Annotated in this window: 54 protein-coding genes, 1 tRNA gene and 1 pseudogene; 11 read left to right on the top strand and 45 right to left on the bottom strand. The window is 69.3% G+C overall.

The genetic code is table 11. The annotated features are described in order from the left end of the window. Positions 1-85: 85 nt before the first annotated feature. The 3 genes from phnC to phnE all read left to right on the top strand — a co-directional run bounded on the left by phnC (position 86) and on the right by phnE (position 2,867). A complete protein-coding gene (gene phnC / locus E6O51_RS16130) occupies positions 86-952 on the top strand; it encodes a phosphonate ABC transporter ATP-binding protein (RefSeq protein WP_136386036.1) in 867 nt (288 codons plus the stop codon). A gap of 48 nt (positions 953-1,000) precedes the next feature. Further along, positions 1,001-1,999, top strand: coding sequence for a phosphonate ABC transporter substrate-binding protein (gene phnD / locus E6O51_RS16125; RefSeq protein ID WP_211091437.1), 999 nt, complete (start codon positions 1,001-1,003; stop codon positions 1,997-1,999). A gap of 67 nt (positions 2,000-2,066) precedes the next feature. After that, positions 2,067-2,867 carry a phosphonate ABC transporter, permease protein PhnE gene (gene phnE / locus E6O51_RS16120; protein ID WP_136386035.1) on the top strand — a complete coding sequence of 267 codons (801 nt, stop codon included), beginning with the start codon at positions 2,067-2,069 and terminating at the stop codon, positions 2,865-2,867. 31 nt (positions 2,868-2,898) lie between these two features. Here the strand turns inward: phnE and E6O51_RS16115 are convergent, their stop codons facing one another. Genes E6O51_RS16115 through phnG form a run of 8 tightly spaced genes read right to left on the bottom strand, consistent with a single transcriptional unit; the run spans position 2,899 to position 9,075 of the window. Next, entirely contained in the window at positions 2,899-4,044 is a 1,146-nt protein-coding gene (locus E6O51_RS16115) for an alpha-D-ribose 1-methylphosphonate 5-triphosphate diphosphatase (protein ID WP_136386034.1), read from the bottom strand. Further along, the gene (gene phnL, locus E6O51_RS16110; RefSeq protein ID WP_136386033.1) at positions 4,041-4,775 is read right to left on the bottom strand and encodes a phosphonate C-P lyase system protein PhnL; all 735 of its coding nucleotides are present in this window, start codon (positions 4,773-4,775) and stop codon (positions 4,041-4,043) included. The genes E6O51_RS16115 and phnL overlap by 4 nt, the downstream gene beginning before the upstream one ends. 11 nt (positions 4,776-4,786) lie before the next feature. Continuing rightward, positions 4,787-5,596, bottom strand: coding sequence for a phosphonate C-P lyase system protein PhnK (gene phnK / locus E6O51_RS16105; protein ID WP_136386032.1), 810 nt, complete (start codon positions 5,594-5,596; stop codon positions 4,787-4,789). Next, entirely contained in the window at positions 5,593-6,057 is a 465-nt protein-coding gene (locus tag E6O51_RS16100) for a GNAT family N-acetyltransferase (RefSeq protein ID WP_136386031.1), read from the bottom strand. Before E6O51_RS16100 ends, phnK begins: the two co-directional genes overlap by 4 nt. Continuing rightward, entirely contained in the window at positions 6,054-6,899 is an 846-nt protein-coding gene (locus tag E6O51_RS16095; protein ID WP_136386030.1) for an alpha-D-ribose 1-methylphosphonate 5-phosphate C-P-lyase PhnJ, read from the bottom strand. Before E6O51_RS16095 ends, E6O51_RS16100 begins: the two co-directional genes overlap by 4 nt. Next, positions 6,896-7,987 carry a carbon-phosphorus lyase complex subunit PhnI gene (locus E6O51_RS16090; RefSeq protein ID WP_136386029.1) on the bottom strand — a complete coding sequence of 364 codons (1,092 nt, stop codon included), beginning with the start codon at positions 7,985-7,987 and terminating at the stop codon, positions 6,896-6,898. The genes E6O51_RS16095 and E6O51_RS16090 overlap by 4 nt, the downstream gene beginning before the upstream one ends. A 3-nt stretch (positions 7,988-7,990) precedes the next feature. After that, a complete protein-coding gene (phnH, locus tag E6O51_RS16085) occupies positions 7,991-8,617 on the bottom strand; it encodes a phosphonate C-P lyase system protein PhnH (RefSeq protein ID WP_136386028.1) in 627 nt (208 codons plus the stop codon). Further along, entirely contained in the window at positions 8,614-9,075 is a 462-nt protein-coding gene (gene phnG, locus E6O51_RS16080; protein WP_136386027.1) for a phosphonate C-P lyase system protein PhnG, read from the bottom strand. The genes phnH and phnG overlap by 4 nt, the downstream gene beginning before the upstream one ends. 81 nt (positions 9,076-9,156) lie before the next feature. Between phnG and phnF the strand changes: the two genes are divergently transcribed. From phnF to phnN, 3 genes are read left to right on the top strand one after another with little or no spacing between them, the layout of a single operon-like run. Continuing rightward, positions 9,157-9,915, top strand: a complete 759-nt coding sequence (phnF, locus tag E6O51_RS16075; RefSeq protein ID WP_168735301.1) for a phosphonate metabolism transcriptional regulator PhnF — start codon at positions 9,157-9,159, stop codon at positions 9,913-9,915. Further along, positions 9,912-10,586: a DUF1045 domain-containing protein gene (locus E6O51_RS16070; protein WP_136386025.1), complete on the top strand. Its 675-nt coding sequence runs from the start codon at positions 9,912-9,914 to the stop codon at positions 10,584-10,586. Before phnF ends, E6O51_RS16070 begins: the two co-directional genes overlap by 4 nt. Continuing rightward, on the top strand, positions 10,583-11,176 hold the full coding sequence (gene phnN / locus E6O51_RS16065) for a phosphonate metabolism protein/1,5-bisphosphokinase (PRPP-forming) PhnN (protein WP_136386024.1): 594 nt from the start codon (positions 10,583-10,585) through the stop codon (positions 11,174-11,176). Before E6O51_RS16070 ends, phnN begins: the two co-directional genes overlap by 4 nt. Positions 11,177-11,212: 36 nt before the next feature. Here phnN and E6O51_RS16060 read toward each other — a convergent pair whose 3' ends face one another. The 27 genes from E6O51_RS16060 to E6O51_RS15930 all read right to left on the bottom strand — a co-directional run bounded on the left by E6O51_RS16060 (position 11,213) and on the right by E6O51_RS15930 (position 36,750). Then, a complete protein-coding gene (locus tag E6O51_RS16060; RefSeq protein WP_136386023.1) occupies positions 11,213-12,523 on the bottom strand; it encodes an adenylosuccinate synthase in 1,311 nt (436 codons plus the stop codon). 6 nt (positions 12,524-12,529) lie between these two features. Next, positions 12,530-13,693 carry an ATP phosphoribosyltransferase regulatory subunit gene (locus E6O51_RS16055; protein WP_136386022.1) on the bottom strand — a complete coding sequence of 388 codons (1,164 nt, stop codon included), beginning with the start codon at positions 13,691-13,693 and terminating at the stop codon, positions 12,530-12,532. A gap of 8 nt (positions 13,694-13,701) precedes the next feature. Beyond that, complete coding sequence (locus tag E6O51_RS16050; protein WP_136386021.1) at positions 13,702-13,887, bottom strand: DUF2065 domain-containing protein; 186 nt, start codon at positions 13,885-13,887, stop codon at positions 13,702-13,704. A gap of 4 nt (positions 13,888-13,891) precedes the next feature. Beyond that, positions 13,892-14,773 carry a protease modulator HflC gene (gene hflC / locus E6O51_RS16045; protein WP_136386020.1) on the bottom strand — a complete coding sequence of 294 codons (882 nt, stop codon included), beginning with the start codon at positions 14,771-14,773 and terminating at the stop codon, positions 13,892-13,894. After that, the gene (gene hflK / locus E6O51_RS16040; RefSeq protein ID WP_136386019.1) at positions 14,773-16,053 is read right to left on the bottom strand and encodes an FtsH protease activity modulator HflK; all 1,281 of its coding nucleotides are present in this window, start codon (positions 16,051-16,053) and stop codon (positions 14,773-14,775) included. Before hflK ends, hflC begins: the two co-directional genes overlap by 1 nt. A gap of 14 nt (positions 16,054-16,067) precedes the next feature. After that, positions 16,068-17,267, bottom strand: coding sequence for a ribosome rescue GTPase HflX (hflX, locus tag E6O51_RS16035; RefSeq protein WP_136386018.1), 1,200 nt, complete (start codon positions 17,265-17,267; stop codon positions 16,068-16,070). Between the two features lie 50 nt (positions 17,268-17,317). Then, complete coding sequence (gene hfq, locus E6O51_RS16030) at positions 17,318-17,563, bottom strand: RNA chaperone Hfq (protein ID WP_136386017.1); 246 nt, start codon at positions 17,561-17,563, stop codon at positions 17,318-17,320. 92 nt (positions 17,564-17,655) lie between these two features. After that, positions 17,656-18,984: a ribosome biogenesis GTPase Der gene (der, locus tag E6O51_RS16025; protein ID WP_136386016.1), complete on the bottom strand. Its 1,329-nt coding sequence runs from the start codon at positions 18,982-18,984 to the stop codon at positions 17,656-17,658. 15 nt (positions 18,985-18,999) lie between these two features. Next, the gene (bamB, locus tag E6O51_RS16020; RefSeq protein ID WP_136386015.1) at positions 19,000-20,142 is read right to left on the bottom strand and encodes an outer membrane protein assembly factor BamB; all 1,143 of its coding nucleotides are present in this window, start codon (positions 20,140-20,142) and stop codon (positions 19,000-19,002) included. Positions 20,143-20,145: 3 nt separating this feature from the next. Beyond that, positions 20,146-20,790, bottom strand: coding sequence for a YfgM family protein (locus tag E6O51_RS16015; protein ID WP_136386014.1), 645 nt, complete (start codon positions 20,788-20,790; stop codon positions 20,146-20,148). Further along, the gene (gene hisS, locus E6O51_RS16010) at positions 20,777-22,087 is read right to left on the bottom strand and encodes a histidine--tRNA ligase (RefSeq protein ID WP_136386013.1); all 1,311 of its coding nucleotides are present in this window, start codon (positions 22,085-22,087) and stop codon (positions 20,777-20,779) included. Before hisS ends, E6O51_RS16015 begins: the two co-directional genes overlap by 14 nt. A gap of 19 nt (positions 22,088-22,106) precedes the next feature. Beyond that, positions 22,107-23,357: a flavodoxin-dependent (E)-4-hydroxy-3-methylbut-2-enyl-diphosphate synthase gene (gene ispG / locus E6O51_RS16005; protein ID WP_136386012.1), complete on the bottom strand. Its 1,251-nt coding sequence runs from the start codon at positions 23,355-23,357 to the stop codon at positions 22,107-22,109. Positions 23,358-23,365: 8 nt separating this feature from the next. Continuing rightward, positions 23,366-24,277, bottom strand: a complete 912-nt coding sequence (locus E6O51_RS16000; RefSeq protein WP_230976815.1) for a RodZ domain-containing protein — start codon at positions 24,275-24,277, stop codon at positions 23,366-23,368. Next, positions 24,274-25,080, bottom strand: a complete 807-nt coding sequence (pilW, locus tag E6O51_RS15995) for a type IV pilus biogenesis/stability protein PilW (RefSeq protein WP_136386011.1) — start codon at positions 25,078-25,080, stop codon at positions 24,274-24,276. Before pilW ends, E6O51_RS16000 begins: the two co-directional genes overlap by 4 nt. Continuing rightward, the gene (rlmN, locus tag E6O51_RS15990) at positions 25,077-26,198 is read right to left on the bottom strand and encodes a 23S rRNA (adenine(2503)-C(2))-methyltransferase RlmN (protein ID WP_136386010.1); all 1,122 of its coding nucleotides are present in this window, start codon (positions 26,196-26,198) and stop codon (positions 25,077-25,079) included. Before rlmN ends, pilW begins: the two co-directional genes overlap by 4 nt. A gap of 69 nt (positions 26,199-26,267) precedes the next feature. Beyond that, positions 26,268-26,693, bottom strand: a complete 426-nt coding sequence (gene ndk, locus E6O51_RS15985) for a nucleoside-diphosphate kinase (protein ID WP_136386009.1) — start codon at positions 26,691-26,693, stop codon at positions 26,268-26,270. 150 nt (positions 26,694-26,843) lie between these two features. Further along, complete coding sequence (locus E6O51_RS15980) at positions 26,844-27,128, bottom strand: ferredoxin family protein (RefSeq protein ID WP_211091436.1); 285 nt, start codon at positions 27,126-27,128, stop codon at positions 26,844-26,846. Continuing rightward, on the bottom strand, positions 27,125-28,435 hold the full coding sequence (locus E6O51_RS15975) for an FAD-dependent oxidoreductase (RefSeq protein WP_136386007.1): 1,311 nt from the start codon (positions 28,433-28,435) through the stop codon (positions 27,125-27,127). Before E6O51_RS15975 ends, E6O51_RS15980 begins: the two co-directional genes overlap by 4 nt. Before the next feature lie 12 nt (positions 28,436-28,447). Further along, positions 28,448-29,527 (bottom strand): electron transfer flavoprotein subunit alpha/FixB family protein, encoded by a 1,080-nt coding sequence (locus E6O51_RS15970; RefSeq protein WP_136386006.1) that lies wholly within the window; start codon positions 29,525-29,527, stop codon positions 28,448-28,450. Positions 29,528-29,537: 10 nt separating this feature from the next. Further along, positions 29,538-30,383, bottom strand: coding sequence for an electron transfer flavoprotein subunit beta/FixA family protein (locus E6O51_RS15965; RefSeq protein WP_136386005.1), 846 nt, complete (start codon positions 30,381-30,383; stop codon positions 29,538-29,540). A gap of 10 nt (positions 30,384-30,393) precedes the next feature. After that, positions 30,394-30,582, bottom strand: coding sequence for a 4Fe-4S binding protein (locus tag E6O51_RS15960; protein ID WP_136386004.1), 189 nt, complete (start codon positions 30,580-30,582; stop codon positions 30,394-30,396). 128 nt (positions 30,583-30,710) lie between these two features. After that, a complete protein-coding gene (locus tag E6O51_RS15955; RefSeq protein ID WP_136386003.1) occupies positions 30,711-31,391 on the bottom strand; it encodes a response regulator in 681 nt (226 codons plus the stop codon). 31 nt (positions 31,392-31,422) lie between these two features. Beyond that, positions 31,423-32,850 carry a DUF4118 domain-containing protein gene (locus E6O51_RS15950; protein ID WP_168735300.1) on the bottom strand — a complete coding sequence of 476 codons (1,428 nt, stop codon included), beginning with the start codon at positions 32,848-32,850 and terminating at the stop codon, positions 31,423-31,425. A 46-nt stretch (positions 32,851-32,896) separates the two neighbouring features. Continuing rightward, positions 32,897-33,571 carry a DedA family protein gene (locus tag E6O51_RS15945; protein WP_136386001.1) on the bottom strand — a complete coding sequence of 225 codons (675 nt, stop codon included), beginning with the start codon at positions 33,569-33,571 and terminating at the stop codon, positions 32,897-32,899. A gap of 105 nt (positions 33,572-33,676) precedes the next feature. Further along, positions 33,677-34,960, bottom strand: a complete 1,284-nt coding sequence (locus E6O51_RS15940; protein WP_136386000.1) for a TRAP transporter large permease — start codon at positions 34,958-34,960, stop codon at positions 33,677-33,679. Continuing rightward, positions 34,957-35,670: a TRAP transporter small permease gene (locus E6O51_RS15935; RefSeq protein ID WP_136385999.1), complete on the bottom strand. Its 714-nt coding sequence runs from the start codon at positions 35,668-35,670 to the stop codon at positions 34,957-34,959. Before E6O51_RS15935 ends, E6O51_RS15940 begins: the two co-directional genes overlap by 4 nt. Before the next feature lie 75 nt (positions 35,671-35,745). Then, positions 35,746-36,750 (bottom strand): TRAP transporter substrate-binding protein, encoded by a 1,005-nt coding sequence (locus E6O51_RS15930; protein ID WP_136385998.1) that lies wholly within the window; start codon positions 36,748-36,750, stop codon positions 35,746-35,748. A 195-nt stretch (positions 36,751-36,945) separates the two neighbouring features. On the opposite strand from E6O51_RS15930, the gene E6O51_RS15925 reads away from it, so the two are divergent. Then, positions 36,946-38,961 (top strand): sensor histidine kinase, encoded by a 2,016-nt coding sequence (locus E6O51_RS15925; RefSeq protein WP_136385997.1) that lies wholly within the window; start codon positions 36,946-36,948, stop codon positions 38,959-38,961. Further along, the gene (locus tag E6O51_RS15920; protein ID WP_136385996.1) at positions 38,958-39,563 is read left to right on the top strand and encodes a response regulator transcription factor; all 606 of its coding nucleotides are present in this window, start codon (positions 38,958-38,960) and stop codon (positions 39,561-39,563) included. Before E6O51_RS15925 ends, E6O51_RS15920 begins: the two co-directional genes overlap by 4 nt. An 81-nt stretch (positions 39,564-39,644) precedes the next feature. Here E6O51_RS15920 and tilS read toward each other — a convergent pair whose 3' ends face one another. From tilS to E6O51_RS15900, 4 genes are all read right to left on the bottom strand, one after another. Further along, a complete protein-coding gene (tilS, locus tag E6O51_RS15915; RefSeq protein ID WP_230976814.1) occupies positions 39,645-40,967 on the bottom strand; it encodes a tRNA lysidine(34) synthetase TilS in 1,323 nt (440 codons plus the stop codon). Positions 40,968-40,980: 13 nt separating this feature from the next. Further along, a complete protein-coding gene (locus E6O51_RS15910) occupies positions 40,981-41,949 on the bottom strand; it encodes an acetyl-CoA carboxylase carboxyltransferase subunit alpha (protein ID WP_136385995.1) in 969 nt (322 codons plus the stop codon). Between the two features lie 133 nt (positions 41,950-42,082). Then, positions 42,083-42,748 carry a Bax inhibitor-1/YccA family protein gene (locus tag E6O51_RS15905; protein ID WP_136385994.1) on the bottom strand — a complete coding sequence of 222 codons (666 nt, stop codon included), beginning with the start codon at positions 42,746-42,748 and terminating at the stop codon, positions 42,083-42,085. Between the two features lie 46 nt (positions 42,749-42,794). Further along, the gene (locus E6O51_RS15900; protein WP_136385993.1) at positions 42,795-43,136 is read right to left on the bottom strand and encodes an HPF/RaiA family ribosome-associated protein; all 342 of its coding nucleotides are present in this window, start codon (positions 43,134-43,136) and stop codon (positions 42,795-42,797) included. Between the two features lie 159 nt (positions 43,137-43,295). On the opposite strand from E6O51_RS15900, the gene nhaR reads away from it, so the two are divergent. Beyond that, positions 43,296-44,318: a transcriptional activator NhaR gene (gene nhaR / locus E6O51_RS22280; protein ID WP_136385992.1), complete on the top strand. Its 1,023-nt coding sequence runs from the start codon at positions 43,296-43,298 to the stop codon at positions 44,316-44,318. 49 nt (positions 44,319-44,367) lie between these two features. Here the strand turns inward: nhaR and E6O51_RS15890 are convergent. From E6O51_RS15890 to E6O51_RS15870, 5 genes and pseudogenes are all read right to left on the bottom strand, one after another. Then, positions 44,368-45,537: pseudogene (locus E6O51_RS15890) on the bottom strand (putative bifunctional diguanylate cyclase/phosphodiesterase); the annotation flags it as partial. Positions 45,538-45,645: 108 nt separating this feature from the next. After that, positions 45,646-46,029, bottom strand: coding sequence for a response regulator (locus E6O51_RS15885; RefSeq protein ID WP_211091435.1), 384 nt, complete (start codon positions 46,027-46,029; stop codon positions 45,646-45,648). A 135-nt stretch (positions 46,030-46,164) separates the two neighbouring features. Continuing rightward, positions 46,165-46,797: a response regulator gene (locus tag E6O51_RS15880; RefSeq protein WP_136385989.1), complete on the bottom strand. Its 633-nt coding sequence runs from the start codon at positions 46,795-46,797 to the stop codon at positions 46,165-46,167. Next, complete coding sequence (locus E6O51_RS15875; RefSeq protein ID WP_136385988.1) at positions 46,794-49,343, bottom strand: sensor histidine kinase; 2,550 nt, start codon at positions 49,341-49,343, stop codon at positions 46,794-46,796. The genes E6O51_RS15880 and E6O51_RS15875 overlap by 4 nt, the downstream gene beginning before the upstream one ends. A 263-nt stretch (positions 49,344-49,606) precedes the next feature. Beyond that, a tRNA-Leu gene (locus tag E6O51_RS15870) sits at positions 49,607-49,691 on the bottom strand. A gap of 66 nt (positions 49,692-49,757) precedes the next feature. Here E6O51_RS15870 and queA point away from each other — a divergent pair. Both queA and tgt read left to right on the top strand, forming a co-directional pair. After that, a complete protein-coding gene (queA, locus tag E6O51_RS15865) occupies positions 49,758-50,822 on the top strand; it encodes a tRNA preQ1(34) S-adenosylmethionine ribosyltransferase-isomerase QueA (protein WP_136385987.1) in 1,065 nt (354 codons plus the stop codon). Continuing rightward, entirely contained in the window at positions 50,812-51,924 is a 1,113-nt protein-coding gene (gene tgt, locus E6O51_RS15860) for a tRNA guanosine(34) transglycosylase Tgt (protein ID WP_136385986.1), read from the top strand. Before queA ends, tgt begins: the two co-directional genes overlap by 11 nt. Before the next feature lie 305 nt (positions 51,925-52,229). On the opposite strand, the gene E6O51_RS15855 is transcribed toward tgt, so the two are convergent. Further along, entirely contained in the window at positions 52,230-55,493 is a 3,264-nt protein-coding gene (locus tag E6O51_RS15855; protein ID WP_211091434.1) for a calcium-binding protein, read from the bottom strand. Positions 55,494-55,523 lie beyond the last annotated feature (30 nt).

Here is a 55,523-nt window from a genome sequence, read left to right as displayed (position 1 = left end):
CGGTTCCGTCACAAACGCTTCATGGCCTCGTCACCTCTTCCCCGGATGATTCCGTCGATCTGTTGCCGGCCAAGGATCGACGACCATGCCCGAGACCCCCACCGTCATTGAAGTGCGCGCGCTGCACAAGCATTTCGGCGCGCAGGCTGCGTTGCGCGACGTGTCGCTCACGGTACGCCAGGGCGAGATGGTGGCGCTGCTGGGCGCCTCGGGCTCGGGCAAATCCACGCTGCTGCGGCACCTGAGCGGGCTGCACCATGCCGACGCGGGCAGCCCTTCCCGCGTGGACGTGCTGGGGCGCAACGTGCAGGCGGGCGGGCGGCTGTCGCCGCGGGTCCGGGCGCTGCGCGCCGAGGTGGCGACCATCTTCCAGCAGTTCAACCTGGTGGACCGGCTGCCGGTGATGACCAACGTGCTGGCCGGCGCGCTGCCGCGCCAGCCCCTGTGGCGCACGCTGTTCAAGCGCTTTCCGTGCTGCGAGGTGCAGCGCGCCTACGAGGCGCTCAGCCGCGTGGGCATCGAGTGCTGCGCCTGGCAGCGCGCCTCCACGCTCTCGGGTGGCCAGCAGCAGCGGGCGGCGATCTCCCGCGCGCTGGTGCAGGGCGCCAAGGTGATCCTGGCCGACGAGCCCATCGCCTCCCTGGACCCGGAATCCAGCCGCCGCGTGATGTCCCTGCTGGCCGACGTGAACCGCGAGCTGGGCGTGACGGTGCTGGTATCGCTGCACCAGGTGGACTACGCCTTCGCCTTCTGTCCGCGCACCGTGGCGCTGCGGGCCGGCGAGATCGTCTACGACGGCCCCACGCGGGAACTCGACGCCGAGCGCCTGCGCACGCTGTACGGCTCCCAGACCGACGAGCTGTTCGCCCCCGGCGGCCAGCCGGCCGACGACGGCCGCGCCGGCGCCACGCTGCGCGCCCTGTCCCCCCTTGCCGTGGGACAGGCGGCCTGAGCCGCCACGCCCGCCGTTTCCCCGCTCTCAACCAAAGGAGCTTCACCCATGAAGATCGACTTGCCCCGCCGCAACGCCATCGCGCGCATGCTCGCGGTCACCGCCGCTGCCTTCTCCATCGCCCTGCCCGCCCAGGCCCAGCAGGCCGGCGAGATCAACTTCGGGATCATCTCCACCGAATCGTCCAACAACCTCAAGACCGCCTGGCAGCCGCTGCTCGACGACATGCAGAAGGCCATCGGCCTGAAGGTCAACGCCTTCTTCGCCCCCGACTACGCGGGCGTGATCGAGGCCATGCGCTTCAACAAGGTGCAGATCGCCTGGTACGGCAACAAGTCGGCGATGGAAGCGGTGGATCGCGCCCAGGGCGAGGTGTTCGCCAAGGTGGTGAACAAGGACGGCTCGCAGGGCTACTGGAGCCTGATGCTGGTGCACAAGGACAGCCCGCTGAAGTCGCTGGACGACGTGCTGGCCAAGCGCAAGGAGCTGACCCTCTCCATGGGCGACCCCAACTCCACCAGCGGCACGCTGGTGCCCTGCTTCTACGCCTTCGCCGCCAACAAGGTGGACCCCACGCGCGAGTTCAAGCGCATGGCGCGCTCCAACCACGAGAGCAACATCATGGCGGTGGCCAACCGCCAGGTGGACGCCGCCACGGTGGCCAGCGACGTGGTCGACCGCATGAAGGTCAAGGTCCCCGAGAAGGCCGCCGAACTGCGCGAGGTGTGGCGCTCGCCGCTGATCGCCAGCGATCCGCTGGTGTGGCGCCAGGATCTCGACGCCGGCATCAAGCGCAAGGTGCGCGACTTCCTGCTCGGCTACGGCAAGGACGAGCGTGAAAAAGGTGTGCTGAACGCGCTCACCTGGTCGGCCTTCGTGGCGTCGGACAACTCCCAGCTCGTGCCCATCCGCCAGCTCGAACTGGCCAAGGACCGCGCCAAGGTGGAGGCGGACACTGCCCTGTCGGCGGACGAGAAGGCGAAGAAGCTCGCCGACATCGACCAGCGCCTGGCCGCCCTGGGCAAGCAGATCGCGAAGGCCGACTGAGCCGGCAAGCCGTCATTCCCGCACACGCGGGAATGGCGGCCAACAGTGGCCCATGCCCCGAACGACGATGACCGTACAGACCTTGACCACCGCCGGCCTCCCGCCGGCCCCGCGGCGCACGCCGCTGTCCACGCTGGCGATCTGGGGCGTGCTGCTGGCCCTGCTGGCGGGAAGCTGGACGGGTGCCGACATGCGCCCCCTCGACCTGCTGCGCGACGCCGGCAACATGGCCGCCTACGCCAACGGCTTCTTCCCGCCCGACTTCCACGACTGGCGCTACTACCTGGCCGAGATGGTCGTGACGCTGCAGATCGCCCTGTGGGGCACGGCGCTGGCCGTGGTGTGCTCGGTGCCGCTGGCGCTGCTGGCGGCGGGCAACATCACGCCCTGGTGGGTGCACCAGCCGGTGCGCCGCGTGCTCGACGCCTGCCGCTCCATCAACGAGATGGTGTTCGCGCTGCTCTTCGTCGTGGCCGTGGGCCTGGGGCCGTTCGCCGGCGTGCTGGCGCTGTGGGTGCACACCACCGGCGTGCTCGCCAAGCTGTTCAGCGAGGCGGTGGAGACCATAGACCCCCAGCCCGTCGAAGGCATACGCGCCACCGGCGCCCACCCGCTGGAAGAGATCGTCTACGGCGTGATCCCGCAAGTCACGCCGCTGTGGATTTCCTACGCCCTGTACCGCTTCGAGTCCAACGTGCGCTCGGCCTCGGTGGTGGGCATGGTGGGTGCGGGCGGCATCGGCATGGTGCTGTGGGACGTGATCCGCTCCTTCGAATACTCCCAGACCGCCGCCGTGCTGCTGATGCTGGTGGTCAGCGTATCCTGCATCGACCTGTGCTCGGCCTGGCTGCGCAAGCGGCTGGTGTGAGCCGGCACTTTCTTCAGCGGGGCGTGCCCCCTCACACCACGCGCCGCGCCGCCCTGTAGACCTCGCGCACCACCGGCAGCCCGCCGACCTCATGCACGCGCACGAGATCGGCGCGCAGGCCGACGGCGATCTGGCCGCGGTCCGCGAGGGCGGCGGCCTGCGCGGGGGCGAGGCTGACCACCTTCAGCGCAGCGGGCAGCGTGAAACCGGCTTCCCGCTGCAGCTTCCACGCCGCCTGCAGCAGGCTCACCGGCACGTAGTCGGACGACAGGGCGTCCAGCACGCCTTCCCGCGCCAGGTCCATGGCCGAGACGTTGCCCGAGTGCGAGCCACCGCGGATCACGTTGGGCGCGCCCGCCACCGTGGACAGGCCGTGGGCGTGGGCGTGGCGCGCCGCCGCCAGCGTGGTGGGGAACTCGCTCATGCCGACGCCCAGTTCGCGGGCCTCGTCCACGTGCTCCACGGTGGTGTCGTCGTGGGTGGCCAGGGCCACGCCGTGCTCGTGGGCGTAGGCGGTGAACCACTGGCGGTTGGGCTGGGCGTAGGCGCGCTGGCGCTCGGGGGCACGGAGCACCTCCTCGTCGAACCGGGCGTCGCTCCAGCCCTTCTTGCCGGTGTAGTAGATGCGCGCGTGCTCGATGTCGGTCCATTGGCGCTGGCCGGGGGTGTGGTCCATCAGCGAGATGAGCTTGAGGCGCCGGTGGCGGGCGAAGGGCTCGAACAGCTCGCGGGCGTTGGGCGCGGGCAGTTCGCAGCGCACATGGATGAAGTGGTCGCTGCGCAGGGCGCCGACGGCTTCCAGGCGGTCGAGCACTTCCAGCAGCGCGCTCTGGTCGCGGGAGCGGAAACCGTCGCCGTAGGGGTCGCCCACGCCGATGGAGTCGAACACCGTGGTGATGCCGGCGGCGGCGACCTCGGCGTCGTGGGCCTGCATGGCGCCCTGCATGGGAAAGAACACCTTGGGGCGCGGCATCACGTGTCGCTCCAGGTTGTCGGTGTGCACTTCCACCAGGCCGGGCAGCAGCAGGTCGCCGTCCAGGTCGTGGGCGCCGGGCACGGCGGTGGCGCCCTGGCCGATCTCGGCGATGCGGCCGTCGCGCAGCACCAGGTGGCCCGCTATCACCTCGTCGGCGAGCACCAGGCGCGCGTTGGCGAGGATGGTTTCCTTCTTGCTCATTGCAGTCCTTCCTTCGCGGTGCCGCCCACCATGCTCACGCAGCGGGTGGCGACCGCATCCCGTACTTCCTCGTCGTGGAAAATGCCGACCACCGCGGCGCCGCGCGCCTTGGCCTCGGCGATCAGTTCGATGACCACGCGGCGGTTGGCCGCGTCCAGCGAAGCGGTCGGCTCGTCCAGCAGCAGCAGCGTGGCCGGCTGGACGAAGCCGCGGGCGATGTTGACCCGCTGCTGCTCGCCGCCGGAAAACGTGGCGGGAGGCAGTTGCCACAGGCCGCCGGGCAGGTTGAGGCGGCTCAACAGGGCGCGGGCGCGGTCCCGCGCGGCCTCCCGGGCTTCGCCCTCCCCATCGGCCCCGCTCGCGTCGAGCACGCGCTCGGCCACCACGTCCAGCGCCGGCACGCGCGGCACCACGCGCAGGAACTGGCTCACGTAGGCCATTTCCCGGCGGCGCAACTGCAGCACCTGCTGGGGCGCGGCGGCGGCCAGGTCGATCTCGCTGCCGTCGGCACGGCGCAGTACGATCTCGCCGCTGTCGGCGCCGTAGCTGCCGTGCAGGCATTTCATCAGCGTGGACTTGCCCTGCCCCGAGGGGCCGACCAGGGCGACGCATTCGCCCGCATGCACGTCCAGGGAAACGTCGCGCAGCACGGGCAGCTGCAGGCCGCCGCGCAAGTGCAGGGTGAAGGTCTTGCTCAGGCGGCGCACGCGGAGCACGGGCCGGCGCGTCATGTCGTCGCTCCTCATGGCGCCACCACCGAGGACACCAGCAACTGCGTATAGGGATGCTGGGGGTCTTCCAGCACGCGGTCGGTGAGCCCCTGCTCCACGATGCGGCCCTGGCGCATCACCAGGGTGCGGTGGGCCAGCAGGCGCGCCACGCCCAGGTCGTGGGTGACCACCAGCGCCGACAGGTGCAGGCGCGCCACCAGCAGGCGGATGAGGTCCAGCAGCTTCGCCTGCACGGACACGTCCAGCCCCGTGGTGGGCTCGTCCATCAGCACCAGGCGCGGCCGCGTGACCAGGTTGCGGGCGATCTGCAGGCGCTGGCGCATGCCGCCGGAGAAGGCGCGCGGGCTGTCGTCCACGCGCATCGGGTCCAGCTCCACGCGCTCCATCCATTCGCAGGCCGTGGCGCGCAGCTCGCCGTAGTGGCGCCGGCCCAGGGCCATCAGCCGCTCGCCCACGTTGGCGCCCGCGCTCACGTTCATGCGCAGGCCTTCGGCGGCATGCTGCTCGACGAAGCCCCATTCGGTGCGGGAAAGTTCGCGCCGCTCCCGCTCCGGCAGGGCGTGCACGTCCACCCAGCGCCCGTCCGCGCGGCGATATTGCACCTGCCCCGCGGACGGCGCGATGCGCCCGGCGACGCAGTTGAGCAGCGTGCTCTTGCCCGAACCGGATTCGCCGACGATGGCGACCACCTCGCCGGGGTGCAGCACCAGACTCGCGCCGCGCACCGCCCAGTGCTCCTCGGCCGCGGACGGGAAGCGGTGGCTCAGGTCGTGGACGCGCAGCAGCGGCTCGGCTTCATCGGCTTCGAGAGGGGCGGTCATGGCCGGGCCTCCTGGCGATCGTCGAGGGGCACCACGAAGCTGATGCCGTGGCGGGTGAAGCCCAGGCTGTCGTAGAAGCCGTGGGCGCGTTCGCGCTTCACGTTGGAGGTGAGGGCGAGCTTGTAGCAGCCGCGCCCGCGGGCGACGCCCATGGCGTGGTTCATCAGCGCGCGGCCCACGCCCTGCCCCTGCGCGGCGGGATCGACGGCCACGTCCTCCACCAGCGCCTGGGGCGCGAGGGCGTGCCCCAGCAGGGGCAGGATGAAGAGCGTGAGCGTGCCCACGGCGCGGCCTTCGTGCTCGGCCAGCAGCACCTGGGCGCCGGCGCGCTGCATCTGGGCCCAGTGGCCGCGGGCGGCGGCCAGGTCGTTGGCGCCGGGGGCGTCGATGCCCGAGCTTTCGTAGAGGGCGATCACCGCGGCGAGGTCGTCCCGCGTGGCGGGGCGAATGGTGAGGGTCATGGCTGTTTCTCCTCGCGCCGCTCGCGGCAGAAGTCCGTGTCCGAGCAGGTCCACATGCGTGCGCCGCCGTCCTGCAGCACCTCGTCCAGCCAGGTGTCCGTGCTGCCGCACAGGGCGCAGGCGTGGCCCTGGGGCTCGACCTTGAAGGGATGGTCCTCGAAGTCCAGGCTCTTCACGTCGGTGTAGGGCGGCACGGCGTAGAGGCGCTTCTCGCGCCCGGCGCCGAAGAGCTGCAGCGCCGGCATGCGGTGCATCTTCGGGTTGTCGAAGCTGGGGATGGGCGACGGCGCCATCACGTAGCGGCCGTTCACCAGCACCGGGTGGTCGTAGGCGCTGTCGATGCGGCCCCAGCGCGCGATGTCCTCGTAGAGCTTCACGTTCATCACGCCGTATTCGCGCCAGGCGTGCAGCCGCGTGGCGGCGCTGCGGCGCGGTTCCAGCTTGTAAAGGGGCTCGGGCTGCGGCACCTGGTAGACGATGACCTGCTGCTCCGTGAGCGGCACCTCGGGAATGCGGTGGCGGGTCTGGATCAGCGTGGCCTCGCGGGTGCGCTCGGTGGTCCGCACGCCCGTGACGCGGGCGAAGAAGCGGCGGATGTTGACGGCGTTGGTCGTGTCGTCGCTGCCCTGGTCGATGACCTTGAGCACGTCGCCGGCACCGATGACGGCGGCCGTCACCTGGATGCCGCCCGTGCCCCAGCCGTAGGCCAAGGGCATCTCCCGCGAACCGAAGGGCACCTGGCAGCCGGGCACGGCCACGGCCTTGAGCAGGGCGCGGCGGATCATGCGCTTGGTGCGCTCGTCCAGATAGGCGAAGTTGTAGCCGGCGGTCGCGGCGTTCATTCCTCAGCCTCCCGATGGCGCTGGCGCAGCGCGCGCACCGTCTGCATCTCCGCCTCGAAGTCCACGTAGTGGGGCAGCTTCAGGTGCTGCACGAAGCCCGAGGCCTCCACGTTGTCGCCGTGGGACAGGGCGAACTCCTGCAACTGGGCGGGACTGGTGACCTCCTCGCCGAACTCGTCGGCCCGCAGTACCCGGTCGGCCAGGGACATGGCCATGGCCTTGCGCTCGCCTTCGCCGAAGACGAGGCCGTAGCCGCGGGTGAACTGGGGCGGCGCCACCGCGCTGCCGACGAACTGGTTGACCATCTGGCATTCGGTCAGCTCGATCTCGCCGATCTCCACGGCAAAACCCAGTTCGTCGGGCACGAGTTCCAGGGGCACCCTGCCGGCGCGGATCTCCCCCGCGAAGGGGTGGGTGTTGGCGTAGCCGCGCTGGGTGGAATAGGCCAGGCCCAGCACCCAGCCCTCGTCGGCGCGGGCGAGCATCTGCAGGCGCGTGGCGCGGTTCATGGGATAGGCCGGCGGCGTGCGGGTGATGTCCTCCGGCTCCGGGTCGCCCGCGCTGGGTACGGCCGGCTCCACCAGGCCTTCGGCGACCAGTTGCTGCAGCGCGGGTGCGACGCCGGTTTCGGCCTTCTCGCCGGCGACAGCGGCAACGGGTTGCGGCGCGGGCTCGCGCTCATCGGCCAGCAGGCCGAAATCCAGCAGCCGCTGGGTGTAGTCGAAGGTCGCCCCCAGCACCTGCCCGCCGGGCAGGTCCTTGAAGATGGCCGAGATGCGGCGGCCCACCTGCATGCGCTCCGTATCCACCGGCTCGCTGTAGCCGAAGCGCGGCAGCGTGGTGCGGTAGGCGCGCAGCAGGAAGGTGGCTTCGATGGCGTCGCCCCGCGCCTGCTTGAGGGCGAGGGCGGCGAGTTCGGGGTCGTAGAGCGAGCCTTCGGCCATGACGCGATCGACGGCCAGGGCCAGTTGTTCGCGGATCTGCGCCACGGCCAGCTCGCGCACGGCCGGGTCGCCGCGGCGGACCTCGTCCAGCAGGTGCAGCGAGGCGGCGATGGCGGCTTCACCGCCCTTGACGGCCACGTACATGGGTCAGCCCTCCGTCACGCGCGTGGAGCGCGGCAGGCCGGCCACGCGGTCGTCGCAGCACAGCAGCAGGTCCACGCCGCAGGGAAAGTCCGCCTGCTGCGCGATGCGGGCCTGCCAGAACGCGGAATCCAGACCGGCGGCGTCCAGCCGGTGTTCGTGCTCGATGCCGGGGCCCTGCAGGCGCAGGCCGGCGGCGTCGGACAGGCAATCCACCTGCAGCAGCAGCGTCGCGCCGGTGTGGGGTGCCTCGTCGCTGCCGGGCTTGAGCACGGTCCAGATGGAGGCATCGACCTCATCGGCGCGCGCCGCGGCGAAGTCCGCCGCGCCCGGTGCATCCACGATGCGCGTGCCGGTATGGAAGCGCAGCCATGCGGGCGCCACGCCGTCGCGCAGCGCGGGGCTCAGCCACAGGGCCGTCTCCGCGTCCAGCAGCGTGAGCAGCGTCGCGGCGAGGGCGGGCGACCAGCCCGGCGGATGGCCGAGCGCCCCGGCCACGTCCGCCGGCAGCCGCTGCAGCCGTCCAGGCCGGGCCATGGCCTCCAGCACGCAGCGGAACACGGCCTGTCCGTGATGCACCGCGTCGCCCAGACCAGCCGGGATGCGCGCGATGTCGGTGGCGACGGCGCTCATTGGGCATCCCCCCTTTGCAGCGTGTAGAAATGCACCCGGCTGCGCGCCGCACGCTCGTGCCGCTCCTTCGCCCGCGCCTCGCCGGCTTGGGCCAGGGGCGCGATCACCGCGGCCATCAGCGGCGCATGCAACGCCGGCTGCTGCAGCAGCGCATCGAGCCCGGCGACCCATTCGGCGCGCTCGGCGTCGCGCCCCAGCACGTAGCCGACGCCCACCGTCGCCCCGCCGGCCCCCGCGTGCCGCAGCGCGCAGCGCGTGACCGTGGCCTCGCCGAGATTGAAGCGGTCGCCGCCGTTGGCGATGCGGGCGCGCACCATCGTGAGGCCGGTCTCGGGCCGGCGCAGCCATTCGAAGGCGTAGTCGGCCAGCACCGGCCCGGCCACGCGCGCCAGCGCCTCCCGCGGCGCCCGCGCCAGCACCGCGAGCCAGCCGCGCCGTTGTTCCTGGGTGATTTCCATGAAAGAGGTCACACGAATGTTATCTAGATGACTCATACTGCCGCAGTCTGCTCTCTCCATGTGACGATTTGTCGACTCACCATGAATTTCACCCCGGATCACGACCTCGCCCCCCCCACCGAACGCCTCACCCCGCGCCGCTGGGAAGCCATCGCCGCCGCCCTGCGCGAGGACATCACCGCCGGCCGCTTCGCCCCCGGCGAGAAGCTGCCCAACGAGGCGCGGCTCGCCGAGCGCTTCGCGGTCAACCGCCACACGCTGCGCCAGGCCGTGCAGGCGCTGGCGCGCGAGGGCTATGTGAAGGTGGTACACGGCAGCGGCACCTATGTGCGCGAACTGGTGCTCGACTACGCGCTGCAGCGCCGCACCCGCCTGTCCGAGAACCTGGCGGAAGCCGGCGAACGGGCGCAGCGGGAGCTGCTGCGCGTGGAGCGCGCCGAAGCCGGCGAATGGGCGCGGGCGCTGAAGGTGGGGGCGAAGAGTCCGGTCGTGGTGATCCGGACCCGCGCCTCGGTGCGCGGGCGGCCGATAGGCATCAGCACCGCGGCCTACCCCTGCCCGCGGCTCGAAGGCATCGCTCAGGCCTTCGAGGCGGAGGGCTCCATCACCGCGGCGCTGAAGCGCCTGGGGGTGGAAGATTACTCCCGCGTGCGCAGCACCATCTCCGCACGCCTGCCCACGCCCGCGGAGGCCGACGCGCTGGCGCGGCCGGCGACCCAGCCGGTGCTGGTGGTGAGCTACACGAATGCGGACCCGGACGGCGTGCCGGTGGAAGCCGGCGTCACCCTGTTCGCGGCCGACGCGGTGCAGCTCACGGTGGAGCCGGAGGCCCTGTCGTGAGCACCCGCTACGCCGTCTATTTCGCGCCCGGCGACGACCATCCCCTGTGGCGGGCCGGCTGTGCATGGCTGGGCCGCGACCCCCGTGCCGGCCAGCCCGCGGGCGCCGCGCCCGCCTTCGCACGCGACCCGTGGCGCTACGGCTTCCACGCCACGCTGAAGGCGCCCATCCGCCTCGCGCCGCCCCACGGCGAGGCGGCCTTCCTGGACGCGGTGCGGGCGCTGGCGCGGGAACACCGCCGCTTCGGGATGCCGCCGCTGCAGGTGGCCGAGCTGTCCGGTTTCGTCGCCCTGCTTCCCGCCCGGCTGCTGGCTGCCGACCATCCGCTGTGGGCGCTGGCCAACGCCTGTGTACAGCAACTGGACGCCTTCCGCGCGCCGCCCACCGAGGCCGAACTCGCCAGGCGCCGCAGCCAACCGCTGGACGCCGCCCAGCGCGATCTGCTGGCGCGCTGGGGCTATGCCCACGTCCTCACGCAGTGGCGTTTCCACATGACGCTTTCCGACACGCTGGCGCAGGATTCTCAGCGCGAGGCCGTCGTCGCGCAGGCGCGCTCCCACTTCGCCGCCGCGCTGGATCGGGCGCTGCCCTGCGACGCCCTCTGCGTGTTCACCGAGCCCGCCCCCGGCGAACCCTTCGTGCTGGCCCACCGCTTCGAGCTGCAGGCATGACGACGACACCGCCACCCATCGCCCACAGCGAGCGTCTCATCGCCGTGGTCGGCCCGTCCGGTGCCGGCAAGGACAGCGTGCTCGAAGCCTGGCGCACGCTGATCGCCCGCGAACGGTCACAGGCCATGCCCCACTATGCGAAGCGCGTCATCACCCGCGCGGCCGATGCCGGCGGCGAGGCGCACGAGGCCGTGGACCCCGCCACCTTCCACCGCCTGCGGGAAGTCGGCAGCTTCGCGATCCACTGGCAGGCCCACGGGCTGCACTACGGCGTGCGCAGCGAATCGATCGCAGCCTTGCAGGAAGGCCGCTGGGTCGTCGTCAACACGTCGCGCGCCCACCTGCCGGTGCTGCGGGAAGCCGCGCCGGGCGTGCGCGTGGTGGAGATCACGGCGCCCTGCGAGGTGCTGGCGCGGCGGCTGGCGGAGCGGGCGCGGGAAGATGTCGTCGCCATGCAGCAGCGGCTGCAGCGCGCAGGGATCGGCGTGCAGGCCGATCTGGTGGTGCACAACGTGGGCGACGTGGGTGACGCGGCGCGGCAACTGCACGAATGGTGGCTGACGCTGCCGCCGCAAGGCGGCGGGCGATAGGCGCCGCCCGTTCACAGGGCGGCGCGGATCACGCCATCAGGCGCCGAAGGGATGGCGGCGCAGGATGGTTTCGTCCCGCTCGGGGCCGGTGGAGATCACGTCGATGGGAATCTCGCAGATTTCCTCGATGCGGTGCAGGTAGGTGCGCGCCTCCTGGGGCAGCGCATCCCAGCTCTGGGCCCCGAAGGTGGAGCCGCTCCAGCCCGGCAGGGTCTCGTAGATGGGCTCGCAGCGCTCGACTTCTTCCGCGCCCATGGGCAGCAGGTCGATGCGCTGGCCATCCAGTATGTAGCCCGTACACAGCTTCAGTTCGGCCAGGCCGTCGAGCACGTCCAGCTTGGTGATGCACAGGCCGGTGACGCCGTTGATGATGATGGAGCGCTTCAGCGCGGCTAGGTCCAGCCAGCCGCAGCGGCGCTTGCGCCCGGTGACGGTGCCGAATTCGCGTCCCTTGGTGGACATCTGCTCGCCCGGCACGCCCTGGGTCTCGATGTCCAGTTCGGTCGGGAAGGGGCCGCCGCCCACGCGGGTGCAGTAGGCCTTGGTGATGCCCAGCACGTAGTGCAGGCGCCCGGGGCCGACGCCCGAGCCCGCCGCGGCCTGCCCGGCCACGCAGTTGCTGGAGGTGACGAAGGGATAGGTGCCGTGGTCGATGTCCAGCAGCGTGCCCTGGGCGCCCTCGAACAGCAGGGAGCCACCGGCCTTGTTGATGGCGTACAGTTCCGCGGAGACGTCGGCCACCATGGGGCGCAGTTCGTCGGCGTCGGCCATGGCCTGGGCGAAGACCTTGTCGAAGTCCACGGGCTGGGCACCCAGGTGTTGGGTGAGCACGAAGTTGTGGTATTCCAGGTTGGCCTTGAGCTTCTCCGCGAAGCGCTCCCGGTCGAACAGGTCGTACACCCGCAGCGCGCGGCGCGCCACCTTGTCCTCGTAGGTGGGGCCGATGCCCTTGCCGGTGGTGCCGATCTTGTCGCAGACGGCGCGGGCGGCTTCCCGCGCCAGGTCCAGCGCCACGTGGTAGCCCAGGATCAGCGGACACCCCGGGCTGATGCGCAGGCGGTTGCGCACCTGGATGCCGCCGGCTTCCAGCTTGCGGATTTCCTCCAGCAGATGCTGGGCGTCCAGGACCACGCCGTTGCCGATGTAGCAGGCCACGCCTTCGCGCACGATACCCGAGGGCACCAGGTTGAGCTTGTATTCGGTCTGGCCGATCACCAGCGTGTGGCCGGCGTTGTGGCCACCCTGGAAGCGCACCACGCCTTTGGCATGATCGGTGAGCCAGTCGACGATCTTGCCCTTGCCCTCGTCACCCCACTGGGTGCCCACGACCACTACGTTCTTAGCCATCTTTCCTCAATCTCCGAGTAGCGCCTCGACCGCCCAGCGGCCGTCGCGCCTGACCAGCCGCCGGTCGCAGCCGGCCTCTTTCCATGTTCCTTCATGTCCCGGCAGCGCGGTCATGACGATTTCGCCGCGGGCACGCAGGGCGGCCACTTCGGCGGCGAGCGCCCCATCGTTCCCCTCGTCCGCGGCCGGCGCCAGGATCGCCCCGGCCCGCGGCTCGTCCGGCAGGCGCAGCGCCAGTTCGCGCAGGTCCAGGCTGAAGCCGGTGGCCGGACGGCCGCGGCCGAAGGCCTGGCCGACGCGGTCGTAGCGCCCGCCCAACGCCAGTGCGCCCGGCGAACCATTGCCGTAGGCGGCGAACACCACGCCGCTGTGATAGTGGTAGCCGCGCAGGTCGCCCAGGTCGAAGCTGAGCGGCAGGTCGGCGAGCGCGGCGGCGAGCCGGCGCAGGTCGTCCAGCGCAGCGCGGATGTCCGGTTCGTCCGGCAGGCGGCGGGCGGCCTCGTCCAGCACCGTGGCGTCACCGTAGAGTTCGGTCAGCGCGAGCAGCGCCGAGCGCACGGGTTCCGCCACGCCGGCGACGAACTCGCGCAGCGTGGGCACGTCCTTGGCCTGCAGCAGGTCGAAGAGCTCTTCCTCGCGCTCGGGCACCATGCCGGCGCGGGCGGCCAGGGCGTGGAACAGGCCCACGTGGCCGATGTCGATGCGGCTCGCCGGCACCCGGGCGATGGAAAGCGCCTCGGCGAGCAGGCGGATGACCTCGATGTCCGCCTCGATGCCGGCATGGCCGTAGAGTTCGGCGCCGAGCTGCAGCGGCTCGCGGGTGGCGGTGAGCGTGGACGGCAGGGTGTGCAGCACGCTGCCGCAATAGCACAGCCGCGCCACGCCGCTGCGGTTGAGCAGGTGGGCGTCGATGCGCGCCACCTGGGGCGTGGTGTCGGCGCGGATGCCCATGCTGCGGCCGCTGAGCTGGTCCACCAGCTTGAAGGTGCGCAGCTTGAGGTCCTGCCCCGCGCCGGTGGTCAGCGAATCGAGATATTCGAGCAGCGGCGGCGCGACGAGCTGGTAGCCGTGCACGCGGAAGGCGTCGAGCAGGCCGCGGCGCAGCCCTTCGAGCTGCTCGGCTTCGGCCGGCAGGGCGTCCTGGATGTAGTCGGGCAATACCCAGCGCATGGAAGGCATCAGAGGAAAAGGATCAACAGCACCACGCCGACGAGCATGGAGGCCAGACCGATGAAGCGTATCTGGCCGTTCTGCAGGCTGGCGAGGCGCAAAAACGTCTCGCGCCAGGTGGCTGGCGCGAGGAAGGGCACGATGCCTTCGAGCACCAGCATCAGTGCGAAGGCGACTAGCAGGGAACTGGCCATCTGCTCAGTTCTTTTTCGCTCCGCCGGAGCTCTTCATGAACTTGAAGAAGTCCGAACTCGGGTCGACCACCAGCACGTCGCCCTTGTCCGCGAAGCTGGACCGGTAGGCTTCCAGGCTGCGCCAGAAGGAGTAGAAATCCGCGTTCTTGCCGAAGGCCTGGGCATAGATGGCGGTGGCCCGGGCGTCGCCCTCGCCCTTGGTGCGCTGGGCGTCGCGGTAAGCTTCGGCGACGATGACCTCGCGCTGGCGGTCGGCGTCGGCGCGGATGCGCTCGGCTTCCGCGGCGCCCAGCGAACGCAGCTCGTTGGCCACCCGGGTACGCTCGGCTTCCATGCGGCGATACACCGCCTCCGACACTTCGCCCGGCAGGTCGACGCGCTTCAGGCGCACGTCGAGGATCTGCACGCCGATGGTGCGCGCGTCCCGGTCGGCGCGCTCGCGCATCTGGTCCATGATGCGGTCGCGCTCGCCGGAGACCACGTCGTGCACGGTGCGGCGGCCGAACTCCTCGCGCAGGCCGGCATTGACCGTCTGCAGCAGGCGGATGCGCGCGCGCGCCTCGTCGCCGGCCACCGACACGTAGTAGAGCTGCGGGTCGATGATGCGCCACTTGACGAAGTGGTCCACCAGCACGTTCTTCTTCTCGGCGGTGATGAAGCGCTCCGGCTCCGGCGTATCGATGGTGAGGATGCGGCGGTCGAAGTAGCGCACGTTCTGGATCAGCGGCCACTTGAACTTGAGGCCGGGTTCCTGGATGACCTGCTTGACTTCGCCGAGCTGGAAGACGATGGCGTACTGGCGCTGGTCCACGGTGAACAGCGTCATGGAGGCAAGCAGGAGGGCGAACAGCAGCCCGCCGGCGAAAATCGGCATCTTGTCACGCATCAGCGCTCTCCCCGCTCACGCAGGCGCGCAAAGTCGCGGCTGCGCGGGTCCGCAGTAGTGTCGAAACGGCTCGCAGGCGCGGGCGCCAACCCGGTCGGCGGCTGCTGGGTTGCCGGGGTTTCGGCAGAAGGAGCCGCGGGGCTCGCCGCTCCGGCCTGCTGCATGAGCTTGTCCAGCGGCAGGAACAGCAGGTTGCCGTTGCCCTTGGCATCAATCAGGACCTTGCTGGAACGCGCCAGCACCTCCTGCATGGTGTCCAGGTACATGCGCTCGCGGGTCACGCCGGGCGCATGGTTGTACTCGGCCAGGATCTGCTCGAAACGGCTTGCCTCGCCTTCGGCGGACGCGATCACACGGTCGCGGTAGGCGCGCGCCTCTTCGAGCAGGCGGTCGGCGGTACCCCGCGCACGCGGGATGACGTTGTTGGCGTAGGCCTCGCCCTCGTTCTTCTGCCGCTCGCGGTCCTGGCCGGCCTTGACCGCATCGTCGAACGCGGCCTGCACCTGCTCGGGCGGCTGGGCGTTCTGCATGGTCACGCGGCTGATCTGCACGCCGGTGTCGTAGCGGTCGAGGATCTCCTGCATCAGCGCCTGGGCCGAGGCGGCGATGTCCTCGCGCCCTTCGTAGAGCACGAAGTCCATCTTGCTGCGGCCGACGATCTGGCGCATGGCCGTCTCCGCCGCCTGGCCGACGGTCTCGTCCGGGAAGCGGTTGTTGAAGAGATAGTTCTCCGGGCTGTTGAGGATGTACTGCACGGCGAACTGGATGTTGATGATGTTCTCGTCGTCGGTGAGCATCAGCGCTTCGCGCAGCATGCGGTTGCGCTCGGTGCCGCGGTAGCCGACTTCGACCGTGCGCACGCCGGTCAGGTCGACCACCTCGTGCGACTCGAACGGATACGGCAGGCGCCAGCGCAGGCCGGGATCGGTGGTCTGCACGTAATTGCCGAAACGCAGCACCACGCCGCGCTCGTTGGCATTGACGATGTAGAAGCCGCTCGCCAGCCAGACCACCAGCAGCAGCGCGATGAGCACGCCGATGCCGCCGCCGAACTGCCTGAACGAGACGTTGGGCAGTTGTGGTCCGCCGCCACCGCCTTCGCCCGACGGCCGGCGGCCGCCGCGCTTGCCGCCCAGCAGGCCGGACAGTTTCTGGTTGAAGTCGCGCCAGATGTCTTCGAGATCGGGGGGCCCCTGGTTGCCGCCGCGGTTGCCTTGTCCGCGGTCGCCTTCGTTGCCGTCGTTCCCCTGGTTTCCCCAGCGTGGATCGTTGAGTGACATGAGTATGCCCGTAATCACTTTTGGATGGATGCGGTGTCCGGAGATGTCGCGGAAGATGCCGCCTGGGCCGGGGCTTCCGCACCGGCATGAGTCACCCCGGCCTCGGGGCCGGGGCTTGCGCTCGATGCGTGGTCATGCGCGGCTTCGGCCAGCGCGTCCCGCAGCAGGCCCAGGCCTTCGCCGGTTCTGGCGCTCAAAAAAACGCGCCTGATTCTACCATAGTCGTCCCGCTCGACCGCCGGCGCGGCGCGGGTCAGGTCGATCTTGTTCCACACCAGTATCTGCGGCACGTCGCCGGCGCCGATTTCGGCCAGCACCTGGTTGACCGCCTCGATCTGCGCGTCGCGGTCCTCGCTCGCCGAATCGACCACGTGCAGCAGCACGTCGGCGCTGGCGGTCTCCTCCAGCGTGGCCTCGAAGGCGGCGACCAGCGCGTGCGGCAGGTCACGGATGAATCCGACCGTGTCCGACAGCACGACGTTCCCGCCGCCGACGAAGAGCTTGCGCGAGGTGGTGTCCAGGGTGGCGAAGAGCTGGTCGGCGGCGTAGGCGCCGGCCTTGGTGAGGGTGTTGAACAGCGTGGACTTGCCCGCGTTGGTGTAGCCGACCAGGGACACCGACAGCACGTCGCGGCGCTCGCGCTGGCGGCGGCGGGTCTGGCGCTGGCGGCCGAGCTGCGCCAGGCGGGTCTTGAGCATCTTGACGCGCTGGCCGAGCAGGCGGCGGTCGGTTTCGAGCTGGGTTTCGCCCGGCCCGCGCAGGCCGATGCCGCCCTTCTGCCGCTCCAGGTGGGTCCAGCCGCGCACCAGGCGGGTGGCCAGGTGCTGCAACTGGGCGAGTTCGACCTGCAGCTTGCCTTCGTGGCTGCGCGCGCGCAGGGCAAAGATGTCCAGGATCAGCGCGGTGCGATCGATCACCCGGCATTCCAGCGCACGTTCCAGATTGCGCTGCTGGGCGGGCGACAGGGCGTGGTTGAAGATCACCAGGTCGGCGTCATGAACGCGCAGGGTCTCGGCGATCTCCTCGACCTTGCCGCGCCCGGCGAACAGCGCCGAATCGGGCGCGGCGCGGCGCCCGCGCACGACGGCCTCGACCGTGGCGCCCGCACTGGTGGCGAGCAACTGCAGTTCGGACAGGCGCTCGTCCACCGCGCCCTGGCCGAGATCGAGCTGAACCAGTACCGCCCGTTCGCCCGACGCGGGACGTTCAAACATGCGCGCTCAGATTCGGCGGCCCGGACAGGCCGGCAGGAACGGGACCGGGTTCAGTTGCCGCCCTCGCCCGCGTCCTGTTGCTGGATGGAGACCGGGCGGGCGGGGACCACGGTGGAGATGGCGTGCTTGTACACCATCTGGGTCACGGTGTTCTTGAGCAGCACCACGTACTGGTCGAAGGACTCGATCTGGCCTTGCAGCTTGATGCCGTTGACGAGGTAGATCGACACCGGGACGTGCTCCCGGCGCAGCGTGTTCAGAAACGGGTCTTGTAGAAGTTGCCCTTTGTTGCTCATGCTAGAACCTCTGTACTTGTGTTTATAAGAATGTAAAGGATTTCCTGCTGCACCGCCACATGAGCGGATTGTGGAAATCCCGGTGTGGAAGATCAGGGTTTGTCGGCATACGGATTGTGCGCGGTGCGGAACTGTATCCGCAAGGGCGTGCCCTGCAGCCTGAAGGCCTCGATGAAGCTGTGTTCCAGGAAGCGCACGTAGGAGGGCGGCACGTGTTCCAGCGCGGTGCCGTGGATCACCACCACCGGCGGGTTGCTGCCGCCCTGGTGGGCATAGCGCAGCTTGGGGCGGAATACGCCGTGGCGCGGCGGCGCCTGCTTGGCGAGCGCGGCCTGCAGCGTGCGCGTCAGGCGCGGCGTGGACAGATTCACCATGGCCGCGGCGTAGGCCGCGTCCACCGACTTCAGCAACGCACCGATGCCGTTCGACTTGAGCGCCGAGATGTAGTGGAAGCGCGCGAAGCCGAGGAAGTTCAGCTTGCGGGCGATATCCGCCTTGACGCGCTCGCGGCGGTAGTCGTCCACGTCGTCCCACTTGTTGACGGCCACTACCAGGGCGCGCCCCGCATCGAGCACGAAACCGGCGATGTGGGCGTCCTGCTCGGAGATGTCCTGGGCGGCGTCGAGCACCAGCACCACCACGTTGCACTGCTCGATGGCCTGCAGCGTCTTGATGACCGAGAACTTCTCCACCGCCTCGAACACCTTGCCGCGCCGGCGCAGGCCCGCGGTGTCGATCAGCGTGTACTGGCGGCCGTCGCGCTCGAAGGGAATGGCGATGGCGTCGCGCGTGGTGCCCGGCATGTCGAAGGCGATCACGCGCTCTTCGCCCAGCAGCGCATTGACCAGCGTGGACTTGCCCACGTTGGGCCTGCCGACGATGGCCACGCGCGGGCCGGCGTCCGCGCCCTCCTCCGCCTCGGCCTCCTCGGGGAAGGGCTCCAGCGCGACGTCCACCAGTTGGCGCACGCCGTCGCCGTGGGCCGCGGAGACCGGCAGAGGGTCGCCCAGCCCGAGGGCGTGAAAGTCGGCGGCCGCCATGCCGCGATCCATGCCCTCGGCCTTGTTCACCACCAGCAGCACCGGGCGCCCCGCACGCCGCAGGCGGGCGGCGATCTGCTCGTCGTGGGGGGTCAGCCCCGCGCGGCCGTCCACCAGGAACAGCAGCACGTCGGCTTCCGCGATGGCCTGCTCGGCCTGGCGCGCCATCTCGTGCATGATCCCGTCCTTGGCCACGGGATCGAAGCCGGCGGTATCCACCACCAGATACTTGCGCTCGCCCACCCGGCCGATGCCGTAATGACGGTCGCGGGTGAGCCCGGGCTGGTCGGCGACCAGCGCATCGCGCGTCCTGGTCAGGCGGTTGAACAGGGTGGACTTGCCCACGTTGGGGCGGCCGACCAGGACGATGGTGGGATTCACGCTAGCTCTTGTCGATCAACGGACTTCGTAGGCCGCGAGGTCGCCGTCGCGCGTCTGCACGACGAAACCCTGGCCGAAGGGGCGTGGGTCGGCGGTGATGGCGCCGCCGCCGGCGCGCACGCGCGCGGCGAAGGCGCCGTCCTCCCGGCGCAGCAGGTGGACGTAGCCTTCCAGGTCGCCGACCGCCACGTGGGAACCCAGGGCGAGGGGACGGGACACCTTGCGCCGGGCCAGTGCATCCTGTTTCCACACGCTGGCACCGCTGAAGGCGTCGAGGGCATGCACGGCATCGGTCTCGTCGGTGAGGAAGGCGAAGCGGGTGTCGCGGTCCATGCCCACGCTGCTGGAGAACTCCCGCGACCACAGCGGATTGCCGTTGGCCGCGTCGAAGCAGCCGGCGCGGCCCTGATAGGTGACGGCGCAAATCTCGCGCCGGCCGAGCACGGGCGTGCCGGCCACGTCGGCGACGCGCTCCAGTTCGGTCGAACCGCGCGGCGTGGCCACCGTCAGCTCCCACAGTTCGCCGCCGTTGCCGGCATTGATTGCGGCCAGCTTGCCGCCGGGGAAACCGGCGAGCACGACGCCGCCTTCCAGCAGCACGCCGGCCACGCTGCGCAGGGCGAGCGGCGGCGTGCTGCGCTGGTACACCCAGCGCCGCGCGCCGTCGGCGGGGGAAAGCCCGATCAGGCGGCTGTCGGAGGCGCGCAGCACGACGATGTCGCCGGCCACGGCCGGCGGTGCCAGCACCTCGGCCCCTACCGGCACGCGCCAGCGTTCGGCGCCGCTGTCGGCATCCAGCGCAATCGCCTCGCCGGTCGTGGTGACCACCACCACCAGCGTGCCGTCGCTGCCGACCCCGGCGGAAAGGCGCTGATCCACGTCCACCGACCAGCGCCGGCTGCCGTCGTCGAAACGCACCACGGTACCGTCGTGGGCCGCGGCATAGACGCTGCTGCCGAGGACTTCCGGCTGGAACACGTAGGCGCCGCTGCCGCCCACGCGGGCGGACCACAGGGGACGCAGTTCGGCGGAAGCCTGGAAGGCCGTCAGTTCGGCCGGCTCGGGGCCGGAGCTGGAGAACGGGTTGAGGGAGGAGCAGCCCGTGCCGGCGAGCACGACGGAAGCCAGCAACACCGCGCGGATCAAGGTTGTGCGCATCGCTCAGCCCTCCAGCGCTTCGAGCTTGACGCGCACCACTTCGCGCAGGGTGGCACCGCCGTCGGTGCCGTTGCCGATGGCGTCGAGGGCGGCCTGGTAGGCGGCGCGCGCTTCGGCCGGCTTGCCGGCCGCTGCCAGCACGTCGCCGCGCAGATCGGCGAAACGCGCGGCGAACGGCGTGGCGGGCGCGGGCGCCAGTTCGGCCAGGGCCTCGTCGTGCTTGCCCTGCTGCAGCAGCACGGTGGCCAGACGCAGGCGGGCGACGTCGCGCAGGGCCGGGTCGCGCCCTTCGGCGGACGCCCACTGCAGATGGGCGCGGGCGTTGTCCAGGTCGCCGCGTTCGAACTGCACGCTGGCGGACAGCAGCGCGCCCAGTTGGGCGTAAGCGGTGCCGCCATAGCCGGCGATCAACTGGCCGGTGGCCTCGCGCGCCTTCTGCGTGTCGCCCTGCTCGGCCGCCTGCTGCACGGCATGGTAGAGCGCGCCGGCCTCGGCGGCCTGCTTGCCCTGGTACCACCTCCAGCCCTGCCAGCCCACCGATGCCAGCGCGGCGGCCACGGCAAGGGCGGTGACGAACTTGCCGTACTGCGCCCACCACGCCTTCAGTTCGGAGATCTGTTCCTGCTCTTCCAGGTCATAGACTGCCATCGTCGCCCTCGTTGTCTTCGTCTTCGGTATACAGGAGCTCGGCCACCGCCTCCGGCAGGGCGTCGAGCGCGATGCGCTGCTGGCCGCCCGGCCCGCGCAGCGGCTTGAGGCCGACCTCGCCCGCCGCCGCTTCGTCTTCGCCGATCACCAGCGCCACCGCGGCGCCGCTGGCATCGGCCTTCTTCATCTGCGACTTGAAACTGCCGTCGCCGCAATGGAGCACCACCGCAAAGCCATGGGTGCGCAGCGCCTCGGCGGCGCGGAAGGCCAGCCGGCGCGCTTCGTCGCCCAGGTGCACCACGTAGGCGTCAGGCTGCGCGCCATCGGACTCGCCGCCCGATTCGCGCCACAGAGCGAGCAGGCGCTCCACGCCCATGGCGAAGCCGGCCGCCGGCGTCGGCTTGCCGCCGAGCTGTTCCACCAGGCCGTCGTAGCGCCCGCCGGCGCATACCGTGCCCTGCGCCCCCAGGCGCGTGGTGACCCACTCGAACACGGTGCGGTTGTAGTAGTCCAGCCCGCGCACCAGGCGATGGTTGATGCGGAAGGGGATGCCGGCATCGCGCACCAGTTGCTGCACGACCTCGAAATGGGCGCGCGACTCGTCGCCGAGATAGTCGGCCAGGCGCGGCGCGGCTTCCACCAGGTCCTGCAGTTCCGGGTTCTTGGTGTCGAGGATGCGCAGCGGATTGGTATACAGGCGGCGCTTGCCGTCCTCGTCCAGACGCGCCTGGTGCTGCTCCAGGTAGGCGATCAGCGCGGCGCGGTGCGCGCCTCGCTCCTCGGCGGAGCCCAGCGAATTGAGTTCCAGGCTGACGTCCTCCAGGCCGAGGTCGTCCCACAGCCGCGCGCACATGATGATGAGTTCGGCGTCGATGTCCGGCCCGGCGAAACCCAGGGCCTCCGCGCCGATCTGGTGGAACTGGCGGTAGCGCCCCTTCTGCGGCCGTTCGTGGCGAAACATGGGGCCGTGGTAGTACAGGCGCTGGGGGCCGTGGGAGGCCACCAGGTTGTGCTGGATGGCGGCGCGCACGCAGGAGGCCGTGTTCTCCGGGCGCAGCGTGAGCTGCTCGCCGTTCAGGGCGTCCTCGAAGGAGTACATCTCCTTCTCGACGATGTCGGTGACTTCGCCGATGGCGCGCGTGAACAGCGGCGTCGGCTCGACGATGGGGGTGCGGATGGGCCGGTAGCCGTAGCTCTTCAGCCAGTCGCGCACGATGTCCTCGAAGTGTTCCCAGGCTTCCGCCTCGTCGGGCAGGATGTCGTTCATCCCGCGCACGGCCTGCAGGGTCTTGCTCATGTTGTCGTCGTGTGCGGGCTCAGCCCGCCTTCCTCGTGTATCGGGTAGCCACGTAGTCGTCCACGATGGCCTTGAATTCCGCGGCGATGTTGGCCCCGCGCAGGGTGACGGTCTTTTCGCCATCCACGAACACCGGCGCCGCCGGGGATTCTCCGGTGCCGGGGAGCGAGATGCCGATGTTGGCGTGCTTGCTCTCCCCCGGACCATTGACCACACAGCCCATCACCGCCACGGTCATGTTCTCCACGCCGTCGTACTGGGTGCGCCACACCGGCATCTGCTCGCGCACGTAGGTCTGGATGCCGGCCGCCAGTTCCTGGAAGAAGGTGCTGGTGGTGCGCCCGCAACCGGGACAGGCGATGACCATGGGGGTGAAGGCGCGCAGCCCCATGGTCTGCAGGATTTCCTGGGCGACGATCACTTCCTGGGCACGGTTGCCGTTGGGCTCCGGGGTGAGCGAGATGCGGATGGTGTCGCCGATGCCTTCCTGCAGCAGCACCGCCAGCGCCGCGGTGGAGGCGACGATGCCCTTGGAGCCCATGCCCGCCTCGGTCAGCCCCAGGTGCAGCGGATAGTCGCTGCGCGCGGCCAGTTCGCGGTATACGGCGATCAGGTCCTGCACGCTGGAGACCTTGGCGGAGAGGATGATGCGGTCGCCGGGCAGGCCGTATTCCTCGGCCTTGGCGGCGGATTCGAGCGCCGAGACCACCAGCGCCTCGCGCATCACCGCGCCGGCGTCCCGCGGCTCGGCCAACCGGGCGTTGGCGTCCATGATGCGCGCGAGCACGGACTGGTCCAGGCTGCCCCAGTTCACGCCGATGCGCACCGGCTTGTCGTGGCGGCAGGCCAGTTCGACGATGGCGGCGAACTGGGGGTCGCGCCGTGCGCCGGCGCCCACGTTGCCCGGGTTGATGCGGAACTTGGCCAGCGCCTCGGCGCAGGCGGGAAAATCGGTGAGGAGCTTGTGGCCGTTGTAGTGGAAGTCGCCCACCAGCGGCACATCCACGTTGAGCGCCAGCAGGCGGTCGCGGATGTGGGGCACGGCCTTCGCGGCGTCCTCGTTGTTGACCGTGATGCGCACGATCTCCGAACCCGCGCGCGCCAGTTCGGCCACCTGCATGGCGGTGCCGAGCACGTCGGCGGTGTCGGTATTGGTCATGGACTGCACCACGACCGGCGCATCCGCGCCGACCGCGACACGGCCGATGCGCACCAGGCGGGTGCGGAAGCGCGGTTTGGCGCCGAAGGGGCAGACGGGAGCTTGCACCATCGCGCTCGTCACCTCAGGGTCACGCGGGCGACGCTGACCCGCGTGTGCGGCGCCAGGTCCACCGGCTGGCCGTTGTGGGACAGGCTCACCTCGCCGGCATTGCCGATCACCACCGCCAGCGGCGCCCCGCCCCGCACGCTGCGCACCTGGCCGGCGCTGCCGATGCCGGTGGCCAGCACGCTGCCCGCGGCATCGCGCACTTCGTACCAGGACTCGCCGCTGAAGCGCAGTTCCACCCTCGTCTCGCCCGCAGCCGGCGCCTCGGCCAGCCGCGGGGCCGGCACGGGGGCCGCCTGCGGCTGCGGTGCGGCGGCGGGAGCCGGTGGCGTCACGCCCGGAGCGGGCACGACCGCTTCCGGTACGGTCGGCACCACCTCGACCGTCGCCGGCGGGACGCCCTCCTCCTCCGTGCCCGGCGGCGGGAAGGCCGGTTCGGACAGCGGCGCGGTTTCAGCGGGCAGCGGCATCGCGACTTCCACCGGCGCCGGTGTGCGGAACCAGTCGAAGTACCAGCCCGCCAGCACCACCAGCAGCAGGGCGAAAGCCACCACGGCCACCGGCGTGGGCGACGTGGGCCGATCCCCTCCCACCGGCATCACGCCTTCGGCATTGGACACCGGCGTCAGTTCGACCGCCTCGGAGGCGGACGCTTCGACACCCACCACGCTGATCAACGGCTCGGGGTCCAGCCCGAGCTGGCGCGCATAGTTGCGCAGGAAGCCGCGCGCGAAAGCCGGGCCGGGCAGCAGGTCGAAACGCCCGGCCTCCATGGCTTCGATCTGGCGCGAGCCGAGCTTCAGCATCTGCGCGACGTTGGCCACCGTCAGCCCGTGCATCTCGCGTGCACCGCGCAGAATCTCGCCGACCGCGGCAGCGTCGGCGCGTTCCGGTTCCATGGTCTGTTCTTCGGTGTCGCTCACTCGTACTTCCCTTGCTGCATCAACAGGAACTCCGGGGAGGCCGAGAAGCGGCTGCGCAACTGCGTGGCGTAGCTCGCTTCGGCGTCGCGGTTGCCCAGCCGGCGTTCGGTACGCAGGCCCAGCCAGGCGGTCCCGGCCGTCGGTTCGCTCTGCTGGTGCAGGCGAATCAGGTAGGAACGGGCGTCGGCGTAATCGCCCTTGCGATAGGCGATGGACGCGAGCTGGTACAGGGCCTGGGTGTTGGCGGGGTCGGTGTCCACCGCGCGCAGGAACTGCTGGGCCGCGGCCGCATCGTCGTTCCGGCGCAGATGGCACAGGCCGGCATTGGTGTAAGGCCGCGTCGGCGTGCGGTAGTAGGGATTGCGCGCCGCCACGGCGAGGCGGGCCAGCCCGTCGTCGATGCGGTCGCGGGAGCACAGGAACCAGCCGTAGCTGTTGTTGAAGTCCGGGTCCCCCGGTGCCTCCGCGAGCGCGCGGCGGAAGTCGGCGTCGGCCTGCGCCGCGTCGTCGACGAACATGTGTATCAGAGCCTTCAGGTGGAAGGCCGGCGCGTAGCTGGCAACGTCCCGCAGTGCCGTGGACGCCTCGTCCAGCGCCACGTCGAAGCGCCCCGCCTGCAGATAGGCCATGCCGAGTTCCACGTGGGCCTTGGCGCGCGCCTCCGCGGGGCTCGCCGGTACCCGCTCGGACAGCGGACGGTCGGCCGGGGCGGTGGGCGCCACGACGGGTGCGGGCACGGTGGCGCAGGCCCCGAGCACCAGGGCCAGGGCGGCAGGGATCAGCTTCGCGGCGAAGCGCGTCATGGGCGGGCCTCCATCGGTTTCACGATTCGTACGGTGCGCCGGGTCTTGTCCTGCACCTGGCCGGCCAACTGGCCGCAGGCGGCATCCACGTCGTCGCCGCGGGTCTTGCGGGTGGTGGTGACGATGCCGGCGTCAATCAGGATACCTGCAAAGCGGCGGATACGCTCCGCCGGCGAGCGGCGGAAGCCGGAATTCGGGAAGGGGTTGAAGGGGATCAGGTTGAACTTGCACGGCACGTCGCGCACCAGCGCGAGGAGTTCGCGCGCATGGACGTCCTGGTCGTTCACGCCGTCGAGCATGACGTACTCGAAGGTGACGAAATCCCGCGGCGCGCGTTCCAGGTAGCGCCGGCAGGCGGCCATCAGTTCGGCCAGGGGATACTTCTGGTTGATCGGCACCAGGCGGTCGCGCAGGGCGTCGTTGGAGGCGTGCAGGGACACCGCCAGCGCCACCGGGCATTCGTCGCGCAGGCGGTCCATGGCCGGCACGATGCCGGAGGTGGACACCGTGACGCGGCGGCGCGACAGGCCGTAGGCGTGGTCGTCCAGCATCAGGCGCAGGGCGGTGACCACGTTGTCGAAATTGGCCAGCGGCTCGCCCATGCCCATCATCACCACGTTGCTGATGATGCGGCCGTTGTCCTTTTCCCCCGCCTCGAGATCCGGGGACGCTTCCCGCGCCGCACCCAGCAGCCGGTTGGCGAGCCACAGCTGGCCGATGATCTCGCCGGCCGTGAGGTTGCGGTTGAAGCCCTGCTTGCCGGTGGAGCAGAACGCGCAATCGAGGGCGCAGCCGGCCTGGGAGGACACGCACAGGGTGCCGCGGCCGGTTTCCGGGATGAACACGGTCTCGACCGCGTTGCCGTTGCCCACGTCCAGCAGCCACTTGCGCGTGCCGTCGGCGGAGAGCGAATCGCGCAGGGGCTCGGGCGCACGGATGCAGGCATCCAAGGCGAGCTTCGCCCGCAGGCTCTTGGCCACGTCGGTCATGCGCTCGAAATCGTCGCAGCCCTCGCGGTGCATCCAGCGCATCACCTGGCGGGCGCGGAAAGGCTTCTCGCCGCGCTCGGCGAACCAGGCGACCAGGCCGTCGACGTCGAAATCAAGCAGGTTGACCATGTCCAGGGGCGCTCGTGAACGGGAAAAGCGGTGCGCCCGTCTTGGGCGCCCCGCCTTGTCCCGGACAGCTCAGCGCGAGTAAACGTTCAGGGCCGGGAAGAAGAAGGCCACTTCCACGGCGGCGGTTTCCGGCGCATCGGAGCCGTGCACCGCGTTGGCGTCGATGGAATCGGCGAAGTCGGCGCGGATGGTGCCCGGCGCGGCCTTCTTCGGGTCGGTGGCGCCCATCAGTTCGCGGTTCTTGGCGATGGCGTTCTCGCCTTCCAGCACCTGGACGAAGACCGGGCCGGAGATCATGAAGGACACCAGATCCTTGAAGAAGGGGCGCTCCTTGTGCACGGCGTAGAACTCGCCGGCTTCCCGCTCGGACAGCCAAGTCTGACGGGCGGCGACGATCTTCAGCCCGGCGTCTTCGAAACGCTGGTAGATCTTGCCGACCACGTTCTTGGCGACGGCGTCGGGCTTGATGATGGACAGGGTACGTTCGATGGCCATGAAGAACTCCGAGGGCGTTTGAGAAAAACGCAGAATTTTAGCAGGATTCCGCCCTGCCTCGGAGACGGTTTCGGTATCACGGCGTTGCCCCGGGGTGCATCCGGCGATGCGCCCCCGGGATGGGATGGCGGGCACGCCGGCCCGCCGCCTTCAGCCGAACTTGAACTGGATGCCGTAGCCGCCGCGCGGGTATTCCCAGGCCACGTTGCGGTGGGTGGTGCAGATCACCCGGCAGGTGCCGCATTCCAGGCAGCCGTCGGTGGTCAGCACCACCTTGCTTTCCGCGCCCTCGTAGCAGCCGGCCGGACAGCACACGGTGCATTGGCGGGTGGTGCAGGCAGCGCAGACCGCCGCGTCCTTGATCTGGATGTGCGGCCGCTCGGCGTCGACCAGGTAGCGGTTCTGGTACAGCTTGTCTTCGACCTTGATGCTCACCGGAAAGCCCTCCACAGTTTGTAGGCGTCGCCGATGAGGCCGAAGAGGCTGCGTTCGGCGCGAAAGCCGCGATAGATGTCCTTCTGCTTGCTGCGCTTGTCCTCGCCGTCCACGGTGAGCATGGCGCGCGCCGAACGGTTGAGCAGTTCCGGGTAGGTGGTGAGGAACTGCTTGTTGCTGTCGAGCAGGTCGGGCAGGTCGGGCAGGTCCTTGTACTTCTTCAGGTCCTTGATGACGAAGCTGTCGTCGAGCCGGGCGCGGTAGCGGGCGAGGTTGGCGGCGCTCATGGCCTTGCCTTCGCGGCTGAGTTCGATGGCGGTCTCGGCGGCGATGCGGCCGGTGGTCATGGCGAGGTTGGAGCCCTCGCGGTGCACCGCGTTCACGAACATGCCGGAGTCGCCGACGATCATCCAGCCCTCGCCGTAGATCTGCGGGATGGCGTGGTAGCCGCCTTCGGGGATCAGGTGGGCGGCGTACTCCTTCATCTCGCCGCCTTCCAGCATGGGCGCGACCGAGGGGTGGGCCTTCAACTGTTCGAGCAACTGGTAGGGCGTGATCTTCTGTGTCATGAAGTCGGACAGGAGGCAGCCGACGCCGACGCTGATCGAATCGCTGTTGGTGTAGAGGAAGCCGGTGCCCATCATGCCGTGGGTGATCTTGCCCATCATCTCGATCACCACGCCCTCGTCGTCCTTGATGTTGAAGCGCGACTCGATGACGTCGGCGGGCAGGAAGTGGATCTCCTTCACCGCCAGTGCGACGTGCTTGGGATCGAGTTCCGGGCGGAAGCCGGCCTTGCGCGCCAGGGTGGAATTCACGCCGTCGGCGAGGATGACGAGGTCGGCGTAAATCCTGCCGTCGGCGCGGTCCACCTCGACGCCGACGACCTTGCCCTTGTCGTCGCGCAGCAGTTCCTTCACCGTGGTCTCGCAGATCACCAGCGCGCCGGCCTCCTTCACCTTGTCGGAGAACCACTTGTCGAAGCGGGCGCGGATGATGGTGTAGCGGTTGTAGGGCGGCTTGTTGAAGTCGTCCGAACGGAAGTGGCTGCCGACGTAGGAGCGTTCGTCCATCACCCACATGCGCTGCTCGATGATGTGGCGCTCCAGCGGCGCTTCCTCGCGGAAGTCGGGGATGATGCGCTCCAGCGCGTCGGCGTAGAGGATGGCACCCTGCACGTTCTTGGCGCCCGGCGTTTCGCCGCGCTCAAGTTGCAGCACCTTGAGGCCGGCTTTCGCCAGGGTGTAGGCAGCGGCGTTGCCGGACGCGCCGGCGCCGACCACGATGACGTCGAATTTCTCACTCATGATCTGGCTCCTTCAGCCCGCGCGGCGGGCGGTGGCGAGCTTCTGCCGGAAGGCTTCGGTGAGCGCCGGCAGGAGCTGCAGCGCGTCGCCGACGATGCCGTAGTGGGCGAAGTCGAAGATGGGGGCGTTGGGGTCGTTGTTGATGGCGACGATGCAGTCCGCGCCCTCCATGCCGACCCGGTGCTGGATGGCGCCGGAGATGCCGGCGGCGATGTAGAGCTTGGGCCGCACCGTCTTGCCCGACTGGCCGACCTGGCGGTCCAGCTCCACCCAGCCGGCCTGCACCACCGGACGCGAGGCGCCGACCTCCGCGCCGAGCACGCGGGCGAGATCCCACACCAGCTGGAAGTTCTCCGGCTTGGCGAGGCCCTTGCCGCCGGAGACGATGATGTCGGCGAAGGGCAGTTGCGGCTTGTCGCGGGTGTCGTCGGGGATGTAGTCGAGCACCTTGGTGATGATGGATTCCTCGGCCATTGCCAGCGGATGCTCGATGATGCGGCCCTCTCGGCCTTCCTGCCGTTCCGGCATCCCCATCACCCGCGGCCGCACGGTGGCCATCTGCGGCCGGTAGTTCAGCGTCACGATGGTGCACAACAGGCTGCCGCCGAAGGTCGGGCGGGTGGCGGCGAGGCTGCGGTTGTCCAGGTCGATGGTCAGCCCGGTGCAGTCGGCGGTGAGCCCGGTCGCCAGCGTGGTCGCCACCGAGCCGGCGAGGTCGCGGCCCTGGGTGGTGGCGCCGAGCAGCAGCACTTCGGGCTGGTAGGTGTTGACCAGTTCGGTCATGCCGCGGGTGAAGGGATCGTTGCGGTAGTCCTTCAGCACCGGGCTTTCCATCAGGTAGCAGAGGTCGGCGCCGTAGGCGAAGGCTTCCTGGCAGAAGGGCTGGCCTTCGCCGGGGGCGGCCAGCACCACGCCGGCCAGTTCCACGCCCAGCATGTCGGCCAGCTTGCGGCCTTCGCCCAGCAGTTCCCACGACACCGGATGGACCTGGCCGCGTTCGTGCTCGATGAAGACCCACACGCCCTTGTAGGCGGCCAGCCGCGGGTCGAGTTCGAATTTGCGCTTTTTCTTCACGGGTGCGTCGTTGCTCATGTTCGTCTCCTTAGCCGGCGCGGCGGGCGAGTTCCGCTTCCACCACCGGGAAGCGGCCGCCGATGCGGGCGATGAGTTCGACGGCGAGGTCGGCCGCGCGGCCGCTGTCCACCGTCACCATTTCCGCCTTCTCGGCGCGCGGGCTGGGGGTGAAGACCTTGTTCACCACGGTGGGCGAGCCCTTGAGGCCGATCCGGGTGACGTCCTCGATGCCGGCGGCGACGCGGTCCCAGCGGGTGAGTTCGTGGCGGGCGGCGCGCAACTGGTCGGGCAGGCTGCCGCGGCGCATCTCGTTGCTGCCTTCCAGCATGGTGACGAGGCAGGGCAGCGCGGTGCGCAGCACCTGCACGCCGCCTTCGGCGCGGCGTTCCACGGTGATCGTGCCGCCGGCTTCATCGACCTCAGCGACGCGCGACACGTAGGTGAGCAGTTGCAGGTCCAGCCGCTTGGCGATGCCGGGGCCGACCTGGGCGGTGTCGCCGTCGATCGTCTGCTTGCCGGTGAACACCATCGTGACCGGGTGGCTCTCGTGGATCTTGCGGATCGCCGAGGCCAGCGCGAAGCTGGTCGCCAGCGTGTCGGCGCCGGCGAAGGCCTTGTCGGTGACGAGGATGATCTCGTCGGCGCCGAAGGACAGCGCCTTCCTCAGCGCGGCCTCGGCCTGCGGCGGGCCCATGGTGATGACGGTGACGCGGCCGCCGTGCCTGTCCTTCAGGCGCAGCGCCTCTTCCAGGGCGAAAAGGTCGTAGGGGTTGATGATGGCGGGCACGCCCTGCCGCATGATGGTGTTGGTGACCGGATGCACCCGGATCTGGGCGCTGTCGGGCACCTGCTTGATGCAGACGACGCTGTGCATGGCGGGCTCCTCAGGCGTAGGAAATGCAGCCGTCGACGGGGCAGTTGTCCATGCATTCCGGATCGCCGCCATCGCATTCGCTACAGGTGGCGGCATCGATGCGGTAGACGCCCTTCTTTTCCGCGATGGAACTGGTGGGACAGACGGATTCGCAGGTGCCGCAGTTGGTGCACTGCGTCGGATCGATCTTCAAGGCCATGACTCGCTCCCCGACGGGATGGGTGGAAGACGAGTCCAGCTTAGGGATTGCGCCCGATAAATGCGGTAAACAGTCGATGTTGCACCGCAAAAAATGCGTAAATCGCCCGGCCGGCGTGGACCGGGGATTCAGGGCTGGAAGCGGTAGCCGACGCCGGTTTCGGTGAGGAAATGCACCGGCTGGGCGGGATCGGTCTCGAGCTTCTGGCGCAGGCGGCTGACGTAGATGCGCAGGTAGTGGTGGCTGTCCACGTAGGCCGGACCCCACACCTCGCGCATCAGGTGGTTGTGGGTGAGCACCTTGCCGGCGTTGGCGGCGAGCACGGTGAGCAGGCGATATTCGATCTTGGTCAGATGCACCGGCTCACCGTTGCGGATGACCATGCGGCGGCCGAAGTCCACCTCCACCTCGCCGAAGCGCAGCGTGCCGAAACCGTCGTCGTGGCGCACCCGCCGGCGTACCAGGGCGCGCACGCGGGCGAGCAGTTCGCCCACGCCGAAGGGCTTGGTGAGGTAGTCGTCGGCGCCCTGGTCGAGGGCGGCGACCTTGTCGTCCTCCTCGCCGCGGGCGGACAGGATCAGCACCGGCACTCCGCTCCAGGCGCGGATGCCGCGCAGCACCTCCATGCCGTCGATGTCGGGCAGGCCCAGGTCCAGCACCACGAGGTCGGCCTTGCGCGTGCCCGCCTCGATCAGGCTGCGCGCCCCGGTATCGGCCTCGAACACGCGGCAGCCCTCGGCCTCCAGCGCGCTGCGGATCAGGCGGCGGATCTGGGGTTCATCCTCGACGACCAGTACGGTGATGTCCATCGGGCGCGGTGCTCGCTGCGGCGGTCTGCCGCTATTCCTCGGCCACCGCCGGGGGGGTGCCCAAGGGTAGCAGAACCTTGACGCAGGCGCCGCCGTCGGGCCGGTTGCGGATCTCGATCTCGCCGCCGTGGGCGGCCACGATGCGGTGGCAGATCGCCAGCCCGAGCCCCATGCCCGGCACCGCGGATTCCGGGTTGCCGCGCTCGAAGAGTTCGAACAAGCGGCCGAGCTTGCGCTCGGGAAAGCCCTCGCCGCGGTCGCAGACCTCGATGCAGGCGCGCCGGCCGGTCTCGTCCACGTGTGTGGATATCTCGATGGGTGCGCCGGGCGGCGAATACTTGGCGGCGTTATCGATGAGGTTGCACAGCACGCGTTCGAGCAGCCCGGCGTCGAATTCCACCAGCGGCAGGCCGGGGGCGAGGCGGACCTTGACCGGATGGTCCGACAGTTGCGGTCGGAGCAGGCGCAGGCTGGCGGAGATCACGTCGTCGAAGAGGTTCCACTGGCGGCGCAGGCGGGTCTTGCCGGTCTGCAGGCGGACCATGTCGAGCACATTGGAAAGCAGCCCGCCCAGCGCACGCGCCTGGCGCAGTAGTGCGAGCGCGGTGTCGCGGGCGCCGGGGGGCAGCGGCTCGCGGGAACTGTGCAGGCTGTCGGCCAGGCCGATCAGCACCGTCATCGGCGTGCGCAGGTCGTGCGACAGGGCGGCCAGCACCGAATTGCGCAGACGCTCCGCGCTGATCTCGACCTGGCTCTCCTGGGCGAGCTGCACGTAACGCACGCGCTCCAGCGCGGTCGTCAGCAGCGAGGCCACTGCCCGCAGCCTGGCTTCCTCGGCCGGCTCGGCCGCGCTGCCCGCCTCACCCTCCACGTACAGGGTGCCGAGCGGCGCGTCCGCCTCCCCCAACGGGTAGGCCGAGCCGGGCGGCGCCGACGCCGGCTCGCCGCCCACGTGCAGGGCCATGCGATGGCCGTGGCGCGCGGAATACGCGGCCAGCGCGCCATGCACCTGATCCACGCTGGAACTGCCCGCCAGTTCGCACGCCAGCCCGTACAGGGAGCGGGTCTCCCTTTCCTGCCCGGCGTTGAGCGCCGCCTGGCGGCGCAGCCCCTCGGTGAGCTGGGCGGTGACGAGACCGACGGTCAGCATCACCGCCAGGGTGATGACGTACTGGACGTCGGTGGGGATGAAGCCGAAATGGGGCGGCACGACGACGTAGTCGAGCAGCACGACGTTGGCGCACGCGGTCAGCACCGCCGGCCCGCGCCCGAGGCGCAGGGCGACGAAGAACACCACCAGCAGGAACAGCATGGCGATGTTGGCCGGGTCGATGATCTCCCGCAGCGGCAGGGTCGCCACGCTGACCGCCAGGCTGGCGCACAGCGCCAGCGCCCAGCCGGCGATACGCTGGCGGCGCGCGTGCATGGGGTCGGAAGCGGGGCTTGCCGGGGAGGACATGTCCGCAAAGATACCGGACACCTCCGCCCCCGGCATAAACAAGGCGTCAAATTCCGCCGCGGGCCACCGCGCTGCGCTCGCGCCACCAGGCGACGAGCATGGGCATCAGCGACAGCACGACGATGCCGATCACCACCAGCGAAAGGTTGCTCTTGACCACCGGCAGGTTGCCGAACCAGTAGCCGAGCATGGTCAGGGGCGCGACCCACAGCGCGGCGCCGACCACGTTGAAGGACACGAAGCGGCGGTACTCCATGCGCGCCATGCCGGCGACGAAGGGGGCGAAGGTGCGGATGATGGGCATGAAGCGCGCGATGACGATGGTCTTGCCGCCGTGGCGGGCGTAGAAGGCCTGGGTGCGCTCCAGCGCACGGCGATTGAAGAAGCGGCTGTTCTCCCAGTGCTCCATACGGCGGCCGAAGTGCTTGCCTATGGTGTAGTTCAGCGTGTCGCCGAGCACCGCGGCGGCGAACAGCAGCACGATCAGCCACAGCGGGTCGAGCCCGCCGCCAGCCGCCAGCGCGCCGGCCATGAACAGCAGCGAATCGCCCGGCAGGAAGGGGGTGACCACCAGGCCGGTTTCGCAGAACACGATCAGGAACAGGATGGCGTACAGCCACACCCCGTATTCGGCGAGCAGCTCGACCAGATGGCGGTCCAGGTGGAGCAGCAGGTCGATGAAGAAGGCGGCCGTATCGACGAGGAAGCTGAGGATTTCCATGGGCGCGATCATAGCCCAAAACACGATCCCCGCCGGGCGCGCGGGGCGCCGGGGCGGGGATCGGAGGGTGTTACGCGCCGCCCGGTTGGACGGCGCAGCCTTGCGTCAGAGCATGCCCAGGGTCTGCGGCAGCCACAGGGAGATCGCCGGGATGTAGGTGACGATGACCAGGAACACCAGCATGGACAGCAGCCACGGCCACACCGCCACGGTCAGCTCGGTGATGCCCATCTTGGTGATGCCGGACGCCACGTAGAGGTTCAGGCCCACCGGCGGGTGGCACAGGCCCACTTCCATGTTCACCACCATGATGATGCCGAAGTGCACCGGGTGGATGCCCAGGGCGATGGCGATGGGGAACAGGATCGGCGCCAGGATCAGCACGATGGACGAGGGCTCCATGAAGTTGCCCATGATCAGCATCAGGATGTTGGCCATGATCAGGAAGCCGATCACGCCGATGCCCGCGCCCATCATGAAGTCGGCCATCGCCTGCGGAATGTTCTCGTGCGTGAGCAGGAAGGAGAACAGCACCGCGTTGGTGATGATGTAGAGCAGCATCGCGCTCATGTTGGCCGAGTTCAGCAGGACCTTGGGCACGTCGCTCATCTTCAGGTCCTTGTACACGAAGACCGCGACGAAGAAGGCGTATACCGCGCTCATGGCCGCCGCCTCGGTGGGCGTGAAGATGCCGGTGTAGATGCCGCCCATGACCACGACGATCAGGAACAGGCCCCAGGCCGACTCCCTGAACGCCCTCGCACGCTCCCCCCAGCTCGCCTTCGGCAGGCGCGGGTAGCCGAAGCGGCGCGCCCGGTTCCAGGTGGTGAAGCCGAGAAAGCCCGCGAGCAGCAGGCCCGGAATCACGCCGGCCATGAACAGGGCGCCGACCGAGGTGTTGGTGGACACCGAGTACATCACCATGACGATGGACGGCGGAATCAGGATGCCGAGCGCGCCCGAGGTGGTGATGACGCCCGCGCCGAACTTGTTCGGGAAGCCCTGCTTGACCATCGCCGGCAGGATGATCGAACCGATCGCCACCACGGTCGCCGGGCTGGAGCCCGACACCGCAGCGAACAGGGCGCAGGCCACCACGCCGCCCAGGCCCAGGCCGCCGTGCCAGTGGCCGACCATGGAGGTGGCGAAGTTGATCATGCGCCGCGCCACGCCACCGTGGGTGAGGAAGTTGCCGGCGAGGATGAAGAACGGGATCGCCATGATCTCGAACTTCTCGATGCCGGTGAACAGCTTCAGCGCCACCGACTCGATCGGCACCTGCGTCATGGTGAACAGGAAGGTCAGCACCGTGAGGCCGAGCGAGATCGAGATCGGCATCCCGGTGAGCATCAGTGCCAGCAGGATGATGAAGATGATGGCGGCGCTCATTGCTTGTCTCCCTTGCCGGCATCGCGGCCTTCAGGGCCTTCTTCGCCGATCTGCTTGTGCTTGAGGTCGTGCGGATGGAGGTCGTCGCCCATGTCGTAGGGGTTCGCATCCACCGGCAGGTGTTCCTCGTCGATGCCGTCCACGTGGCCGTGGTCATGGTGCGGCAGCTCACCGGTGCGGATGAAGCTCACCATCACCTGCAGGAAGCGGAAGCACATCAGGTAGGAGCCGAGCGGGACCGCGGAATAGACCATCCAGGTCGGCCATTCCAGGTCGGGGGTGACCGGACCCTCGTAGAGATCGCCGGTGTCCAGGCCGAGCCAGGACAGAATCTGGTAATGGGCGCCGTTCTCCAGCACGAAGGTCAAACCCAGCGTGCCGACGATGCCGGTGAACAGTGCGCCCGCGCCCAGGCCGAAGATGATGAACCTGCCCCGATTCTGGGTGGACAGGCGGTTGATCAGCACGTCCACGCCCACGTGGATGCCGGTGCGCACGCCGTAGGCGGCGCCGAACTTGGCCATCCACACGAACATGATGATGGTCAGCTCCTGCGCCCAGCCCATGTTGATCGACAGCAGCGCATCCTGCAGCGGAGGATAGTCGATGCCGGTACCGTAGCGGTGGGCGACGGAGACGAAAATGATGAGCGTCGCCGCCCCCATGAGGAAGGTGATGAGCCATTCCTCGATGTGGTCGAGTATTTTCATTTGGAGATCTCCCGGTGCGAAAACGCCCGCCGGGTGCAATGCACAGGGACCGGCGGGCGCTGCAGGGCTGGGGGTTTACAGCTTGTTCGGGTCGAAGCTGGTGGCTTCGTAGATCGACTTGATCAGGTCGCCGCCAATGCGCGACTCCATCTTCTTGTGCACCGGCACCAACGCCTTCTTGAAGGCCAGGCGTTCTTCGGTGGAGAGCTGGTACACCTCGGTCTTGCCCGCCTTCCTCACCGCTTCCAGGGCCTGGTCGTTCTCGTCCTTGGCGATCTTGTTGGCATACTCGGTGGATTCCTTGATCGCGCGGTCGAGCTGGGTGCGCACGTCGGCGGGCAGGCCGTCCCAGAACTTCTTGTTGGTGATGACGGCATAGCCCAGGTAGCCGTGCTCGGTCAGCGCCAGGTGCTTCTGCACCTCATGCATCTTCTGGGTGTAGAGGTTGGAGATCGGGTTCTCGGTACCATCGACCACGCCGGTCTGCAGCGCCTGATAGACCTCGGAGAAGGCCATCACCTGCGGCAGCGACTTCAGCTCGCGCATCTGCTCTTCGAGCACCTTGGACGACTGGATGCGCATCTTCTTGCCGCGCAGGTCGTCCGGCTTCTTGATCGGGGTGTTGGCGGAGAAGGACTTGAAGCCGTTGTCCCAGTAGGCCAGGCCCTTGATGCCCTTGGGCTCCAGCTTGGCGAACAGTTGCTGGCCGACGGGGCCGTAGGTCACCTTGTGCAGGGCTTCGTAGTTGTCGAAGATGAAGGGCAGGTCGAAGGCTTCGAAGTCGCGCACGCCCAGCGGGCCGAACTTGGCCAGGGACGGGGCGAGCAGTTGCACGGCGCCGAGCTGCAGCGCCTCCATCTCTTCCTTGTCCTTGTACAGCGTACTGTTGGGATAGACCTCGACCTTGACCGCGCCGCTGGTGTATTGCTCGGCGAGTTCCCTGAACTTGTCGGCGGCCTTGCCCTTGGGCGTGTCCTGGGCCACGACGTGGCTGAACTTGATCACGATCGGGTCGGCCGCGGCAGCGGTGGCGGTCAGGCCGGCGGCAACGAGACCCAGCAGAAGTGCACGGATTTTCATCACTCTCTCCTCCAGTTGAACAACGTACGCACTGAATGCGTTCTTCGATCCCACGCGGCGGACGAGGCGCCCGGCGCGCGAAAACCTCCCGTGACGGACGAGCCCGTCGGAAAGTTCGGCAGTATTGTTCCGCGCCCGTACGCGACGCTATTGTGGAATACCGCAAGCGGCCCTATGGGTGTATAAAGCCGTTCGATGTCCGCGACCTCCCCCGCCCCGCTGCCTTCCTCCCCGACGACCGCGCCGCGCGACGCGGCCGGCGCCGGGCGCGGCCGCTGGCTGGGCACGCTGCTGCCCTACTTCATGCTGGGCCTGTTCGTCGCCACCATCGCACTGCTGGTCTGGCTCACCCGCGAGTATGACACCGAAGAGCAGCAGACTACACTGATCAGCGACGTGCTGTGGATGGAACAGAACCTGCGCTTCCAGCTCGACCGCAACGAAGCCATCCTCCAGCAGCTCGGCCCCGACCTGCTGCGCACCCCGCGCCCCCCGGCCCAGGCCGAGGCCCAGTTGCGCCAGCTCATGAGCCAGGACCGCGGCATCGTCCGCGTGCTGTGGCTCGGTCCGGACGGCGGCATCCGCGGCGCCCTGCCGCCCCGCACCGACAGCGAACAGATGGACGAAACCGGCGGCGCCGTGCCCTCGGAATCGATCGCCCGGCTCGCCCGCGCCGTGGGCCGGCCGGTGTACGGCCCCGCCTATCCTGCGGCCGGCGGCGAATACCACTTCGAAGTGCATGCGCCGGCCTGGTCCGGTGAAGCCTTCCTCGGCACGGCGGTGGCAGTGTATTCCCTCTCCGATCTGGTCAGCCGCGAACTGCCGTGGTGGTTCTCCGAACGCTACCGGGTCGCGGTGCTCGACCCCGACGGCCGCGAGATCGCCGCCAAGTCCAAGATAGCACCGCTCGAAACCCACCGCAGCTACACCACGCCCTTCGACCCGCCCGGCCACGGCCTGACCCTGCGGATCACCGCCTACAAGGGCGAGATCCGCTGGATGCCGGTGCTGCTGATCGCCTCCATCGTGCTGTTCGGCACCGTCATCGTGTGGAGCGTGTGGCAGTTGCGCCGCCAGCTCGCACGCCGCCAGGCGGCGGAGGCGGCGCTGCGCCGCGAGACCGCCTTCCGCAGGGCGATGCAGGATTCGGTCATCACCGGCCTGCGCGCGCGCGACCGCCAGGGCCGCATCACCCATGTGAACCCCGCCTTCTGCCGCATGACCGGCTACCCGGCCGAGGAACTGATCGGCACCCTCCCGCCCATGCCCTACTGGGACCCGGAACAGCTCGACCGCACCCAGGAGGTCCATGATGCGGTCCTGCGCGAAGGCACTCCGCCCGACGGCCTCGAAATGTCGCTGCGGCGCAAGAACGGCGAGCGCTTCGACGCGCTGATCTTCGAGGCGCCGCTGATCGACAGCGAAGGCCGCCACACCGGCTGGATGGGTTCGGTGCTGGACATCACCGAACAGAAGCGGGCGCGGGAACTGGCGCGCCAGCAGGACGAGCGCCTGCAGGCCACCGCGCGCCTGGTGACCATGGGCGAGATGGCCTCCACCCTGGCCCACGAGCTCAACCAGCCCCTGGCCGCCATCGCCAGCTACAACAGCGGCTGCGTGAACCGCCTCGACGCCGGCCAGCTCGACCCGGCCGAACTGCGCACCATCCACGAGAAGATCGCCCGCCAGGCGCGGCGCGCGGGGGAGATCATCCGCCGCGTGCACGACTTCGTGCGCCGCTCCGAACCCAAGCACGAGGCGCTCGACATCAACGCGCTGATCCGCGACGCCGTCGGCCTCATCGAAGCCGACGCGCGCAAGCGCCAGATGCGCATCGTCAGCGATCTGCAGCCCGGGCTGCCGATGGTGCCCGCCGACCCGGTGATGATCGAACAGATCATCGTCAATCTGGTGCGCAACGGCATGGACGCCATGCGCACCACGCCGCCCCGCCAGCGCGAGGTTACCGTGAGCACGCGACTGCACGGCGACGGCGTCGAAATCCAGGTGCGCGACCGCGGCTGCGGCATCGACGCGGGCACCGCCGCGCGCCTGTTCGAACCCTTCTTCACCACCAAGCCGGAAGGAATGGGCATGGGCCTGAACATCTGCCGCTCGATCGCCGAGCTGCACCACGGCCACCTGACGTTTGACCCCAACCCGGCTGGCGGTACCATCTTCACCCTTACGCTACCCACCGAACGCTCATGAGCCAGGCATCGGCCCACATCATCGACGACGACGAAGCCATCCGCGACGCCCTCGAATGGCAGTTCCGCACGCGCGGCGTGCCGTGCACCCTGTGGCCGAGCAGCGAAGCCTTCCTGCAGGCCTGGCAGCCGAACTGGCGCGGCTGCATCGTGCTCGACATCCGCCTGGAAGGCATCAGCGGACTGGCCTGCTTCGACATCCTGCGCGGACGCCACTGCAACCTGCCGGTGATCTTCATCACCGGCCACGGCGACGTGCCGATGGCAGTGGGAGCACTGAAGAAAGGCGCCTTCGATTTCATCGAGAAGCCGTTCAACGACAACGAACTGGTCGAACTCGTGCAGCGCGCCATGGCCCACGATGCCGAGCGCCAGCGCGCCGCCGCCGACCGGGGCACGGTGGAGAGCCGGCTGGCCACGCTGACCGCGCGCGAGCGCGAGGTCATGGAACTGATCCTGGAAGGCAAGTACAACAAGGTCATCGCCGACGAACTGGCGATCTCCATGCGCACCGTGGAGGCCCACCGCTCGCGCGTGTTCGACAAGATGCAGGTGCGCTCGGCGGTCGAACTGGCGCAGATGCTCGCCACGCTGCGCGGCTGACGCCCCCGCAGGCAGGCCGTGCGGCCTTGGCCGCGATGCGGCGTTCACCGTGCCGCGGCCGCATCGCGGGCAAGCCCGCTCCTACCACACCGGCTCGATGCCGGCTTCGCCCGGCGTGCAGGCAAAGGCCGCGGCCACGCCAATGCCGCCGATCCATGCCACCGTGCCGTCGATCTCCAGCACCGGCAGGCGGTCGCGCATCCATGCCGGCACGCCCGCCTCCTGACACAGTTTCCTGAAGCTGCGTTCGGGCCGCCGTGCGTGCAGGCGCAGCCTGAGGCCCGGCCGCCGCCCCACCAGGCGCACCGCAGCCGCATGCTCCAGCGCCACACGCGCGATACCGCGCCCCTCCGCCGCCTCGAAGCGCACCACGCCGCCAGCCCAGGGCAGGACCAGTTCGCCGTGCCAGTCCTGCGGCTCGGCCGCGCCGGCGGCGGCGCGCTCCAGCCACACCCGGCCGCGATACACGGCGCAGGCCGCTTCCCCCAGCGCCAGGTACAGCGGATGCCGGGCGTCCGCCGTGCGCAACTGGCGCAGGGCTTCATGCAGGCGTGCCCGCGACGGCGCCGCCACCCCGAGGCGGCGCGCCTGCCAGCGCAGCAGGTTGGCGAGGCGGGCATCGGACAGGGCCAGCAGCGCCCCACGTTCGAGCCGCCGGCCGCCGCAGGCCGCCTCGTCGAGGGCAGCGAGTTCGTCGAGCAGGTCGCCGGCCTCGCGAAAATGCGCCGCCGCCCGGGCCAGCGCCGGCACCGCGGCAGGGAAACCGGCCTCGATCACGGGCAGCACGGAAAGGCGCAACGCATTGCGCGCGTAACGGCTGTCGGCGTTGCTCTCGTCCTCCACCCAGGCGAGCCCGCGGGCCCGCGCCCAGGCGAGAATCTCCCCGCGCCCGACGCCGAGCAGCGGACGCAGCCTGCCGGACGCACCGCCCACAGCCGGCTCGATGTCGCGCATCGCCCCCGCGCCGCGCAGGCCGGTGCCGCGCAGCAGGCGGAACAGCACGGTCTCGGCCTGGTCGTTGATGTGGTGGCCGAACACCAGCCAGTCGCACGCCAGCCCCGCCAGCGCGGCGTGGCGCACGCGCCGCGCCGCGGCTTCCGTCCCTTCCGGGTCGTCCCGGGGCACGGTGACGTGGAAAAGCGCGAACTCCACCTCCAGCGCGGCGCAGCGCCCGGCGCAGAAATCTGCCCAGGCGTCGGCGTTGGAGCTCAGGCCGTGATGGACGTGGGCCGCGCCCAGGCGGTAGCCGAAGCGCGGCCGCAGTTCGGCCAGCGCGTGCAGCAGGACGATGGAATCGACGCCGCCCGACAGGGCGCAGCACAGGCGCGCACCGGGCCGGACATCCGCCGCGGCGAGCACCGCGGCGACGGCCCCGACGGGGTCCGGGGCGACGGCGGAAGACACTTTGCCGGCCTCTTCAGGCCGCGGCCTGTTCCTTGTAGCGGCCGTAGCTCATCAGCTTCTCGAAGCGCTGTTCCACCAGTTGGGCCGGGGTCAGGTCAGCCACCTGGCGCAGCGCGTCGGCGAGCGCGCGCTTCAGGCTCTGCGCCATGGTGCGAGGGTCGCGGTGGGCGCCGCCCACCGGCTCGCTGACCACCTTGTCGATGAGGCCCAGGGATTTCAGCCGCGCGGCGGTGATGCCCATGGTCTCGGCCGCCTCGGACGCCTTGTCCGCGCTCTTCCACAGGATGGAGGCGCAGCCTTCCGGCGAGATCACCGAATAGGTGGAGTACTGCAGCATCAGCACCTGGTCGCCCACGGCGATCGCCAGCGCGCCGCCGGAACCGCCTTCGCCGATGATGGTGCTGATGATGGGCACCTTGAGTTCGGCCATCACGTACAGGTTGTGGCCGATGGCCTCGGACTGGCCGCGCTCCTCGGCACCGATGCCGGGATAGGCGCCCGGCGTGTCCACGAAGGTGAACACCGGCAGGCCGAACTTCTCCGCCAGCCGCATCAGGCGCAGCGCCTTGCGGTAGCCCTCCGGGCGCGGCATGCCGAAGTTGCGCGCGATCTTTTCCTTGGTGTCGCGCCCCTTCTGGTGGCCGATCACCATGCAGCTCTGGCCGTTGAAACGGGCCAGGCCACCGACGATGGCCTTGTCGTCGGCAAAGGCGCGGTCGCCGTGCAACTCCTCGAAGTCGGTGAAGATCAGTTGCGCGTAGTCCAGCGTGTAGGGGCGCTGGGGGTGGCGCGCCACCTGGGCGATCTGCCAGGGCGAGAGCTTGGCGTACAGGTCCTTGGTCAGCGACTGGCTCTTGGTCTCCAGGCGGGCGATCTCCTCGGAAATGTCCACGGCGGAGTCGTCCTGCACGAAGCGCAGTTCCTCGATCTTCGCCGCGAGGTCGGCCAGCGGTTGTTCGAAATCCAGAAAGGTGGTCTTCATCTGACCCGTCCAAACTTGAGAGGCGCGTATTGTACCCCCACCCCCGTCCGGGGAAAGGGCCGCATGCGCCGGCGGCGGAAAATGCAAAACGGGCGGCCCGCAGGCCGCCCGTTTCCTTGCACTGCGACGGGGATCAATCGCTGTTCATGAAACCCAGCAGGTGCAGCAGGCTGGTGAAGAGGTTGTAGATGGACACGTACAGCGTGACCGTGGCCATGATGTAGTTGGTCTCGCCGCCGTGGATGATGTTGCTGGTCTCGTACAGGATGAGGCCGGACATCAGCAGCACGAACATCGCCGACACCGCCAGCGACAGCGCGGGCACGGAGAAGAAGATCGCCCCCAGGCCGGCCAGGAAGGCCACCAGGATGCCCACCATCAGGAAGCCACCCATGAAGGAAAAATCCTTGCGGGTGGTCAGCGCGTAGCCCGACAGGCCGAGGAAGATCGCCGCGGTGCCCCCCATGGCCTGCATGACCACGGCGTGGCCGTTGGGCATGGCCAGGTAGTACGACAGGATCGGCCCCAGGGTGTAGCCCATGAAGCCGGTCAGAGCGAACACCGCGAGGATGCCGCCGGCGCTGTTGCGCAGCTTGGTGGTCAGGAACAGCAGGCCGAAGTAGCCGACCAGGGTCAGGATCACCCCCGGATGCGGCAGGCCGAGCGCCATCGAAACGCCGGCGACGACGGCCGAGAAGGCCAGCGTCAGCGACAGCAGCACATAGGTGTTGCGGATGACCCGGTTGGTCGAGAGGACGGAAGCCTCCGAGCGGGTCATGGTGGCGATGCGGTTTTCCATGGAACGTCTACCTCCTGCAAATGAAACTGTTTCGTCGATTCCGTATTCAGGCGCCGGCCAGGGCCGCCGCCGGCAGCCGCAGCCCCTGGCGCTGCCGGCCCAGCCGGCTCGCCAGCACGCGGGCGACGCGCTCGGCGGCGCGATCCACCGCGGTGCGCACTTCCAGTTCGGTGATGGCGAAGATCACGTCCGGCAGGTTGCGCAGGCGTAGTTGTACCACGCAACGCTTGTCCGTGCCGCCGCGCGGGCCGTTTACGTCGGCCACCTTCACACGCGCCCACTGGATATGGCTGCGGAAGCGGCCGATGGCGAAACGCATCCGCCTGGCCACGTATTCCTTCAGCCCCGGGCTGACTTCCACTCCGTCACAACGCAGATCGATACGCATGCACGTTCTCCTCTTATTGGTCTGACAACTCGGCACGCCGATGGACGACATGCCGAATGCTACGTCTCAGACTGTTCGGTAAAATCCGAGTTCAACTGAATCTTTGTCCGGTTTTCTCGAACAGAGGTTTCATCCGGTCCCCTTCAACTTAGGCGCGCCATGCTCAACTTCAAGCAGTTGCATCACTTCTGGAACGTGGCGCGCGCCGGCGGCGTGGTGCGCGCCAGCGAGCGCTCGGGGCTGGCGCCGCAGACCCTGTCCGGGCAGATCGCGGCCCTCGAGGCCAACCTGGGCGTGACCCTGTTCCGCCGCCAGGGCCGACGCCTGGCGCTGACGGAAACCGGGCAGATGGTGCTGACCTACGCCGAGGAAATCTTCCGCATCGGCAGCGAACTGGAAGAGGCGCTCAGCAGCCGCGCGGCCGGGCGTATGCTGCCGTTTCGCGTCGGCGTGGCGGACGTGGTGCCCAAGGCCATTGCCTGGGTACTGCTGGCCCCCTCCCTGTCGCTGCCCGAGCAGGTGCGCATCGTCTGCCGCGAGGACAAGCTCGACAGGCTGCTCGGCGATCTGGCGGTCCACAAGCTGGACGTGGTGCTGGCCGACAGCCCGCTGCCCGCCCACATGGACGTGCGCGGCTACAGCCACAAGCTGGCCGAATCCCCGGTCAGCCTGTTCGCCGCCGAGGGGGTCGCCGGCACGCTCACGGGGGCCTTCCCGGCCTGCCTGGACGGCGCCCCGCTGCTCTTGCCGGGCACCGAAGCCGCGGTGCGCGCGCCGCTGCTGCACTGGCTGGAGGGCCGCCGCATCCGCCCGCGCATCGTGGGCGAATTCGACGACAGCGCGCTGATGACCGCCTTCGGCGAAGCCGGCGCGGGCGTGTTCATCGCCCCCTCGCTGATCGCCGACCAGATCTGCCGCCAGCACGGCGTGCGCCGCATCGGCGAAGCCAGCGAGGTGGCCCAGGCCTTCTACGCCATTTCGGTGGAGCGCCGCCTGACCCATCCGGCGATCCGCGCAGTCAGCCGGGCGCGCGATACGGAGGAACTCACCAGTCCGGCGCCGAGTGCGCCGCCTCCGGCTGCAGCGGCTGCGGGCCCTGCGGACGCGGCAGCAGGTGTCCGGGCAGGCGTACCCCGTCGCGCATCATCTGCGCGCACGCCGAAGGGCACAGCGGACGGCTGAACAGATAGCCCTGCATCTCGTGGCAGAGCACCCCGTGCAGGAAGCGCAACTGGGATTCGGTTTCCACTCCCTCGGCGACCACGGTCAGCCCCAGGGCGCGCGCCAGTTCGATGATGGTGCGCACGATGGCCGCGTCGTGGGGGCTGTCGTCGAGCGCGCCGATGAAGCTGCGGTCGATCTTGAGCTTGTCCACCGGCAGCCGGCGCAGGTAGGCGAGCGAGGAATAGCCGGTACCGAAATCGTCGATGGCGATCCCCACCCCCAGCCCGGCCAGATGCTCCAGGGTGCGCGCGGCGCTGTCGAATTCCTCCATCACCGCGGTCTCGGTGATTTCCAGTTCCAGCAGCGTCGGCGGCATGCCGGTCTCGGCCAGGATGTCGGCGATGCGTTCGGCCAGTTGCGGGACCGCGAACTGCCGCGGCGAGAGATTCACCGCCAGGCTGCCGGGATCGAGCCCCTGCGCCCGCCACTCGACGAACTGCCGGCAGGCTTCGCGCAGTGCCCATTCGCCGATGGGCACGATGGCCCCGCTCTCCTCGGCCACCGGGATGAACTCATCCGGACTCACCGCGCCGCCGTCCGGGCAGTCCCAGCGCAGCAAGGCCTCCCAACTGCGCACGGCGCCGCTCGCCAACGCGACGCGGGGCTGGAAGACGAGGAAGAACTCGTTGCCGGCCAGGGCGCGGCGCAAGCGTCCGAGCAGGAACTGCCGGCGGCGCACCTGCGCCCCCATGCCGGCCTCGTAGCATTGCCAGTTGCGCCGCCCGCGCTGCTTGGCATGCTGCAGCGCCAAGTCGGCGTGGCTGTGCAGTTCGCTGGACGACTCGCCGTGCTGCGGATACAGCGCCACACCGATGCTGGCCTGCTGCAGCAGGTGCAGTTCACCGCACAGGAAGGGTTCGTCGAAGCATTCCAGCAGGCGTTCGGCCTGCGCGCGCACGCCGTCCTGCGTCACGCCGTGCAGCAGCACCGCGAACTCGTCGCCGTCGAAGCGCGCCAGGAAGGCGCCGGGCGGCAGGTAGGCGTTCAGGCGGGCCGCCACCGCGCACAGCAGGCAGTCTCCGCAATCGTGGCCCCGGCTGCCGTTGACGCTGCGGAACAGATCCAGGTCGATCAGCAGCAAGGCGCCTCGGGCGTCGCGAAAGGCCAGCGCACGCTCGATCTCGAGCATGTAGGCGGAGTGGTTGGGCAAGCCGGTCAAGGCATCGCGGCAGCCCATGCCGGGGGAAGCGTCCTCCCCCGGACGCTCGCAGGCGCCGCTGCGCAGGGCGAGGCGTGACGGAAGCGGCTGCAGGGTCTTAGAACCGTTCGGCATGGATTCTTCCGCTCACGCGGCAAGCGGGCGTGCCGCGGAAGTGGGCGGCGCGACGAGGGATTTGAGGAGATCGAGCAGCCCCGGAAAATCGAGCGACTTGTCGAGGAACAGGCTGGCGCCGTGGGCGACGACATAGGCGCTCAGTTCGGTATGGTTGGAGAACACCACTACCGGCACGGCGGGACGGCAATGCCGCAGTTCGTGCAGCAGTTCCAGGCCGCAGCCGTCGGGCAGGTGTATCTCCAGCACCACCAGTTGCGGGGCGCCCTCGCGCAGCAGGACGCGCGCTTCGGCCAGCCGGCCGGCATAGGCGATGTCGGGCAGCGGCCCGTCGCCCAGCAGGCTGATCAGGCGCGCCCAGATCTCGCGATTGTCATCTACGACGAGGACGTTCATGTATGCCGTCATTTTTTTCGTGCCGTAATCTTGCCGGGCGCCACGGGCGGCGAGAATCGGAGGACGGCCTGATCTGCACTCGGCAAACGACGACCCGCTGTAGGGAAATCCCGACAAGACCGGGCGACAGCCCGGTCAACCGGTCAGGTCGTTCTGCACCGCGTAGCGCACGAGTTCCGCGGTCGAATGCACATCGAGCTTCTGCATCAGGCGCGCCTTGTGGGTGCTGATGGTCTTGGCGGAGATGCTCAATGCGGCGGCGATGTCGTTGAGGCTCTCGCCGCGGGCGATGCGCACCAGGACTTCGTACTCGCGGTTCGACAGGCGTTCGTGCGGACGCTGCTCGCCGGCGAGCGAGGTCTCGAACACCAGTTTCTCGGCCAGCATGGGGTCGATGTGGCGCCCCCCCGCTGCCACCTTGCGCGCGGCGGCGAGCAGCACCTCCGGTTCGCTGTCCTTGGTCAGGTAGCCGGTGGCGCCGGCCTTGAGCACGCGCGCGGTGATCTGCGCCTCGCCGTGCATGGTGAGCACCATGACCGGCAGGTGCGGATGCTCGTCCCTGACCCGCCGGACCAGTTCCGCGCCGTGCGGGCCGGGCATGCTCATGTCGGTGATCAGCAGATCGATACCGCCCTGGCGCAGGCGCTCGACCACCTCCCAGCCGTCCCTGGCCTCGGCCACCACTTCCATGTCCGCGGCAAAAGCCAGCACCTGGCGCACGCCCTGGCGCACGATGGCATGGTCGTCGGCGATGAGGATGCGGATCATCGGTCCTTCCCGTTGAAGTTGTTGAGGGGCATCTCGACCCGCAGCAGGGTACCCTGGCCCAGGCCGCTGACGAAGCGCGCGCCGCCGCCGAACATCCGCGCCCGCTCGCGGATACCCATCAGGCCGAAGGTCTTCTTGCCGCGCACCACGGCGGGGTCGAAGCCCACGCCGTCGTCGCGCACTTCGAGCACCACCCGGCCATCGCGCTGGACGATGCGCACCTCCACGTTGGCGGCGCGGGCATGGCGGCTGACGTTGGTCAGCGACTCCTGCAGGATGCGGAACACCACGGTGGCGCGGGCATCGTCCAGCGCCAGTTCGTGCTCGGGCAGGTCCAGCGTGCAGTTGACCCCGGAACGCCCGCGAAACTCGCCCACCAGCCATTCCGCGGCCGACACCAGGCCCAGGTCCAGCGCCGCCGGGCGCAGACTGCTGGCCACGCTGCGCACCACCTTGATGGTGCGGTCGATGAGCTTCTTCATGCCGCTCACCTTCTGCGCCAGCGCGGGATTGTCCTCGCCGAAATGCAGTTGCAGCAGGGCGGCGTCCATGCGCAGGGCGGTCAGGTACTGGCCCAGTTCGTCATGGATCTCGCGCGCGATGTGGGCGCGCTCCTCCTCGCGCAGCTTCTCGTGGTAGGCCGCCAGGTCGCGCAGCTTCTGCCGCGAGCCGACCAGTTCCGCCTCGCGCACGCGCTGCTCGGTCACGTCCTCGACCGTACCCATGGCGCCGCTCAGCCGGCCCGCCCGGTCGAACTCCAGTTCGGCGCGCTCGCGCACCCAGCGCACCTGCCCGTCGGCGACGATGCGATGCTCGATGTCGTAGGGCGCGCCGCCGAGTGCCGCCTCGTAAGCGGCGTCCAGCCTGGGGCGATCGTCCGGGTGGGCGCACTCCAGGAAACGCGAGTAGGTCATCGGCGCGCCGGGCGGCAGGGCGAAGATGCGGTAGGTCTCGTCCGACCAGGTGATCTCCCCGGTACGCGCGCAGAAGTGCCAGCTCCCCACGTGCGCCAGGGCCTGGGCGCGGTTGAGCGCGTGCTCGGTGCGGGACAGCCTCACGATCAGCGGGCGCACGTGGCGGTACACCATGCCGCCGCCGCCCAGTGCAGCGAGCAGGATCACCAGCACGCCCGTCCACATCGCCGCGCGCAACGGCGCCTGCAGATCGGCCACGTCGGCTTCGAGCACCACGGCAGTGCCCGTCGCCGCCAGCGGCGCGTAGGCCACCATGACCTTGCGCTGGCGGTCGTCGTATACCTCGGCCACGCCCGACTCGCCCGCCAGGGCGCGCACCATCGGCGCGGGCGCCTGGGCCGCCTGCCGGCCGCCGTGCCGGCTGGGGAAACATCGCTCAACGGCCGGATCGCCACCGCGTCCGCAGACGAGCACATCGCCGCGGCGTGCGTCCGCGGCGACGCGTTCGGAGAGCAGATCGAGGGGCGGGAACGGCATTTCCACCACCAGTTCGCCGCGCCCGGACCCAAGGGCATGCCGGCTCTCCACCCACCAGCCGCCGTGCATGAACAGCGCCTTGCCGCCCGCGCCCCGCAGCGGCAGACGCGCCTGGTTCCGCCGCACGCCATCCTGCGCGGCCGCCTCGATGCGAATCGAGATGCTGCCCGCCGGCACGCCGACCGCTGCCGCAACGGGCACGAACCAATCCAGCGCCCCGCTTTCCACCCGGCGCCGGGCCTCCCCCACGACGCCATCGAGCGCGCGCAGTTCCGCCTCGGCCAGTTGCAGATGGACGCGCAGCGACTCGGCCAGGGCATCGCGATGCACCTGCAGGCCGACGCGCGCGAGCAGGCCGCTGATCAGCACGCCGCCGATCACCAGCATCGCGAACAGCCCCACCACGCTCAGCGCGAAGACGCTGCGGTCCGGACGGCCGCGGAAATACCGTTCCACCGGCGGCGTGCCGACGGCCATGCGGCACATCGCCAGGGCGAGCACCAGCACGCCCAGCGCGGTGACCATCCCCATCTGCGCGGACTCGCTGCCGGATCGCATCAGCAGCGGCGCGTCCATCCACTGGCCGAGCGCACCGGCGAGCCCCATCGCCAGCAGCGTGGAGAGCAGGACGAGCCAGAGCTTCACCCCGCGCGCATCGGCAAGCCGTGGCAGGGAGTACAGACAAATGGCGGCGAGCAACAGCGCCAGCGCCGAGAACGGTGACATGCGTCCGGGCCAGTAGCCGGGCAGATCCGGCATGCGGCGCGTATCGAGCACGAAGCGCAGCACTCCATCCGCCGGATACAGTCCGCCTGCCGCCTGCACCAGCGGCAGCAGCGCGAGCACGCCGGCGCCGACGACCAGCCCGTCGGCCGCGCGCGCCACACCGTGCCGGCGGCACACCACCGCCGCTCCCAGCAGGGTGAGCGCGAGCAGCGTATTGGTTCCGCATGGCTGCACCAGGGGCAGCCAGCGCAGCAGGAAAACCGGGGCGAGGACGGAGGCCAGGGCGAGCGGCAGGCTGACGAGGACGAGCCCCGCTCCCAGCGCGGCGGGCAGATGCGGCAGGCGTTGCGGATCGAACTCGATCGGCATTCCGTTCGATCCGAACGCGTTTGGTGAAGCTGAAGTCATGGCTCGGCCGGGCAGAGGCGCAAGTCGCCATCCGGATGACGTTCGATTCGACCAGAAGCCACCAGGATATGCAAGCGCTAGCCGCAAACTGTACACACAGAACCCCCCGGTTCGGGCATGTCGGCGGCAAGGCCGGCGCAGCCCTGGCGGATCGGCGCCCCATACCGGGCAAGGGGGTTTCTGCTAGAATCCGCGGCCTCGGACGAGCGAGGGACGAGGGGCCGTGGTGCCGGGAGTGGGACTCGAACCCACACACCTTGCGGCGGCGGATTTTGAGTCCGCTGCGTCTACCGATTCCGCCATCCCGGCCCGGGAAGCCCTGCATTATCCCCGAACACGGACGCACGCGGCAAGCTGGTGTCCTGAGTTGCAAAAATGCCCCTGACCCTGAACGACTTCGACTACGAGCTGCCCCCCGCGCTGATCGCCCAGGCCCCCCTGCCCGAGCGCAGCGCCAGCCGCCTGCTGGTGGTGGAGGACGGCCAAGAGATGGACCGCCCCCTTGCTGATCTCCATTTCGCCGACCTGCCGACCCTGTTGCGCGCCGGCGACCTGCTGGTGTTCAACGACACCCGGGTGATCCACGCCCGCCTGCACGGCACCAAGGACAGCGGCGGCCAGGTGGAAGTGCTGGTGGAACGCGCCGTCGGCCCCCACGAGGCGCTGGCCCAGGTGCGTGCCAGCAAGTCCCCGCGCACCGGCAGCCGGATGCGCCTGGCCGGCGCCTTCGAGGTGGAGGTGCTGGGGCGCGTGGGCGAGTTCTACCACCTGCGCTTTCCGGCCGGCGAGGACCTCGTCGACCTGCTCGAACACCATGGCAAGCTCCCCTTGCCGCCCTACATCCGCCGCGACGCCGGAGACGCGGACGAAGCCCGCTACCAGACCGTGTATGCCCGGGAAAGGGGCTCGGTGGCAGCTCCCACCGCCGGCCTGCACTTCGACGACAACCTGCTGGAGCGCCTGAAGGCCCAGGGCGTGAAGCTCGCCTGGCTGACGCTCCACGTGGGCGCCGGCACCTTCCAGCCGGTGCGGGTGGATGACCTGGGCGAACACCGCATGCACGCCGAGCGCTACGTGATCCCGGCCGGGACCGTGGCCGCCATCGAGGCCACTCGCCAGGCCGGCGGACGCGTCATCGCGGTAGGCACCACCAGCCTGCGCGCGCTGGAAGCCGCGGCCCAGGACGGGCCGCTTTCCGCCGGCAGCGGCGAGACCGAGATCTTCATCCTGCCCGGCTTCCGCTTCCAGGTGGCGGACTGCCTCATCACCAACTTCCACCTGCCCAAATCCACCCTGCTGATGCTGGTGTCCGCCTTCGCCGGCCTGCACACCATACGCCGCGCCTACGCCCACGCGGTGGCGCAGGGCTACCGCTTCTTCAGCTACGGCGACGCCATGTTCCTGACCCGCAATCCCGGTGCCGAACACGATGCGGTTTGAACTGCTGGCCACTTCCGGCGGTGCCCGCCGGGGCCGCCTGACGCTGGCCCACGGCGTCGTCGAAACCCCGGTATTCATGCCCGTGGGCACCTACGGCACGGTCAAGGCCATGACGCCCGAGGCGCTGGCCGGCGTGGGCGCGCAGATCTGCCTGGGCAACACCTTCCACCTCTGGCTGCGCCCGGGGCTGGAGGTGATCGCCGCCCACGGCGGGCTGCACCGCTTCATGGCCTGGGACAAACCCATCCTCACCGATTCCGGCGGCTTCCAGGTGTTCAGCCTGGGCGCGCTGCGCAAGATCAGCGAGGAAGGGGTCAAGTTCGCCAGCCCCATCGACGGCGCCCGCCTGCTGCTCACCCCGGAGATTTCCATGCACATCCAGACCGTGTTGGATGCGGACGTGGTGATGATCTTCGACGAATGCACGCCCTACCCCGCCACCCGCGACGAGGCGGCGAAGTCCATGCAGTTGTCCCGGCGCTGGGCTCGGCGCTCGCGGGACGAGTTCGACCGGCTGGAGAACCGCAACGCCCTGTTCGGCATCGTGCAGGGCGGCATGTACGAGGACCTGCGCGACGAATCCCTCGCCGCGCTGCAGGACATCGGCTTCCACGGCTACGCCATCGGCGGCCTCTCCGTGGGCGAGCCCAAGGAGGACATGGCGCGCATCCTGGCCCACACCGCCCCGCGCCTGCCCACGGACAGGCCGCGCTACCTGATGGGCGTGGGCACGCCGGAGGACATCGTGGCCGGTGTCGCCGCCGGCATCGACATGTTCGACTGCGTAATGCCCACCCGCAACGCACGCAACGGCTGGCTGTTCACCCGCTACGGCGACCTCAAGATCAAGAACGCCGTGCACAAGGCCGACACCCGCCCGCTGGACCCGTCCTGCGACTGCTACACCTGCCGCAACTTCAGCCGGTCCTACCTGCACCACCTGCACCGGGCGGGCGAAATCCTCGGCAGCATGCTCAACACCATCCACAACCTGCGCTACTACCAGGTGCTCACCGCCGAGTTGCGGGAGGCCATCGCCGCGGGTCGCTTCGAGGAGTACGTGGCGCGCTTCCGGCAGGAGCGCGCCACCGGCACGGCCTGAGAGGGGCAGCTTCGCGCCTTCAGGTCTGGGCGCAACAGGCTAGGCGCGAGCCGGACGTGGCCCGGATGCGGGCCGAAGGCCGGAATCCGGGACGGGCATGCCGGATAATAGATCGCGCGGGGCCTGCAGGTGCGGCCTCATCCCGCATCCCCTGCAGGACGAGCAGATGAGCATAGCGCCCGCCTTCGCACCGAGCCAGGTCGGCATGGGGGCCGGCCTCGACGATCTCGCCCTTTTCCATCACCACGATGCGGTCGGCCCCGCGCACGGCGGGAAACCCTCCGGCCCGCCGCGGCGCCATGACGCTACTGCCAGTTGGCCGCGATCACCGCATCGAGCGTCTCGCGATAACTGCCCGGCAGGCTGGTCTCGCCTGCGGCGGGGGGAGAAAACGCCGCCATGGCGGACACCAGCGCATCCACTTGGCTGTACAGCAGCACCGCACCGTCACCAGCGTGGAACTCTTCTACGCGGTAAGTCGAATTCGAGTACCAACCATTGATCGTCACCCGGTCGCCGGTGCCGATCACGCCCACCAGCAGGCTGTTGCCGCTACGGCTGAACCAGAGCTGATCGGCGGCGATGTCCTCACCGAAAACAAGGCGGTCGGTATTGCCAGACGTTGTGTCGTAGTCGGATACCGTATCCTGTCCATCTCCACGGCCAAAGCGGTAAATGTCGTTACCTGCGTTTCCCTCCAGCGTGTCATTACCTATCCCGCCGTAAAGCGTGTCAGATCCAGCACCGCCGGACAGCCAGTCGTTGCCGGCTCCGCCGTCGAGCACGTCCGCGCCAGCCTCTCCGTACAGGGAATCGTTGCCTTCGCCCCCGTACAGGGTGTCGTCGTCCGCGCCCCCCTTCAGCGTATCGTTGCCCACCCCGCCGTCGAGCAGGTCCGCGCCGGCTTCTCCCTGCAGCGAATCATTGCCCTCGCCGCCATACAGCGTGTCGTCACCCGCCGCCCCGTTGAGCGTGTCGTTGCCCAGGTCACCGTCGAACAAGTCTGCCCCGTTCAGGCCCCGGATCGAATCCGCCCCATCCGTTGTCGCCAGCGCCCGTTCAACAAGCTGTGCCAGCGTCCACTCCGTACCGTCCGCAAAGCGCACCACTTGCACCGGATTGTAGGTATTGGAAGGGCTGTCGCTGTAGAAGAAATACTCCGCTGTCACCCGGTCCGCACCACCGGCCAGCGTGAGCACCAGGCTGTTACCCGAGCGACGCACGCCCACCTCACCAGGCGCCACATCCGCCTTGAACTGCAGCACGTTGTACTTGCCCGACGACGAGTCGGAATCCGAATTGATCGTGTCCTGGCCGTCACCATGGCCGAACAGATAGGTGTCGTTGCCCACCCCGCCGGACAGCCAGTCGTTGCCGGCCCCGCCGTCGAGCATGTCGGCCCCGCCCTCCCCATACAGCGAATCGTTGCCTTCGCCCCCGTACAGGGCGTCGTCGTCCGCCCCTCCCTTCAGCGTGTCGTTGCCCACCCCGCCGTCGAGCACATCCGCACCGGCTTCTCCCTGCAGGGAATCGTTGCCTTCGCCGCCGTACAGCGTGTCGTTACCTGCGGCCCCGTTGAGCGTGTCATGGCCCATGCCGCCGTCGAGTAGGTCTGCCCCGCTCATCCCCCGGAGCGAATCTGCTCCGTCTGTGTTGGTCAGCGCTCGTTCGACAAGTTGCGCCGGCGTCCACTCCGTACCGTCCGCAAAGCGCACCACCTGCACCGGGTTGTAGGTATTCGATGGACTGTCGCTGTAGAAGAAATACTCTACCGTCACCCGGTCCGTGCCACCGGCCAGCGTGAGCACCAGGTTGTTGCCCGAGCGCTGCGCGGCCACCTCTTCGGGTGCCACCCCCGCCTTGAACTGCAGCACGTTGTACTTGCCCGACGACGAGTCGGAATCCGAATTGATCGTGTCCTGGCCGTCGCCATGGCCGAACAGATAAGTGTCGTTGCCCACCCCGCCGGACAGCCAGTCGTTGCCGGCTCCGCCGTCGAGTACGTCCGCGCCGGCGTCCCCGTACAGCGAATCGTTGCCTTCGCCCCCGTACAGGGTGTCGTCGTCCGCGCCCCCCTTCAGTGTGTCGTTGCCCACTCCGCCGTCGAGCACGTCCTCACCGCCTTCCCCGAACAGTGAATCATCGCCTTCGCCGCCGTACAGTGTGTCATTGCCTGCGGCCCCGTTGAGCGTGTCGTTGCCCAGGCCACCGTCGAGCACGTCTGCCCCGCTCATCCCCCGGAGCGAATCCGTCCCGTCTGTGCTGGCCAGCGCCCGTTCGACGAGTTGTGTCGGCGTCCACTCCGTACCGTCCGCAAAGCGCACTACTTGCACCGGGTTGTAGGTATTCGATGGACTGTCGCTGTGGAAGAAATAATTCACCGTCACCCGGTCCGTACCACCTGCCAGCGTAAGCACCAGGTCGTTGCCCGAGCGCCGCACGCTCACCTCATCGGGCGACACCCCCGCCTTGAACTGCAACACGTTGTACTTGACCGACGACGAGTCGGAATCCGAACTAATCGTGTCCTGACCGTCGCCGTGGCCGAACCAATAGGTGTCGTTGCCCGCGCCGCCGGACAGCCAGTCGTTGCCGGCCCCACCGTCGAGCACGTCGGCCCCGCCCTCCCCGTACAACGAATCGTTGCCCTCGCCCCCGTACAGGGTGTCGTTGTCCGCCCCACCGCTTAACGTATCGCTGCCCGCCCCACCGTCGAGCAGGTCCGCACCACCCTCGCCGTACAGCTTGTCGCTGCCCTCCCCGCCGTACAGCATGTCGTTGCCTGCGGCCCCGCTGAGCGTGTCGTTACCCGGGCCCCCATCGAGCACATCCGCTCCAATCACTCCCCGGATTGAGTCTTCCCCAGTCGTAGTCACTAACGCCCGCGCGACAATCTGTGCCAACGTCCACTCCGTGCCATCCGCAAAGCGCACCGCCTGCACCGGGTTGTAGGCGTTCGACGGGCTGTCGTCATCGAAGAACAATGTCACCGTCACTTGGTCCGAGCCACCGGCCAGTGTGAGCACCAGGTTGTTGCCCGCGCGCCGCGCGGCCACCTCTTCGGGCGCCACGCCTGCCTTGAACTGCAGCACGTTGTACTTGCCCGGCGATGTGTCGTAATCCGAACTGATCGTGTCTTGTCCGTCGCCGTGGCCGAACAAATAGGTGTCGTTGCCCGCGTTGCCATACAACCGGTCGTTGCCGGCCGCGCCGTCGAGAATGTCGTTGCCGTTGCCCCCGTACAGCGTGTCGTCGCCTTCACCGCCGTACAAGGTGTCGTTGCCGTTGGCCCCGCTCAGCGTGTCGTGGCCCCCTCCCCCATACAACTGGTCATCCCCACTCCCGGCGCTGATCGAGTCGTTCCCGCCCTGCCCGAAAATCTCGTCCCCGTCCGCCGTTCCGGCAATCTGCCCCGAACCGACAATCAGCCCGAGCGCTTTGAGGTGAGCCTGCGTACCCGCATCGAGCGGCGCTTCGCCCGCCCATGCCACGATCCGCTCGGCGCCGCTCCACCCCAGCGAAGCCAACGCATCGCCCTGGTATTTTTGCAGTTCGACCAGACCGAGCAATCCGTTGGCCGGGTCGTTGGCATACGCTTC

It is taken from the genome of Pseudothauera rhizosphaerae, from assembly GCF_004801305.1.
Lineage (GTDB): Bacteria > Pseudomonadota > Gammaproteobacteria > Burkholderiales > Rhodocyclaceae > Pseudothauera > Pseudothauera rhizosphaerae.
Note: the sequence above shows the minus strand (reverse complement) of the source record. Positions and strands in the feature narration are given on the sequence as shown.

Bases quoted from the DNA above. Each gene is read 5' to 3' on its own strand.
- E6O51_RS16095 (WP_136386030.1), bottom strand. From the start codon at position 6,899: ATGAACGCCGCGACCGCCGGCTACAACTTCGCCTATCTGGACGAGCGC.
- E6O51_RS15905 (WP_136385994.1), bottom strand. From the start codon at position 42,748: ATGGAAAACCGCATCGCCACCATGACCCGCTCGGAGGCTTCCGTCCTC.
- E6O51_RS15880 (WP_136385989.1), bottom strand. From the start codon at position 46,797: ATGATCCGCATCCTCATCGCCGACGACCATGCCATCGTGCGCCAGGGC.
- E6O51_RS15965 (WP_136386005.1), bottom strand. From the start codon at position 30,383: ATGCACAGCGTCGTCTGCATCAAGCAGGTGCCCGACAGCGCCCAGATC.
- hflC (WP_136386020.1), bottom strand. From the start codon at position 14,773: ATGCGTGACAAGATGCCGATTTTCGCCGGCGGGCTGCTGTTCGCCCTC.
- E6O51_RS15950 (WP_168735300.1), bottom strand. From the start codon at position 32,850: ATGTCCTCCCCGGCAAGCCCCGCTTCCGACCCCATGCACGCGCGCCGC.
- E6O51_RS16055 (WP_136386022.1), bottom strand. From the start codon at position 13,693: ATGCGCTGGGTATTGCCCGACTACATCCAGGACGCCCTGCCGGCCGAA.
- E6O51_RS15940 (WP_136386000.1), bottom strand. From the start codon at position 34,960: ATGAGCGCCGCCATCATCTTCATCATCCTGCTGGCACTGATGCTCACC.
- hflX (WP_136386018.1), bottom strand. From the start codon at position 17,267: ATGTTTGAACGTCCCGCGTCGGGCGAACGGGCGGTACTGGTTCAGCTC.
- E6O51_RS15910 (WP_136385995.1), bottom strand. From the start codon at position 41,949: ATGAAGACCACCTTTCTGGATTTCGAACAACCGCTGGCCGACCTCGCG.
- E6O51_RS15960 (WP_136386004.1), bottom strand. From the start codon at position 30,582: ATGGCCTTGAAGATCGATCCGACGCAGTGCACCAACTGCGGCACCTGC.
- E6O51_RS16050 (WP_136386021.1), bottom strand. From the start codon at position 13,887: ATGGCCAGTTCCCTGCTAGTCGCCTTCGCACTGATGCTGGTGCTCGAA.
- E6O51_RS15970 (WP_136386006.1), bottom strand. From the start codon at position 29,527: ATGAGCAACGACGCACCCGTGAAGAAAAAGCGCAAATTCGAACTCGAC.
- phnF (WP_168735301.1), top strand. From the start codon at position 9,157: ATGAATTTCACCCCGGATCACGACCTCGCCCCCCCCACCGAACGCCTC.
- E6O51_RS16100 (WP_136386031.1), bottom strand. From the start codon at position 6,057: ATGACCCTCACCATTCGCCCCGCCACGCGGGACGACCTCGCCGCGGTG.
- phnH (WP_136386028.1), bottom strand. From the start codon at position 8,617: ATGAGCGCCGTCGCCACCGACATCGCGCGCATCCCGGCTGGTCTGGGC.
- queA (WP_136385987.1), top strand. From the start codon at position 49,758: ATGCCCCTGACCCTGAACGACTTCGACTACGAGCTGCCCCCCGCGCTG.
- ndk (WP_136386009.1), bottom strand. From the start codon at position 26,693: ATGGCCATCGAACGTACCCTGTCCATCATCAAGCCCGACGCCGTCGCC.
- phnE (WP_136386035.1), top strand. From the start codon at position 2,067: ATGACCGTACAGACCTTGACCACCGCCGGCCTCCCGCCGGCCCCGCGG.
- phnL (WP_136386033.1), bottom strand. From the start codon at position 4,775: ATGACGCGCCGGCCCGTGCTCCGCGTGCGCCGCCTGAGCAAGACCTTC.
- ispG (WP_136386012.1), bottom strand. From the start codon at position 23,357: ATGGTGCAAGCTCCCGTCTGCCCCTTCGGCGCCAAACCGCGCTTCCGC.
- nhaR (WP_136385992.1), top strand. From the start codon at position 43,296: ATGCTCAACTTCAAGCAGTTGCATCACTTCTGGAACGTGGCGCGCGCC.
- E6O51_RS15920 (WP_136385996.1), top strand. From the start codon at position 38,958: ATGAGCCAGGCATCGGCCCACATCATCGACGACGACGAAGCCATCCGC.
- E6O51_RS15945 (WP_136386001.1), bottom strand. From the start codon at position 33,571: ATGGAAATCCTCAGCTTCCTCGTCGATACGGCCGCCTTCTTCATCGAC.
- phnD (WP_211091437.1), top strand. From the start codon at position 1,001: ATGAAGATCGACTTGCCCCGCCGCAACGCCATCGCGCGCATGCTCGCG.
- phnC (WP_136386036.1), top strand. From the start codon at position 86: ATGCCCGAGACCCCCACCGTCATTGAAGTGCGCGCGCTGCACAAGCAT.
- phnK (WP_136386032.1), bottom strand. From the start codon at position 5,596: ATGACCGCCCCTCTCGAAGCCGATGAAGCCGAGCCGCTGCTGCGCGTC.
- E6O51_RS16015 (WP_136386014.1), bottom strand. From the start codon at position 20,790: ATGGCAGTCTATGACCTGGAAGAGCAGGAACAGATCTCCGAACTGAAG.
- phnG (WP_136386027.1), bottom strand. From the start codon at position 9,075: ATGGAAATCACCCAGGAACAACGGCGCGGCTGGCTCGCGGTGCTGGCG.
- E6O51_RS15900 (WP_136385993.1), bottom strand. From the start codon at position 43,136: ATGCGTATCGATCTGCGTTGTGACGGAGTGGAAGTCAGCCCGGGGCTG.
- E6O51_RS15935 (WP_136385999.1), bottom strand. From the start codon at position 35,670: ATGAAAATACTCGACCACATCGAGGAATGGCTCATCACCTTCCTCATG.
- phnN (WP_136386024.1), top strand. From the start codon at position 10,583: ATGACGACGACACCGCCACCCATCGCCCACAGCGAGCGTCTCATCGCC.
- E6O51_RS15930 (WP_136385998.1), bottom strand. From the start codon at position 36,750: ATGAAAATCCGTGCACTTCTGCTGGGTCTCGTTGCCGCCGGCCTGACC.
- hfq (WP_136386017.1), bottom strand. From the start codon at position 17,563: ATGAGCAACAAAGGGCAACTTCTACAAGACCCGTTTCTGAACACGCTG.
- E6O51_RS16090 (WP_136386029.1), bottom strand. From the start codon at position 7,987: ATGTACGTGGCCGTCAAGGGCGGTGAAGCCGCCATCGCCGCCTCGCTG.
- E6O51_RS15925 (WP_136385997.1), top strand. From the start codon at position 36,946: ATGTCCGCGACCTCCCCCGCCCCGCTGCCTTCCTCCCCGACGACCGCG.
- pilW (WP_136386011.1), bottom strand. From the start codon at position 25,080: ATGACGCGCTTCGCCGCGAAGCTGATCCCTGCCGCCCTGGCCCTGGTG.
- E6O51_RS16115 (WP_136386034.1), bottom strand. From the start codon at position 4,044: ATGAGCAAGAAGGAAACCATCCTCGCCAACGCGCGCCTGGTGCTCGCC.
- bamB (WP_136386015.1), bottom strand. From the start codon at position 20,142: ATGCGCACAACCTTGATCCGCGCGGTGTTGCTGGCTTCCGTCGTGCTC.
- E6O51_RS15955 (WP_136386003.1), bottom strand. From the start codon at position 31,391: ATGGACATCACCGTACTGGTCGTCGAGGATGAACCCCAGATCCGCCGC.
- hflK (WP_136386019.1), bottom strand. From the start codon at position 16,053: ATGTCACTCAACGATCCACGCTGGGGAAACCAGGGGAACGACGGCAAC.
- E6O51_RS15875 (WP_136385988.1), bottom strand. From the start codon at position 49,343: ATGCCGATCGAGTTCGATCCGCAACGCCTGCCGCATCTGCCCGCCGCG.
- E6O51_RS15975 (WP_136386007.1), bottom strand. From the start codon at position 28,435: ATGAGTGAGAAATTCGACGTCATCGTGGTCGGCGCCGGCGCGTCCGGC.
- rlmN (WP_136386010.1), bottom strand. From the start codon at position 26,198: ATGGTCAACCTGCTTGATTTCGACGTCGACGGCCTGGTCGCCTGGTTC.
- hisS (WP_136386013.1), bottom strand. From the start codon at position 22,087: ATGAGCAAGACCCTGCAGGCCGTGCGCGGGATGAACGACATCCTGCCC.
- E6O51_RS15885 (WP_211091435.1), bottom strand. From the start codon at position 46,029: ATGAACGTCCTCGTCGTAGATGACAATCGCGAGATCTGGGCGCGCCTG.
- E6O51_RS16060 (WP_136386023.1), bottom strand. From the start codon at position 12,523: ATGGCTAAGAACGTAGTGGTCGTGGGCACCCAGTGGGGTGACGAGGGC.
- tgt (WP_136385986.1), top strand. From the start codon at position 50,812: ATGCGGTTTGAACTGCTGGCCACTTCCGGCGGTGCCCGCCGGGGCCGC.